This window comes from Pantoea sp. A4, from assembly GCF_000295955.2.
Classification (GTDB): domain Bacteria; phylum Pseudomonadota; class Gammaproteobacteria; order Enterobacterales; family Enterobacteriaceae; genus Pantoea; species Pantoea multigeneris.
On sequence record NZ_ALXE01000020.1, the window covers coordinates 1 to 57671 of the forward strand.

Sequence of the window (57671 nt, forward strand, 5' to 3'; positions counted from 1 at the left end):
AAGGTGGGGGAGGATGTCAAATATTTAATCACGGTAAACATCACCGGAGAGGCGAGGATCAGCGCCGTCAGCCCTAAAGTGCTGGCAACTGCGTGAGTGCAGCTCCCTAAAACCACACCCAACGCCGAGACTATACCGGCACGACGGCCATTCGCCACGCTCTGCCCAATGACGTAGGCCATATCAGGTCCGGGGGTGACAGAAAGGAGAAAAACGGAAAAGACAAACAGTCCAAAATGCGTGATGTCCAGCATGATAACCTCATATTCCTTTGAAATTACTTTAAACTTAACCCTTTAACACCTGAATGACTAGCTCAAAAGCGTGACGGGAAGGTGGGTGTTATCTCTGATATCCGCACATCAGCGCTTGCTCCGCCTCACAGCATTTAGCCAGCGTCCCCCAAAGACACTGGCTAAAGCATCTTTTCCTAAGGTTTGCCGTTGTATCCATCCCAGTAAGTGGTCGTCGCGGCGTTCAGCATCAGCTCAGCCTGCTTCCTCGGCTGATCGGCTTCATATTTGTGGCTTACAAAAGTACTGCGCTGAGAGGCAGCAGCGAAAGCATCTATGCTGCGAAAGCTATTTACCCGCTCCTGTGCTTGCGCAGGCGTAATCCCCTGAGCATGATCTTTTTTGCCCAAATCATAAAACTGCTTAAGGAAAACGGTGGCGCGCTGCGTATTATCCGCCGTGAGTGAGCGCATGTTAGGGTCAAAGTTCAACTGGGCGATTTGTTGGGCTACGTGACTGGCATTGCGCTCTACGCTGGTTTTCGGTGCACACGCAGTGAGTAACAAGGGAATAAGGATCGTTAAAGCTGTTGATTTTATGTTCATTTTTTCATCCATGTAAAAAAGAAGACTATACAGGTTATCTGGCGAAATTACACCCAAGATCAGGCTGTACGTCACCACCCAATTCGGGAAAATGTCTCGCGCATATTGGCACAGCGAATAGTTGTTAAATAAAGATAAAAATCCACGCTGCGTATTTATTCATCTGGCTGTTTTTTCATCTTTATACTTTTTATATACCGTGACGATCAATATTGACGACAATTTTATATTTATTTTTCTACTCTCTTAATATATTTCAAACCCATGGAGAGTGGATCGTGAGCGCAGGATTAATCGCCGGCATTGTGCTGGTGTTTTTGTTACTGGGTTATCTGTTCTATGCCCTGTTCCGGGCGGAGGCGTTCTGATGGCCGCTGAAGCATTTTTACTGTTGGCCTGTTTTATGGCCGTATTGTTGCTGCTGGCAAAACCGCTGGGGGATTTTATCACCACCCTGGCAGCGGACCGCGGCGTCACCGGCCTGAACGGGCTTGAGCGCCTGATCTGGCGTAGCTGTGGTGTGCAGGACCAGGAGATGAACTGGCGGCACTATCTGCTCGCTATTCTGCTGTTTAACCTGCTGGGACTACTGGTGCTGTTGGTGGTGCTGTTGTACCAGGATAACTTGCCGCTTAACCCGCAACATTTGCCGGGTCTGAGCTGGCATCTGGCGATAAACACCGCCATCAGTTTTGTTTCCAATACCAACTGGCAGTCATACTCCGGTGAAACCACCATCAGCTATTTCAGTGAAATGGTGGGGCTGGCGGTGCAGAACTTCCTCTCTGCCGCCACCGGTATTGCGGTGTTATTTGCGTTGATGCGCGGCTTTGCCCGCCGTTCAACCACCTATCTCGGTAATGCCTGGCGAGACTTAACCCGCATTAATCTCTACCTGTTGCTGCCGTTGTCGCTGCTGATGGCGCTATTTTTAGTCAGCCAGGGCGTGATTCAAAACCTCAATCCCTACGTGGCGGTGAAAACGCTGGAGGGTGTGCAACAGACCTTGCCAATGGGGCCAGTGGCTTCGCAGGAAGCGATTAAAATGCTCGGCACTAACGGGGGCGGGCTGTTTAACGCTAACTCGGCGCATCCTTTTGAAAACCCAACGCCATTGACCAACTTCGTTGAAATGCTGGCAATTTTCCTGATCCCGGCGGCGCTGTGCTTTACCTTCGGCAATCTGGTGCGTGACCGTCGTCAGGGCAACACCATCCTGTGGGCGATGAGCATCATGTTCCTGCTGGCGGCGGCGGTGGTGATGTATGCCGAAGTGCAGGGCAACCCGCATCTGATGCCTTTAGGGGCCGATTCGGCGATGAACTGGGAGGGGAAAGAGGCGCGCTTTGGCCTGCTGAATTCCAGTCTGTTTGCGGTGATTACCACGGCTGCCTCCTGTGGTGCGGTGAATGCGATGCATGATTCATTCACGGCATTAGGCGGCATGATCCCGCTGTGGCTGATGCAGTTAGGCGAAGTGGTATTTGGCGGTGTGGGATCGGGCCTGTATGGCATGTTGATGAATGTGGTGCTGGCGGTGTTTATTTCCGGCCTGATGATTGGCCGTACGCCGGAGTACCTCGGTAAAAAAATTGGCGTGCCGGAGATGAAAATGGCGGCGATCTACATTCTGATCACCCCAGCCCTGGTGCTGCTCGGTACGGCGTTAGCGATGCTGACGGAAGCTGGGCGCAGTGCAATGGCAAATCCCGGTCCTCACGGCTTTAGTGAAGTGCTGTACGCCGTATCGTCAGCGGCCAACAACAACGGCAGTGCGTTTGGCGGCCTTTCCGCTAATACCTCGTTCTGGAATCTGCTGCTGGCGGTGGCCATGTTGCTGGGCCGTTTCGCACCATTTGTCCCTCTGCTGATGATGGCCGGCTCGCTGGCGGCTCGTAAATCTCAGCCCGCCAGTCCGGGTACATTACCGACGCACGGCGCGCTGTTTGTCGCGTTGATCATCGGCACCGTGGTTCTGGTCGGCGCGTTGACCTTTATTCCTTCGCTGGCGCTTGGCCCGGTGATCGAACATTTACAGTTGCTGGGGCAGTAATGGCGGAGAAGATGATAATGCGTAATCAACAGGTTTCCTCACGGGGTATCTGGCGTCTGGCGCTGATCGGCGCGTTCACAAAACTCGATCCTCGCGTCCAGTATCGTAATCCTGTGATGTTTGTGGTGTATCTGGGCAGCATTTTGACCACCTTGCTGGCGGTTGGGGTGTTGCCGGGTTCAGCACAGGGCCAAACCGGCTTTACTGCGGCGATCTCCGCGTGGCTGTGGTTCACCGTGCTGTTTGCCAACTTTGCGGAAGCACTGGCGGAAGGAAGAAGCAAAGCGCAGGCGGAGAGCCTGAAAGGCATCAAGCGCACCAGTTGGGCGAAGAAACTGGCGTCACCAGAGCGTGATGCCACAGCGGAAAAAGTGGCGGCTGACGCGCTGCGCAAAGGTGACTATGTGCTGGTTGAAGCCGGGGACATTATTCCCTGTGACGGGGAAGTGCTGGCGGGAGGGGCTTCGGTTGATGAAAGCGCCATTACCGGTGAGTCTGCCCCGGTGATTCGTGAATCCGGCGGGGATTTTGCTTCCGTCACGGGCGGTACGCGCATTTTGTCTGACTGGCTGGTGATCCAGTGTAGCGTCAACCCCGGCGAAACGTTCCTCGACCGGATGATCGCGATGGTGGAGGGCGCTCAGCGCCGGAAAACCCCCAACGAGATTGCCCTGAACATTCTGCTGGTGTCGCTAACTATCGTCTTCTTGCTGGCAACCGCGACCTTGTGGCCTTTCTCCGCCTGGGGCGGCACCGCCGTCAGCATTACGGTACTGGTGGCGTTGCTGGTCTGTCTGATTCCTACCACCATCGGTGCTTTGCTCTCGGCCATCGGTATTGCGGGCATGAGCCGTATGCTGGGTGCCAATGTGATTGCCACCAGTGGACGCGCCGTAGAAGCAGCCGGTGACGTTGATGTGCTGCTGATGGATAAAACCGGCACCATTACGCTGGGCAATCGCCAGGCGAGTGAATTTCTTCCCGTGCGCAACGTGGAGGAACAGGCGCTGGCCAATGCTGCACAGCTGGCTTCCCTCGCCGATGAGACACCGGAAGGGCGCAGCATCGTGGTGTTGGCGAAGCAGAAGTTCAACCTGCGTGAGCGCGATCTGCAAAGCCTGAATGCCACCTTTATTCCGTTCACCGCACAAACACGCATGAGTGGCGTGAACGTCGGGGCGCAAATGTTACGCAAGGGCGCTGTGGATGCCATACGCCGTCATGTGGAAAGCAATGGAGGCATCTTCCCGAGTGAAGTGGATGACCTGGTGAGCCGCGTCGCACGTAAAGGCGAAACGCCGCTGGTGGTGGCGGAAGGCAATACGGTGATGGGCGTGGTCGCCCTGAAGGATATTGTCAAAGGCGGCATCAAAGAACGCTTCGCCGAACTGCGCAAAATGGGGATTAAAACAGTGATGGTTACCGGTGATAACCCGTTAACCGCCGCCGCCATTGCCGCTGAGGCGGGGGTTGATGACTTCTTATCCGAAGCGACCCCGGAGGCCAAACTGGCGTTGATCCGTCAGTATCAGGCTGAAGGTCGGATGGTAGCGATGACAGGCGATGGCACCAACGATGCCCCAGCGTTGGCGCAGGCAGATGTCGCCGTGGCGATGAACTCAGGAACCCAGGCAGCCAAAGAGGCCGGGAACATGGTCGATCTCGACTCCAACCCGACGAAATTGCTGGAAGTCGTCCACATCGGCAAGCAGATGCTGATGACGCGTGGCTCGCTCACCACCTTTAGCATCGCGAATGATGTGGCGAAGTATTTTGCCATCATCCCGGCGGCCTTTGCGGTGACCTATCCGCAGTTAAATACGCTGAACGTGATGCACCTGCATTCGCCGACCTCTGCGATTCTGTCAGCGGTGATTTTCAATGCACTGATCATTGTGTTGCTGATCCCGCTGGCCCTCAAAGGCGTGAGCTATCGCCCGATGCCCGCAGCGGCGTTGCTGCGCCGCAATCTGTGGCTCTATGGTGTCGGCGGATTAGTGGTGCCGTTTATTGGCATTAAGGTGATCGACATTTTGCTGACCCTGCTGGGTCTGGTGTAAGGAGTAACGTCATGCAACTGTTTAGACCGGCTATTTCACTGTTTATTTTGCTGACGCTGGTGCTGGGTGGCGCTTATCCGCTGTTAACCACCGGACTGGCGCAGTGGTGGTTTCCGCAATCGGCTAATGGCTCCCTGTTAGCGGTTAAAGGGGAGCTGCGCGGTTCGAGTTTGATTGGGCAAGATTTTACCGCTGCGGGCTACTTCCACGGGCGGCCCTCCGCCACGGGAGATAAACCCTACAATGGATTAGCCTCCTCGGGCAGCAACCTGGCGGTGAGCAACCCGGCGCTCGACCAGGCGATCAGTCAGCGTGTTGCTGCATTGCGCCAGGCGAATCCGCAAGCCAGCGCTACCGCGCCGGTTGAGCTGGTGACGGCTTCAGCCAGCGGCCTGGACCCACACCTCTCGCCTGAGGCTGCGCTGTGGCAATTACCCCGCGTGGCACAGGCGCGCCATCTGCCCGAACAGCAGGTGCGTGAATTGATTGAAGCCAACACGCAACGTCCGCTGTTATATTTTCTGGGTGAGCCTGTGGTGAATGTGCTGCAACTCAATATGGCCCTGGATGCGTTAACTCAACCCTGAGAACGGCAATGACTGATGAACCACTACGTCCCGATCCTGATCGCCTGTTAGCGCAAGCCGATTCAGAAGGCCGGGGGAAATTGAAAATTTACTTCGGCGCGTGCGCGGGTGTCGGTAAAACCTGGTCGATGCTGCAGGAGGCACGGCGCTTACGGGCGCAGGGGTTGGACGTTCTGGTCGGGGTGGTGGAGACACATGGCCGTCAGGACACGGCGGACCTGGTCGAAGGGTTAGAACTCTTGCCGCGTAAAGCCAGCAGCCGGAGTCATCATCAGGAATTTGATCTGGATGCGGCACTGGCGCGGCATCCCGCCGTCATTTTGATGGATGAACTGGCGCACTCCAATCTGCGCGGTGCCCGTCATCCCAAACGTTGGCAGGATATTGAAGAGCTGCTCAATGCGGGCATTGATGTGCTCACCACCGTTAACGTGCAGCATCTGGAGAGCCTGAACGATGTGGTCAGCGGCGTGACCGGAATTCGGGTGCGGGAAACCGTGCCCGATCCCTTCTTTGATGCCGCAGATGAAGTGGTGCTGGTCGATTTACCGCCAGACGACCTGCGCCAGCGTTTAAAAGAGGGCAAAGTCTACGTGGGCGATCGCGCAGAACGCGCGATTGAAAACTTCTTCCGCAAAGGCAATCTGTTTGCCCTGCGTGAGCTGGCGTTGCGACGTACCGCTGACCGGGTTGACGATCAAATTCGTGCCTGGCGCGATGCCAGTGGACGGGAAGAGAAGGTCTGGCACACCCGTGATGCGATTTTGCTCTGTATTGGTAGCGGCACCGGCAGCGAAAAGCTGGTACGCATTGCGGCGCGACTGGCGGCAAGGCTGGGCAGTGAATGGCATGCCATCACCATTGAAACACCTTCACTCTATCGCCGTGGCGAAGCACAGCGTCGTCAGACCTTGCGAACCCTACAGCTAGCTCAGGATCTGGGGGCCGAAACCGCTACCCTGGCGGATCCCGATGAAGCAGAAGCTGCACTGCGCTACGCCCGCGAACATAACCTGGGCAAAATTATTGTGGGTCGTCCCGCCAGTCGTCGCTGGCGCGCCGGGCATCGTTTTGCCAACCGGCTGAGTCGCCTTGGCCCGGATCTGGATCTGATGGTGGTGGCGCTGGACGATCTTGCCGTTAAGACGCAACGTGCCAGTGAAAGCCGACCTAACAGTGAGAAAGTCCGGCAGAAACTTCAGGGTTCTCTGGCTGCGGCCGCGTTGTGCGCACTGATTACGCTGTTTTGTAAAACCGTACTGCCGGACTTTTCACCGATCAATCTGGTGATGATCTATCTGCTTGGCGTGGTGTTGATCGCGATGAGCTTTGGTCGCTTGCCATCGGTGGTGGCTTCATTACTTAACATCGTGGCGTTTGACCTGTTTTTTGTCGCCCCGGAAGGGACGTTCGCCGTCAGTGATGCACAGTATCTGGTGACATTCAGCGTGATGCTGGTGGTGGGGGTGATCACCGGGAATCTCACCGCAGGCATGCGCTACCAGGCACGCGTAGCACGCTATCGTGAGCAACGCGCCCAATACTTGTATGAGCTGACCGCCGGGTTGAGCCGGGTGCGCAAAACCAGTGATATTGCCGATGTTTGCCAGCGAGTGGTGAGCAATGCGTTATTTGCGCGCTGTGAAATCTGGCTGCCTGATGAGCACGGTGTGCTGCAACCGCCGGTCACGCGCAGCCTGATCACCGTCCCGGATGCGGCCATCACGCGGTGGAGTTTTGAGAATGGTCAGGTGGCCGGGGCAGGAACGGACACGCTGCCCGGCGTGCCCTACAAAATTCTGCCGTTGTTCTCCTCCCATCATCAGCATGGCCTGTTGATTATTGAGCCAGATAATCTGCGCAATTTACTCATCCCCGAGCAGCAGCGGCTGTTAAATACCTTTGTGATTCAGATTGCAGGCGCACTGGACCGGCTGGTACTCACCCGGCGCGAGCAAGTGTCCCGCCTGACGGCAGAGCGGGAAGAGCTGCGTAATTCACTGCTGGCTGGGCTGTCACACGATCTGCGCACGCCGTTAACGGTGCTGTTTGGCCAGGCTGAAATCCTGACGTTGGATCTCTCCAGCGAAGGATCAAAATATGCCCCTCAGGCCAGTGAAATGCGGATGCAGACGCTGAGCACTATTCGTCTGGTGAATAACATGCTGGATATGGCACGTATTGAAGCGGATGGCTTCCGTCCGCAAAGTGACTGGGTCTCACTGGAAGAGGTGGTCGGGAGTGCATTGAAATCGCTGGAGATGCTGCTGCCCAGAGGCCAGGTTCAACTGGATCTCCCGCCAGAAACCCTGTTAGTGCAGGGCGATGGCCCGCTACTGGAACGGGTGGTGGTGAATTTGCTGGAGAATGCAGTCAAGTATGCCGGTCAGGAGGGTAAGCCGATTGGCATTCGCGCCTGGCGATCTGGCGAAGAGATCAAGCTGACGGTGTGGGATCAAGGCCCGGGTTTGCCAGCGGGCCGTGAACAGCAGCTGTTTGAAAAATTCGCACGCGGTCAGCATGAATCTTCCGTACCCGGCGTCGGCATGGGACTGGCGTTGTGCAAGGCGATTGTCACGCTGCATAAAGGGACGATCGTGGCGGCTAACCGGCCTGAAGGAGGAGCCAGCTTTACAATAACGCTACCGGCATCTGCTCTGCCTGAGCTGGAAGAAGAGCTGCCCTGGTGATAAACCCTCACGAAAATGAGATCTGAGTCACATATTTTGGCTAAATTAAACCGCAATTAAACGCGGTTTAATTTCTTTGCTAATCATTTAGCGTTTCTCGCCCGGTGATATTTCCCTGCATTTATTCATGCTTTAAACGCGATATTTTTCTTTAAGATAATGTTATTTAAAAAGTAAATATCTCATCCCTTTTTACGTCCATTTTGAAAGTATTCTTTGCCGGTATTATCACGCGGTGCGATATATAACCTGACCTAAATTTACATTTATTGACACCAATGTAACAACTGTGTAACTTTTTGCACTCCTTTCTTTCATGCTTTTCATGATGTTACACATGGAGATATCATGGTCAGTGATCCATCTGGGGCAGGCAAAAGTTCTGCACTTAATACAACAATCAGAGTGATATTTTTTATATTGGCGCTGGTATCCGGCGCGGTTATGGCTTATGGCGGCGTTAAGCTTATTGCGCTTGGCGGCTCCTGGTATTATCTGCTGGCGGGTGTGGCTTACATTATTTTGGCCATTCTTTTTCTGCGCAAAAATGCCCGTGCGGCAACGCTCTCTACTGCTGTCTTTGTACTGACTGTTATCTGGTCACTGTATGAAGTGAAGGCACTCATTTACTGGGATCTGCTGCCGCGTCTGGTGGTGCCCGCGCTGCTGTTCCTGCTCAGTCTGTTAATCCCCGCGACGCAAAAAAACGCTGCACCGGCATGCCGCCGTTGGGCGGGCCTGGGGGCAGGCGGCGTCTTTGTGGCACTGATTGCCACGCTGATTGCTGCCTTCTTCCCACACGGTGAAATTCATAACGCACCGGCTGCCACCAGCACCGACCTGAACGTGCCTTCGGAAGAAGCGTCCAACGCGGAACAGGACTGGCGTTTTATCAGCCGTAGCGCCAGCGGCACACGCTATGTGCCTCTGAACCAGATCACCCCGGAAAACGTGAACCAGCTGAAAGTGGCCTGGACTTACCACACCGGTCGCCGTCTGACTGGCCCGGCCATTGGCGTTGACGAAAATACGCCGATTCAGATTGGTGCAGTGCTGTACACCTGTACGCCAGAGAACAAAATTGCGGCGGTAAACGCGGACACGGGTAAAGCGATTTGGGAGTTTGATCCCCACGCCCGCACCCTGGAACACGTGACTTGCCGTAGTGTGGGTTATTACGACTACGACCAGGACGACTCACTGAGCGCTGAGCAGAAAGCGGCATACACTGCGGCCACCTGTCGTCAACGCATCATCGTGACTACCGTTGACGCGCGCTTGCTGGCTCTGGATGCGCACAGCGGTCAGCTGTGTGAAAACTTCGGTCAGAACGGCATCGTTAATCTGCAAAATGGCATTGGCGATACCGCCAATAGCCGCCGCTACCACCCGTCAAGTGTACCGGTAATTATGGGCCACCTGACCGTCTTCGGCACCTGGATCCGCGACGTCACGCTGGATGAGCCTTCAGGCGTACTGCGTGCTTATGATGTGCGTGATGGCTCACTGGCGTGGGCGTGGGACGTGGGCGCCATTGAAGGCCTGAATCACACCCCAGGGCAATATACCCTGAGCACCCCGAACGTGTGGGCAATCCCGACGTTTGATAAGCAGTTGAATCAGGTCTATGTCGCGACCGGTAATGGCCCACCAGACTACTGGGGCGGCGACCGTAATGCGGCAAAAGAGAAATACGGCTCCTCGGTGATCGCTATTGATGCCAGCACCGGTAAAACCAACTGGGTTTATCAGACGGTACACCATGATATCTGGGATTATGACCTGCCTTCTCAGCCGGTGATGTACCCCATGAAGAATGAGCAGGGTGAAGTGGTGCCTGCGCTGATTCAGACCAGCAAAATGGGTGAGATCTTTGTACTGGATCGCCGTACCGGTAAGCCAGTCAGTAAGGTGGAAGAGCGCCCAGTACCGACTTCACCGGCAGGGAAAGATGAGCGCCTGTCACCGACCCAGCCTTTCTCGGTGGATATGCCAACCATTGGCCTGGAAAAGCTGAATGAGCAGAAGATGTGGGGGATGACCACCTTTGATCAGCTCTACTGCCGCATTCTGTTTAAATCTGCGCTGTACTCCGGTATTTATCAGCCGAACAGCGAGCAAACCTACCTGGAATACCCGGCCACCATGGGCGGTATGAACTGGGGGGGTGTGACGATCAATGAAAAAACCGGGATGCTGTTTGTTAACGATATCCGTCTCGGTATGTTGATGGCGTTGAAGACCAAAGAGCAGGCGAAAGGGCAGGAAGCCTCACTGAATGAAGTGCCGCAGTGGGCAGGGACGATCCGTCCACAAATTGCCGGGCCTTATGTTGGCGTGCGCATGGATAACTTTGCTTCGTTCCTGCAAGTCCCTTGTCAGCATCCACCGTTTGGTACCATGACGGCGATTAACCTGAATACCAAGCAGATTGCATGGCAGGTTCCGGCGGGCACCGTGGAAGATACTGGCCCGTTGGGCGTTAAAACCCATCTGCCAATTCCGGTCGGCATGCCAACGCTGGGCGGACCGACTGCCACTCAGTCCGGCCTGCTGTTCTTCGCGGGCACTCAGGACAACTACCTGCGTGCTATCGATCAGAACACCGGTAAAACCGTGTGGAAAGCACGTCTGCCACAGGGCGCAACGGCAACCCCACTGATCTACCGCTCACCGGCCACCGGTAAAGAGTATGTGGTGATCTCCGCAGGCGGAGCGGCTCACTCGCCGGATGTGGGTGATTCCCTTATCGCCTACGCGTTACCGTAACACCCTGATATGAACAGGCCACCCCGGATTATCCGGGGTGGCCTGTTTTACGTTATAACAGAGTGTGAAGCGGGGCTGTAATCAGAAGGGTCCCCACTTAATCGCCACACCGATAACCAGCATGATGACGCAGATAACAAACCAGACCGCGATCAACGGAGCAATAAAGCGCAGCCACTTTCCATAAGAAACACCTGCGGTTGCCAGCACAGCCATCAACACGCCTGATGTTGGGCTGATGCAGTTAACGATACCTTCACCCAGCAAGACCGTTTGTACCATGACCTGCCGCGTCAGACCGAGGTTGTCACCCAGTGGGGAGAAAATCGGTACCAGCAGGGCAGATTCGCCAGAACCGGATGAAATGCCGAAGTGCATCAGTGCCGCGCTAATAAACATACCTATCGCCGCCAGCGTGGGGGGAACCGGAGCCAGCAGTTCCGACAAGAAACCGACAATCGGATCCAGGATATGTCCTTGTTGCAGCACCACGGAAATCGCACTTGCCATCCCCACAATGAAGCCACCTTTAACCAGCCCGGAACAGCCGTGCAGGAAGGTATTGGCGATTTGCGTGCCTGACATACGCCCGAGTAAACCCACCACAATCGCCAGCACGACAAACATAGCTGACATCTCATTGGTGCCCCATTGCGCTCGCACTGCACCGGTAATAAAGATGGCCAGTGCCAGCACACAGGTCAGCAGAATAACTTTGTGACGCGGTGTCACGACCGCCAACTGCGGATCGGAAGCTTCCAGCTGAGGTCGCAAATTGCCCTCACGGCGACTACGGCGGAAGGCCCAAATCATGTAAATCACCGCCGTCAGGATAAACAGCAGGAAGGTAAGCCCGCGCAGCAACATGCCGGAAAACAGCGGCAGTTGCGCCAGGTGTTGTGTCAGGCCGGTGGTGGTGGGGCCAAGCACTGCCACGTTGAAACCTGCGGCACAGCTGAGATAAACCAGCGAAGCACCCAGCATCGGCGACAGCCCGAGCGAACGTGCCACCAGCAAGCCAATCGGGACAAATGCCACTACAGCATTGACCACGGCACCGGTGGTCCCCAGCAGGGCAAAGATCGCAGCGAAGATAATAATGATGCGCGTATCGCTGAGATGGGTACTGCGCGCCAGTGCATTTAAAGCCGTTGCGATAGCGCCAGTGGATTCCACCACGGCCAGCACGCCGCCAGTAAACAGGATCAGGAAAATGATCGGGGCTGACTTCTCCATCCCTGACACAATCGCCATGAAAATATCCTGCGGATAGACACCGGCCTGCGGGACATCGTGCAGACTGCCTTTGACCGCAAAACGAATACCTTCTCGCGCGACATAATCAAATGCGCCAGCGGGAATAATCCAGGTCGCGATGGCTGCGATGATCAACATGGCAAACAGCAGCAGATAGGGGCTTTGACCTACGGCTTTGGTCGCCGGAGCGGCAGGGTGATTTATTGCTGACACAGATCCTCCCCAGGTTCTCCCAGAATGATCCCTGCGAGCAGCGCGGCACGCGGTACGACATCGGCCAGATAGATATGCTCATTGCGCGCGTGAATCCCGACGCCGCTTGCGCCCAGACCATCCAGCGTGGCGATACCCAAGGCGGCGGTGAAGTTACCATCACTGCCACCGCCAACGCTTTTGCCCTCAATGTGGAAGCCCAAAGCGTTAGCGACTTGCTGAGCGCGTTCAAGCAACAGGCGTGATGCCGCCGTTTGTTCCATTGGCGGTCGTGTCTGCCCACCGCTTAATGTCAGGCTGATGCCAGGCATCACCGGTTGAATAGACGTAATGATTTCATGCAAGCGCTGTGCTTCAGCAGCACAGGTGGTGCGCGTATCAATGCCCAGTTCTGCGCGGTCAGCAACCACGTTGGTGCGGCTGCCGCCATTGGCGATACCGACGTTCACCGTGGTACCGCGCGCGGGATCGTTCAGGCCGTGTAAGAACAGCACCTGATGTGCCATCTCCTGCACGGCACTGATCCCCTCTTCAGGATTGTTGCCCGCGTGGGCGGCTAAACCCACAATTGACAGCTTGTACTGACCAGAGCCTTTACGGGCGACTTTCAGGTTGCCACTGCCAACTTCGGCCGGTTCGACCACCAGCACATATTCAGACCCCTCGGCCTGCCGGGAAATCCACTGATGTGAGCTGGGGCTGCCAATTTCTTCATCGCTGTTACACAAGAAGACGATGCGATTGTCGCCCAACAGTTGCAGCTGTTGCAGCGCGCGCACGGCCCAAATAGCCTGAACCAGACCGGCTTTCATATCCAGCACGCCTGGACCGTAGAGTTTGCCGTCCTCTTCCCGTAGCACCAGATCGCCATGATCCCACACGGTATCAAAGTGACCGAGCAGCGTGATTTGTGGGCCACTGTTCCCGAGGGTGAACTTCAGATGATCCCCCTGAACTGGCTGGGGATCGACCTCTGCGCTAAGGCCAAGACGCTGTTGGAAAATCTCCCGCAAGACCTGACCACAACGATCAACGGCGGCTTTATCGCCAGAAGGCGACTCAGCACTGACCAGACGGCGAATGTCGGCGAAAATTTCATCGCGATGGTGTTGTAAATAATCAGTAATATTTTTCATTTTATAATGTTCCTGCCTTTGTCCAGCTGCCAGTATGCGCAGAATTTAACTGCTGAAACAGAGGGGCAGGATGGTAGTATTGTTGCTCTCAGGGCAACAGATAGGTAAAAAGTATGACGTTGGGCAACTATCCGGAAAAATCGATAAGTTATTTATATGAAGTCGGTGAGCAGGGCGGAATTCGTCGCGCTGCGGATATGCTAGGCGTTAACCCTTCGGTGATTAGCCGCCAACTCTCTGCGCTGGAGCGCACGTTGCAGCTACCGCTACTGGAGCGGCGTGGAAGGAATGTTGTGTTAACCGAAGCCGGTAAACTACTGGCCGAAGATTATGCCCAAACCAGCCAGCGCCGACGCATGCTGGAGGGGCAATTGCGCGATTTACGCCATATGCGCGGCGGTAGCGTCAGCCTGCGTATAGGGCAGGGCATGGTCGAGGAGGTGGTAGGGCAAGTTTTGCGCACCTTTTCGCAGGCTTATCCGGCGGTGTTCCTGGATATCTCTTCGGGTGACATGCAGACCACGGTGGATCTGATTGCGCGTGGCGATGTTGATATGGCCGTTGGCTTCGGCACCACCGGGCCTGCCGGGCTTAAAAGCCAGAGCTACCCGCGTGGTCCGATTTGCGCGATTGTGACGCCCGATCACCCCATCGCCGCTCTGGAAAAAGTCAGTGTGGCTGAACTCGCCAACCACCGGCTGATCGGCATGAGCGACAACTTTGGTTTACAGCGCTATATCTACGCTATCTTCAACAGTGAAGGTATTTTGTTCAACCCAGCCTACAGCTGTAATTTATTTTCCAGTGCTATTACGCTGAGCCAGGCGGGACTTGGTGTCGCATTCATGACGGCGCATGCCGTGAAACCTTCGCTATTACAGGGAGAGCTGGTTGCGGTGCCGATAGACAACCGGATTGCGCGGGAAAGCCAGTGCCATCTGCTGCGCAGCGCTGACCATCGCTTTACCCCTGCCGCCAGTTATTTGTGGCAGCTGCTGTGTCATTTCTACAACGACAGCCGTTGAGGCGCAGTGATAGACCCACCCCGCAGGGTGGGCCAACAAAGGGACGCCGTTCGCGCTACCTGACAACCCACAGCTTTTCGTGGCTACCGCAGTAATCAGAACAGCGTAATCTGGACATCAAGACCGGCCGTACGTCCCTGATTCACCTGCGCATACGCGCTGCCCGCCTGCACAAAGCCGTAAGTGCGATACCGGCGGTCAAACACGTTATCCAGATAAGCAGATACCGTCACGCGATCCGTGGCTTGCCAGCCGAGTCGAAGATCGGTAGTGCTATAGCTGCCCTGACGTAGGGTGTTATCACCATCAAAGTATTGTGGTCCCGTCAGGTTTATCGCTGCACGCGGCATCAGTGCTCCCCAGGTGGTATTGATGGTTCCGGTCACACTGGTACTTCCGGCAAAGCGAGGTACGAAAGGTACGCGTTGACCGGCATAGTTCTCGCTATCACCGGCAAAGGTAGAGTGGACATAGTTACCGTCAATCGCCCAGCGCCAGCCCGGCGCGAACTGCCAACTGGCACTGGCTTCAGCACCGGTTGCGTCGGCTTTACCGGCATTCGACAGAGTCTGATAACCCACCGGACCAGAATAGAGCTGAAGATTGCGGGTATGGGTATAGAACAGCGCTCCTGCTAACGTGATATCACGGCTCTCATAGCGGCTTCCCAGTTCATAGTTCAGGGATTTCTCTGCGGCATACGCCTGAGCGGCAGTGAAAGCTGTTGGGGTGTAACTAAATCCGGCAGGTTTGTAGCCCTGCGCAATTCGCCCATACAGACGCCATGCTTCATTCAACTGATAGCCAGCCGAGACCTGGCCCAGGAGCTGGTTATCACTCTCTTGATTGCGGTCGCCCCACGGGATACCGAGTGAAGTACCGCTGTACCCTGTCTTAGCGCGATCGTGTGAGACACGCAGCCCGCCACCCAGATCGAACGCATCTGTGATGTGCCAGGTGAGATCGCTATAGGCTGCCAGGGTTTCTGACGACGTAGCGGCAACGGTGCTCAGATAAGGCGTGCCCGCATACCGGTAGGCAGAGTCCAGCGATTCGTGTATCGCCTCACGATAGAGTCCAAATACGGCATCCAGGCTGCTGTTGCCCCGAGTTGCCGCGCGAATTTCCTGGACGTTTTGATTCCAGCGCTCCGGGATGCTGGCAGTGAGATAAGAGTAAGGGAACTCACGCTGATACTGCTGTTGCTGCCAGGCCCCTACCACGCTAAAAATCCAGTTATCGGTGGTGAGTTTACCGCTCAGGGACTGGCTGTGGGTGCAGCGGCGCAGATAAGGATCGCTGCCTCCTGCCAGCACATCCAGGGTACGGCTTTTCACCTGGTTGTAAGGCACGTAGGTGTCCTGCGTGGCATGAGTACACTCTTCGGTCAGTGACGCATTAAGTTCCCAGGGTTGATTATCGGGTGCCAGACGCAGTTTCACGTTGCCGGCATTCATCCGGGAACCGCCGAGGTGATCGCTCCCGGTCGCAGGGTTGGTCATACTGCCCTGATCAACCTGACGTAACAGGGTTGCACTGCCGTACAGTAACCCATCCTGAATCGGGCCGCTGACATTGAGTTTACTATGGTAGCCGTCACGGCTGGCATAGCCGCCTTCAATGTAGCCGCGTGCTGTGCTGTCAGGTTGATGCGTCACGATATTGATGACGCCACCCTGCGCGCTACGGCCATACAGCGTTCCTTGTGGGCCGCGCAACATCTCTACGCTGGAGACATCCAGCAGCGGAGCCATCGCGTAAGTGGAGAGCTGTGGTACCCCATCAACATAAAAGCTGACGGCCGGATTGTAATAATCCGAAGCAGAAGAGATCCCGCGTAGCGAAATCGTCTGGAAAATCAGGCTACCACTGTTGCCGGTTTGCAGACCGGGCAACACCCGGCTGAGTTGGTCAGTGCGACTGACGTTGGCCTCAGCCAGCGTGCTTTCATCCACGGTCACCAGCGCTACGTTGCGCGAGGAGGCAGCCTTCGCGGTTTGTTTACTGGCGCTGACCACCAGCGTGTCATCGTTAGCACTCTCGGCACTGACAGAACAGGAGAGAGTTAAGGCACTGAGGATGGCAAAAGTGAGAGGTTTGAACTGCATGCTGGGTTCCCTGTAATCAAAACGAGTCAGCGCAGATTACGAGCCAGTGCGCAAAAACAGGTTGCACAGCACGGTACAAAATTGCACGATAAAGTTAAATAAAAATCATTATCATTAGCGTGGTTTGAAGAGTGGCACAGGCTCATCAACAGGTTCTTCAGCATCCCGGGATTACGTGTGTCCAGCTTGATCGCATCTCGCTGATCGCCGTTCAGACCACGCTGCAGCAGGATGTGGTGTTAGAGGGGGAAAATCAGTCACACCTGTCACTGGTGCTTATTGCTCAAGGAGCAGGGCATTTTTGCCTGGAAAACCAGCGCATACGTCACTTTGAAGCTGACATGATGCTGCTCTCCTGTTCCCGCTTTCCCTGTCGTGGCACCGACTTTTTCCCTCGTCACTATCTGTATGACATGGTGATAATTAACTTTCCCGTCAATATGTTACCGGTACTGGAGTCCGCCGGGATAGATACCGGCTGTCGTGGCGGCCAGGTCTTTTCAGCTCAGGCCGGAGAAGCGTTACAGGCACTGCAAAGCGCTATCGTACAGGCTATGCGTGACACCAGTGCCCTGGGTCGATTGCACCTCGAGAGCCTGTTGCTTTCAGCGCTTTGCAGCAGTGTTCGCACCGTGCAACAGCAACTGGAGCTGGCCCAGCGCCAGACGCCAATGTTTACCCGTGACCGCCAGCGCCTGATCCTGGCTCGGGACTATATCCGACAACATGCGACACAGCCGTTGGAACTGGAGGAGGTGGCGCGCCAGGCGGGCATCAATCAACAGACGCTGAAACGCGGATTTCGCACCCTGTTTGCCGTCACACCCTGGCAATACGTGATGCAGTGTCGGCTGGAAGCGGCAGAAAGGATGATAAGCCAGGGAGCACTGTCACTGGATGAGATCGCCAGCCAGTGTGGCTTCTCCCATGCAAGCCACCTCAGTCGCCTGTTTCAGCGCCAGTATGGTCAAACACCGGGTCGCTATCGCCGTCAATACGGGACGTTATAAGCTGCCTGCCACCCTGTGAAAATCTGCTGATTTTCCTCTTCCCTGGCGCGGGAAAAACAGATTGCCTCGCAAATAAAACTGATTATCATTTTCATGTGTAAATTTTCTGCCGCCTGACAGTGTGATGCGTTGACCCAGTCGATTGCACTTTTTGACGGTAAATCTTCAGTGACCCGGTTTAAGGGAGCATGAAAATGTCGAAGGATGTGATCGATACCAGCCAGTGGCCGCTGGTGCACTACGTGATGCCAGACCAGGTAAATGCTGAGGAGGCAACGGCGCATATTCAGGCGTTGCAGCAGGTTCTGGATCGCCGTGAGCCCTTTGTGCTGATTTTTTCTGGCGTTGAGCTGCCGCAGAATTCCGCCGAATTCTTTCGTCAGTACAAAGCCTGGGGAAAAGCGACGCGGCATGCGCAGGCGCTTTACTGTTGTGGGGCGGTGAGGGTGGAGCCAGATGCCGCGAAGCGACAATCCTTATGGCGTAAAGCGTTGCGCTATCTTACCAGCCGCACCATTCCCTATCCTTACCTGGTGGTGGCCACGTCGCAAGAAGCCGAACAGCAGGCGAAACAGTGGCTGAGAGGGAAGGTATGAGCCAACCTGCTGCTCCAAAAGGAAGCTGGAAAGATCTGCGCTCCCTGATACGTGGCGAGGAACCCCACTTACTGGTGGCATTTGGCCTTACCGTGCTGGCAGCGATCAGTGAACTTATCCCTTACGGGATCCTGTGGTTGTCTGTTCAGACTCACGATCCCGCAAAGGCGTTAGTGCCGCTGGCGGGCCTGTTATTACTGGCTTTACTGGTGAAATATGCGCTGCTAACGGGCGGCGGCTACTTTAGCCATCTGGTGGCGTTTCGCGTGTTGTATCAGACCCGCATACGCCTGGCCCATGCGTTAAGCCGCCTGCCGTTGCTGACGCTCAACCGTTACAGCAGTGCTGAACTGCGTAATACCGTGCTTAACGATGTGGAGCGGCTGGAGAATTTCATTGCCCACCACAGTGTCGATATCGTGTCTGCGCTGCTCAGCCCTTTGGTGGCCGCACTGTTTCTCTTCTGGCTGGACTGGCAACTGGCGCTGGCGGCGCTGGTCACAATCCCACTGGCGATCATTGCGCAAAAAGTGGCGACGCGGGGGATGCAGGCGCGTATTGCTGCCTATCAGTAAGCCTCTGCTGAACTGGATAGTGCCACCATTGAGTATGTGCGCGGTGTCCCGGTGATGAAGGCTTTCCAGCAATCCGCGCAGGCTTTCCATCTATTGCATCAAAGACTTAACGCCTATCAGACGTTGGTGGCGTCATTTACGCGTCGTGCGGTGCCAGGGTGGTCGGTCTTTGTGGTTTTACTCAACGCTAACCTGTTTATCTTGCTGCCTTTGGGTCTCTGGCGCGTGCAGCAGGGGAACCTGACCCTGGTGCAGCTGATTCTGGCGATTGTGCTCGGTAGCGGCCTGTTAAAGCCGCTGCTGCGGGTCACTTTTCTCAGCAGCATGTTGGGGGAAATGTTCAGCGGCGTGGGGCGAATTACCGCGCTGTTGCATAATCAAGCCCCCTCGGGAGCGGCGCAGCCCGGCAGTGGCTTGCTGGAAATGAAGGATGTCAGCTTTAACTTTGGTCAGAGTACCGTGATTAATGCCGTGTCACTGACGTTTGCGCCGGGAAATTTCTATGCGCTGATCGGCCCTTCGGGCGCAGGAAAATCAACGATTGCATGGCTGCTTTCCGGCTTACTCCCGACAAGCCACGGGAGTCTGACGTTGGGCGGTGTACCTTTGGCGGACCTCAGTGATGAAACCCGTGCCCGGCACATTGCCGTAGTGAGTCAGGACATTTTCCTGCTACAGGGCACGCTCGCCGATAACCTTCGACTCGGCGCTGAAGATGCAACCGATGAAGCGTTATGGCAGGCGCTACGGCTCGCACAGGCAGAAGCCTGGGTCCGCACGTTACCGCAAGGGCTGGAATCTCCGGTGGGTGAGCGGGGTGTGACGTTGTCAGGCGGTGAGCGACAGCGCATTGCCATCACACGCGCCTTGCTGGTTAATCCGGCCGTATTAATTCTCGATGAGGCGACAGCCTTTGCCGATGCGGTAACCGAGCGCCGTTTTTACCAGACGTTACGATCCGAGCGGCCTGACACCACGGTATTAACCATCGCGCACCGGCTGTATGCGGTGCAACAGGCAGAACTGATCCTGCTGGAGAACGGGCAAGTCACCGCCCAGGCCCGTCATGAAGAACTGCTGGCGCACAATGCGACTTATCAGGCGCTGTGGCACAGTCAGTTTACCCTTGCGCAGTGGCATATTCGTGAGCAGGAGGCTTCCCATGTCGCTGATTAAACATCTCTTAAAACACCCCTCATCGGGCCGTCGGCAAGTGCTGCGCGGCATCGTTTTTCGCATCATCGCGCAGGTGGGGAGTGTACTACCGTTTTTCATTGCCTGGTGGGCAATTGGCCGCGTGGTTGCTCAGCAAACCGAGGGTTTGTTCTGGTGGCAGTTGCTGGCAAGTTTAGGTGCCTGTCTGGTCATACAGCTGCTGTTCTCCCACTTTGGTCAGCTGAACTGTTTTCTCGGCAGTTATCAGTTGCTTCATGGTGTGCGGGAAGCCAGTGCGGAACGCGTGCGGCATCTGCCGCTGGGGTATTTTCAACAGCAGCGGCTGGGGGAAACCAGTACGCTTTTAACCGATGCCATGCGCCGCGTAGAGGAGATCTTCTCGCATCTGCTGCCGGAAGTGATCACCGGTCTCGCCACGGCAGTGCTGTTTTTACTGGCGCTGGCCTGGGTGGATTATCGCCTGACGCTGGCCCTGATGGTGCAAATCCCTCTCGGGCTGTTGGTGATGTTATGGCTCGGCCCCAAACTGTTGGCGGGCACTGCGCAACAGGGCCAGCGTTTTGCCTCAGCCTCGGGGTTATTGCTGGAGTTTGTCAGTGGCATCAGAACGTTACGGCTGTTTAACCGCTCGCGGAGTCTGTTGGATCAGTTGGATGTGCAGTTCAGGGCGATTCACCGTGCCAGTATGGGCATTGAAGCCTTGGGTGGGGCAGGTGTGCTGGCGTTCAGGCTGCTTACCGAGTGTGGTGTCGTTGTGCTTTTTTTACTGGCGGCACATTTGTTCCAACTGGGCAGCCTGAGTTTCATCACGTGGCTGCTGTTTGTGCTGGTGGCATTTAAAGTGCTCGATCCGCTACTGGAGATCGCCACCTACTTCACTCTGCTTCGTGTCATGCGTCAGTCCGCAAACAAGATTACCGCGTTGCTGGAAAGACCTTGCATGCCCGAGTTGGCCAGCACCGAACCGCCGTCGCGTAATGACATTGATTTTAGCCATGTCAGCTTTGCCTATGATGACCAGCCAGTGTTGAAGGATATCAGTTTTCACGCACCTGAAGGCAGCGTGACCGCGCTGGTGGGGCGTTCAGGCAGTGGCAAAAGCACGCTGTTACATCTGCTGGGCGGATTCTGGCAGCCGCAACAAGGCACCATTACGCTAGGCAATGCCCCGGTGGACCAACTGGGGAGTCAGCTACTCTATTCCCGGCTGGGATTTGTATTTCAGGACGTGCAGATGTTTGACGGCAGCGTGCTGGAGAATGTTCGCATAGGCAAGCCTGGAGCAAGTGATGAGGCAGTGATGGATGCCTGCTGCGCCGCAAACTGCGAAGCCTTTATCCAGCAGCTACCTCAGGGTTATCACACCTCGCTGGGTGAGGCCGCTCAGCGACTGAGCGGTGGCGAAAAACAGCGCCTTTCCATCGCAAGGGCGATGTTAAAGGATGCGCCGGTGTTGCTGTTGGATGAAGCCACTGCGCTGCTCGACCCACTATCGCAATCACAGGTACAGCATGCGCTAACCCGGTTGGCACGCAATAAAACGGTAGTTATGGTGGCGCATCGACTGCGCACCGTAGAGTTTGCCGAACAGATCCTGGTGATGGACAACGGCTGTATTATCCAGCGCGGTTCCCATTCCGCACTCATGGCTGTGCCTGGGTTATACCGGGAGCTATGGCAGGCTCAGGAGGGAATGTTGTTGCAGGGTGATTAAACGACACAGCAGGGTGGTAGGGATTCCCACCCTCTTGCGCGTTGTGCTCCGGTCATTTCCCCAACCAACGACCAGCCTGAGCAGACTCAACCAGCAGTTGGAGCGTTAATGGATCATGGGCCGCTGTAAAATCTTGCGGAAAATAGGCATCGAAACGAATAGTACGAGGATCAATGTTGAAGGTTGCCGCATATCTTTCCAGTAATTCACAGGCATCCAACGGATCCATACGGAAGTCTTCATTCAGGTCAGTGTTGCGCTCTAGTTTAAATCGTTTGAACGTCAGCAGACTTCGACCGTTGTAATCCTCAACCAGTGCAAATACGGCTTTTGCGATGTGCTCTGTGACCATCTTTTATCGTCCTTGTGAAGCATCTGGTCAGATTCTACAGCTGAAGGGGCTGAAAACAGAGGGGAAATTCCCACCCCGCAGGGTGGGGAAGGGCTTACCAGCAGACGAAACCGCCGTCCACCAGCAGGTCGACACCGGTGCAGTAGGATGCGGCATCGCTGGCGAGGAAGATCGCTGGGCCGGCCATCTCCTGTACTTTAGCCATGCGCTGCATTGGGGTCTGGCTTTCGAACTCCTTGGTCTGATGGACCATTTCCGGGCGGGTATTCATCGGGGTCGCGGTATAGCCTGGGCTAATGCTGTTGACGCGAATGTTTTTGTCGGTCCATTCCATTGCCAGGCTTTTTGACAGATGGATCACACCCGCTTTAGAGCAGTTATAGTGGGCCTGCTCAAGACCACGGTTCACAATGACACCAGACATGGAAGCGATGTTGATGATCGAACCGCCGCCGCTCTCCAGCATCAGTTCGGCTTCCGCCTTACAGGAGTTCCATACGCCAGTGAGGTTGATATCAATCACACGCTGCCACTGCTCTGACTCCATCTCCAGCGCCGGATTCGCGTTAGCGATGCCCGCTGCGTTGAGTGCTACGTCCAGACGACCAAAGCGGGTTTTGACTTCCGCGATGGCACGGCGCAGATCGTCGAGCTGACGCACATCACCGGCCACGGCAAAGGCTTCACCGCCCAGCGATTGAATATGTGTCACGGTTTCACTCAGTCCACCGTCCTCACGCAGATCAAAACAGGCGACTTTGGCACCAGCGCTAGCAAACGCACAGGCGATAGTCTGGCCGATGCCGCTACCGGCGCCGGTGACGAAAGCGACGCGGCCTTGCAGACTAAACAGCTGTTGGGCGAACTCTTTGTTGACCATGTGAAACCTCGATAAAAAGTAGAATCTTGGGGCGCGGGCGGGCGTTATCACCGCCCGTGCCATCAGGAAAGACAATAAGCGCGACGCGCGGCTTATGACATGATTAAGCCGCCATCCACATTGATGGTTTGCCCGGTGATATAGGCAGCATCGTCGGAGGCGAGGAACAGCACTAACCCGGCGACATCTTTTGGCTTACCGGCACGTTTCAGCGGGATGTTCTGCACCCACTCTTCAATCAGCTCACCTTTCTGGTAGGTTTTCTCTGGCGTACTGAGAATCTCACCCCAGACGCGGTCGTTGTAATCCCACATCTCGGTTTCAATAATGCCAGGACAGAAGGCATTCACGGTGATGCTGTGTTTTGCCAGCTCCAGCGCCAGGCTTTGCGTGATGCCAATCACCCCCATTTTGCTGGCGGCGTAGTGCGGGGTGTAAATAAAGCCGACGCGGCCCTGTCCTGAAGAGGTGTTTATCAGGCGGCCTGACTGCTGTTTCACCATGTATTTCGCCGCTTCACGGCAGCACAACCACACGCCAGTGGTGTTCACCTGCAATACATCATCAAATTCTTTGCGCGTCATTTTGTCGAAGTGATCGATGGTGATGATCCCCGCGTTTTGAATCGACACATCCACCGAACCAAAGCTGTCATGCGCCAGCTTATACAGTGCAATCACCTGGTCTTCATTGGTCACATCGGCCTGAAACGGTACCACCTGGGTCTGATATTGCTGCCTCAGGCGTTCAGCGGTGTGGTTGATCTCCGCCGAATAGTCAGAAATCACCAGATTCGCGCCCGCAGCAGCAAAACGCTGTGCAATTCCTTCACCGATGCCACGCGCTGCGCCGGTAATGACCACTGTCTGATTTGCAAATGAATGACTCATAGCTCTGCCTTTAAATGTCGTGAGTTCAGAATTTGTGTACGGTACGTTCAACGGCGCGCTGCCATTCACGCCAGCGTTTTTGCAGGCGCGCATGGCGAGCCATATCCGGCTGGAAGCTGGCGTGCACGTAAAGAAGCTGTTTCAGTGCGTCGGTTGAGAGATGGTCATGGGCTTTGCGGGCTAATAACGCCGCGCCCACCGCGGAGAGTTCCGCCAGATCGCTGCGCATTACCGGGCAACCCAGCAGGTCCGCCTGATACTGCATGAGCCAGTCGTTGCGCGTCGGGCCGCCATCGACCATCAGCGCATTAAGGCTGAAATCTTTATGCTGGCGCATCGCGGCAATCACATCGGCAATCTGATAGGTGATGGATTCCAGGGCAGCACGCATTAAATGGGCGCGTTTCACGCCACGGCTGAGGCCACAAATCACGCCACGGGCGCTGTCATCCCAACGCGGTGCCCCTAATCCGGTCAACGCCGGGACGAAATAGACGCCCAGCGTCGATTCAACCGAAGCGGGTAAGTCGCTTAATGCCTGATTCAACTCCGCTTCGGGTAATTCGCTTAAGCCGGTGCTGTCGGCCATCCAGGCAACGGCATCACCGGTATGTGAGATGTTGCCTTCCAGGCCATAGATGATCTGCTCACCGTCATGCCAGGCGATGGTAGTGGCAAGGGCATGAATATCGGCCTGCGCTGAAGCCACCGGGGCCATCACGGATGAGCCCGTGCCATAGGTTGCTTTGACGCATCCGGCTTCACCCAGCGCATGCCCAAACAGGGCGGCATGGGAATCGCCAATCATCGCCATGACGGGAATACCGTCAGGAATTTGCGCCAGGCCTTGCGTCACCCCGAACAGCCCGCAGGAAGGGCGAACTTCAGGCAGTGCGGCCCGTGGGATCTGGAAAATGTCCAGCATGGTGTTATCCCACTCGCCGCTGTGCAAATTAAACAGCTGAGTGCGGGATGCGTTGGAGTAGTCGCAGCAGAATGCAGCGCCGCCAGTCAGGTTCCACAGTAGCCAGCTATCAATGGTGCCAAGGCAAATTTCACCTTGTGCGGCTAGTTCAAAGCCATTCGGCACCGACTCCAACAACCAGCGCATTTTGGCGCCAGAGAACAACGGCGCAATCGGTAGCCCGGTAACGGCTTTGATTTTGGCTTCTTGCTGGTCGCGACGTAACTGATCGCAAAACTCAGCGGTACGGGAGCACTGCCAGCTGATGGCCGCGCCCAGCGGTTGGCCGCTGCTGCGATACCAGCCAATGGCCGTCTCACGTTGATTACTGATGGCCAACGCCGCCACACGTTCAGCGCCTACCGCCTCAATGGCCTGGGCTAAAACCTGAACAGAGGCATTAATCAGCAGGCTGCCGGACTGCTCAACCCAGCCTTCACGCGGTGTCTGAATAGACAACGGCTGGGAGAATTTCGCCACCACATTTCCCGCAGCATCAAGCGCAATCGCTTTGGCGTTAGTGGTGCCTTCATCCAGCGCAATGATGATATTTTTCTCTGCCGACATGCTGTTCTCCCGGTGACTACGGCGAAGTGCAGGCAAGGTGAATACGGCCCGAGGCTCAGCGTATCTTGTCTGTGACAATGACACCGTGAGCGCGATAGCTGATTCTGTTTTGCCTTTTGAATATATATTCAGTATTGATTATTTATTTAAATACGATACCCATAACCCGTCACTACAGCCACTGGCAAAAGTGCCAAATGTGTTGGTTATCACAGTTTGTTATCGGACAGAGAGAGAACGGCTCGCAGAAAACAGAGCCGTTATGAAAGGCAGGTAATTGATAAGCAATGATAAAATAACGTTGTTCGCCACAACTGGGTGGGCGAAAGCGCTAATCAGGCTTCCAGCAGTAAGCGGGAAGTCGGGTAGTCGGTGATCAATACATCGATATAGCCACCCTGGAGTGCGCCTTTGATCGCAGCCACTTTGTGTTCTCCCCCCGCGAGGGCCACCACGGTGGCGCACTGTTTTACTTGATCTAACTCCATTCCGATCACCGGATCTTCCTCAGGCTGTAACACCGGGCGGCCAGATTGATCGTAGTAATGCAGGCAGATATCACCGACCGCGCCCCGTTCAGCCAACACTTCCAGCTTGTCAGACTGATAATAGTTGCCGGAGGTTTTCAGTAACTGAGAAGGTTCAAGAATACCGATGCCAACAATCGCGATATCGACCTGATCAAACTGCGAAGTCACCAGGGTGACATCGTTACTGGCGCTGAGGCGCGCTTTCTCTTCCATCGATCCTTCAATGCTCTGTGCTGGCAGCAGGGATGCAGGACAGTTGAGCTGTTGCGCCAGCGTCTGTGTCAGGATGGTGGCCTGCACGTTGCCGTTTGGCCCGACGCCCCCCAACAGTTGGATCACGCCACGGGCTTTGAGGTTTTGCGCATGCACCTCATCAACCATGGCGCGAATGGTCTCACTCCATGAGGAGACGCCAATCAGATCGCTGGGACGCAAGCGCGTTTCCAGATAATGGGCTGCCGCAGATCCAATAGCGCGTTTGATGTTTTGCTCGCTTGCGCCATCCTCTACATCCACCACAATCGCCTGGCGAATGCCATAACGCGCCTCAATGCCTTTCTCGATGTTGAGAAAAATGTTTGAGGGCTGGACCACGCTGATCTTTACCAACCCCTCTTTCTGGCAGCGGGTGATGGCCCGTGAAACAAACGATTGTGACAACGACAGCATCTGTGCAATTTCAGACTGCTTAATCCCATCCAGATAGTAAAGAGTGGCAATCTTCACCAGAAGACGCTGTTCATCCTGCTTTGCCATGCGGTTCCTCAACTCATTATCGGGGCGCTCAGTATGTGCTGCCCGTTATCATACGCGAAAAATTGTCCCGCATTCCTGTGATGCAACTCTAACTTCTGTAGTTGGCTAATTTCAGTACTGGACAATCACTGAGAGGTGAGCGTACTATTTTGAATATAAAATCACACGTGAATATTTATTCAGGGTGATAGTAGCCCAGCCGTTGTTAGTGAACAGGTGCCTGGACGACCCGCTTTACCGGGCACCTTTTTTTAACCAGCTGGAATAAATATTCAACTCGGAATAATCATTCGGAGGCATACGATGAACCCGTTCTCACTTTCCGTTGCGGAGCTGGAGAAGAAGGCACGCGCAGTGCGCCGCCATATAGTGACCCTGAACGCCAACAGCCCGGCTGGTGGTCACACTGGTGCAGATCTTTCCCAGGTTGAACTGCTGACCGCGCTCTATTTCCGCATTCTTAACTGTGCGCCCGATCGACTGGAAGACAGCGAGCGCGATATTTACATCCAGTCTAAAGGCCATGCGGTAGGTTGCTACTACTGCGTACTGGCAGAGGCAGGCTTTATTCCCCTCGACTGGTTGCCTACCTATCAGCACGGTAACTCGCATCTGCCCGGACACCCGGTACGCCAAAAAACCCCAGGCGTGGAACTGAATACTGGCGCTTTGGGCCACGGTTTCCCGGTTGCCGTTGGCCTGGCGCTGGCAGCAAAACGCGACAACAGCAAGCGCCGTATTTTCCTGATTACCGGCGACGGTGAACTGGCGGAAGGCAGTAACTGGGAAGCAGCGATGGCTGCGGCGCACTACAAGCTCGATAACCTGATTGTTATCAACGACAAAAATGGCCTGCAACTGGCTGGCGCGACCAAAGACATCATGGCAACCGATCCGCTGGATGAGAAATGGCGTGCGTTTGGTATGGAAGTCAGCGAGTGCAAGGGCAACGACATGGCTTCGGTAGTCGAGACGTTAGAGAACCTGCCGCAGACCGGTAAACCGCATGTAGTGATTGCACACACCACCAAAGGTGCGGGCGTGTCGTTTATCGCCGGTAAACCGGAATGGCACCACCGCGTGCCGAAAGGTGATGAGATTGAGCTGGCGTTGAGTGAGCTGAAAGATCTGGTTGAAGAGGAGATGAAAAGTGAGTAACGCAGAACATCTGGCCACCGTGATGGTGAATGCCTTTATTGATGCAGTCGATCGCGGCGTGGATGTGGTGCCGGTGGTTGCAGACTCCACTTCAACTGCCAAAATCGCGCCTTTCATGCAGAAATTCCCGGGCCGTCTGGTGAACGTCGGCATTGCTGAACAGACGCTGGTCGGTGTGGCATCGGGCCTGGCGCTGGCGGGCAAAGTCGCGGTGACCTGTAATGCCGCACCGTTCCTGATTGCTCGTGCGAATGAGCAGGTCAAAGTGGACGTCTGCTACAACAACACCAACGTCAAACTGTTTGGTCTGAATGCCGGTGCCAGCTATGGCCCGCTGGCCAGTACTCACCATGCCATTGACGACATTGGGGTAATGCGCGGTTTCGGTAATATCCAGATTTTTGCGCCGTCTTCTCCGCTGGAGTGCCGCCAAATCATTGACTATGCCCTCGCGCATGTCGGGCCGGTTTATATCCGTCTTGACGGTAAAGCGCTGCCAGAGCTGCACGATGAAAGCTATCAATTCCAGCCGGGTGCTATCGACGTATTGCGTAGCGGTGATGAGATTGCGCTGGTAGCGCTGGGATCGACGGTACACGAAGCCGTGGATGCCGCCGCTCAGCTCGCTGACCTGGGCATTGCAGCCAAAGTCATCAGCCTGCCTTCGGTACGCCCGCTGGATCGTGATGCGCTTGCGGCAGCACTGAGTGGCTTTAAAGCGGTGATCACCGTGGAAGAACACAACATCAACGGCGGTGTGGGAAGCATTGTGGCGGAAGTGCTGGCAGAAAGCGGCACGGGTGCACGCCTGAAACGCTTAGGCATTGCTGATGGCGACTACGCGATAGCCGCAGATCGCAAAGAGATGCGAGCCTGGCACGGCATTGATGCCGCGGGTGTGGTTAAACAGGCCCAGGCGCTGTTGGCGCGCTAACGTTTGGTGGGAGAACCGGCGATGAATATGCGACAGCACGAGATTATCCGGTTGGTGAATCAGCACGGAAAAATGAGTGTCAGTGAGCTATCACATCTTACCGGCGTCTCTTATGTCACCATCCGCAACGATCTGAAGTACCTGAGTGAGCGTGGCAACCTGCGCCGGGTGCATGGTTCCGCACTGGCGCTGGAAGGCAGTCACATTAAACAGCGGGTACGCGAGAACTTTTCCGTTAAAGAAGGCATCGCGGCCAGCGCCGCAGGCTTTATCGAGGATGGCGACAGCATTTATCTCGATGGTTGCAGTATTAACTACCTGTTGCTCAAACATCTGACGGAAAAACGTCAGTTGACCATAGTGACGGCCAGTCAGGATCTGGTGACTGGGCTCAAAGGGACGTCGCACCGGGTGATTCTGGTGGGCGGCATACTGCAAAAAGGGATGGATGATGTGGTGGGTGACCTGGCTTGCCTGTGCATCAACCATTTAACCTTTAATAAAGCGTTTATCGGCATTAAGGGCTGGGACAAAAAACGGGGCTTCAGCGAAAGTGATAGCGCCCGCTGTGCGGTGAAAAACGCGGTGCTGGCTAAAGGGGTTGCCACCTGGTTTCTTGGCGAGGCACGACGTTTCAGCCAGGTGCATGATTTCCCGCTGGCACCAACCACCGTGCCTGGTGCAGTGATCACAGATAATGCACTGTCACCCAAGTATCGTGAGTTACTGGCGGCGCAACAGATAAAGTTAAGCATTGTCCATACGCCGCACTGAGCCAGACGTTTTATTGTGCGATAACCACTTTGACACCCAACGTTTTAAAGGCGGCGATTTGAGCAGCGGTTATACCGTCATCGGTGATCAGGGCATCAATTTTGTCCCATTCACAGGGCAGGGCAAACATGGAAACTTTGTCGATCTTGCTGGAATCGGCGACGACATAGACCTTGCTGGCGGAGTTGATCATTGCCAGCTTGAGTTTGATATCGGTTTCGCTGGGAAAACTCAGTCCGGCGCGGGGAGAAATACACGCGGTGGCGAGAAACAGCTTCTCGGCCAGGACATTTTCGAAAAATCCGGCGGCTTTTTCCCCCGACGTCGACAGAGTAGGCGATTTAAAGGTGCCACCGGTGAGCAGGATATGCATTTCCGGTTCGCCACCCAGCTTAAGCGCAATATTCACGGCAGTGGTGATTACATGCAGACGTTTGATGTGCGTGAGATGGTCTGCGATGGCGGTGGTTGTGGTGCCGGAATCGAAAATGACGGTATCGCCATTTTCAACATATTGCGCTGCGGTGCGGCCAATCGCATCTTTCTGTTCAAGATGGATCTGCCGTTCCAGCAGCATTGCGACGGTGTTCTGTTTCGCCGTCATCAGGGTTGCGCCGCCGTGGTAGCGCTGCACCATGCCCTGTTGCTGGAGCACGCGCAGGTCGGTACGGATGGTGGCATCGGTAACATCGAAAGCATCGGTCAGAAATTTGACCGTGACGGTGCCGTCCTCCCTGATCATCTCGAGAATTTTATCTCGGCGGAGCTGAACGTCCGCCAGTTGGTGATGTTTTGTTTTCAATCGAAAGTCACCTTGTTATCGAATGCCAGCCTGGCAGGCATGGCCACATTTCCACTGTGGCTCAGTCTACAGCGATTTTCACCTGCATATACAACACTTTCGTTCGAAAGCGAGTTGTTGCTATGTGACTGTATTTTTAGATCTATTTTTTTACTGTAATGGTTTTTTATTGCACTATTTTTGCAGCAAGGCATTGAAATTAATCGTTAATTTGATGTTACCATGCTTTTGTTCGAAACATGATCGAGCACACAAATAAAAATAATCCAGTCGTTTATATTTTTATTCGAAAATCAAAGCAGCATTGAAGATGCACCAGGAGGGCGCAATTGTGGCCCACTTTTCCTCGACGTTGCGTATAAGAACTGTACCCAAACGCTGATGTGCAAGACGCTTCTCCCAGGGGTGAGCGACACAACACATTGACACTATAAAAACGATTATCGAGAGAACATCCCTATGAAAAAACAGTTACTGTGGCTCAGCGTGGCGTCTGCCTTCGCACTCTCTGGTGCAGCCTCTGCGGCAGAGAAAGGCACCATCATGATTATGGTCAACTCACTGGATAATCCTTACTACGCTGCGGAAGCGAAAGGCGCAAACCAAAAGGCCCAGGAGCTGGGTTACAAGACGTCAGTGCTTTCTCACGGTGAAGATGTGAAAAAGCAAAGTGAGCTGATTGATGCAGCGATCGGTAAGAAAGTTCAGGGCATCATTCTCGATAACGCCGACTCCACCGCCAGCGTGGCAGCCATCAAAAAAGCCAAAGATGCCGGTATTCCGGTGGTGCTGATCAACCGTGAGATCCCGGTTGATGATGTCGCACTGGAGCAGATCACCCACAACAACTTCCAGGCGGGCTCCGATGTAGCCAACGTCTTTGTTGAGAAAATGGGTGAAAAGGGCAGCTATGCAGAACTGACCTGTAACCTGGCAGACAACAACTGCGTTACGCGTTCGAAATCCTTCCACCAGGTGCTGGATCAGTACCCTGATCTGAAAAGCGTCGCCAAACAAGATGCCAAAGGCACCTTGATTGACGGCAAGCGCATCATGGACAGCATCCTTCAGGCTCATCCAGACGTAAAAGGTGTGATCTGTGGTAACGGGCCGGTTGCACTGGGTGCCATTGCGGCGCTGAAAGCGGCGGGACGCACCGATGTGATTGTGGTCGGTATCGACGGCAGCAACGACGAGCGTGATGCCGTAATCAAAGGCGACCTGAAAGCGACGGTGATGTTGCAAGCCCAGGCGATTGCCGCTCAGGGTGTGACTGACCTGGATAACTTCATTCAGAAAGGCACCAAACCGGCGAAACAGCGTGTGATGTTCCGCGGCATCTTGATCTCTCCTGAAAATGCCAAAGGCGTGCAGGACTTTAATTTCAAATCTTAATATTCACCAGGCTGTCGCGCCCGCTTTGCGGGCGCAGAGGAGAGAGTAATGCTGACAAGAATCGGGCTGACGCTGATTATCATCATGCTAAGCGGTTGCCGCATTGTTTCGCAGAAAGAGTTAGCCGATCTGAAAAATCCGCCAAATCCTAAAATGGCGAATATCAGCCAGACCTGGCAGAGCCAGATCGTGCCGCAGATTGGCCATGATGCTAAACCGGCAGCAGAGTTGCTAAAAGCCGTTCAGTCAGCGAAAGATTTTGATGAGGCGTGTAAAACCTATGGCTACCGTAGCCAGGATGAAAATCCTTGCGCATTTAGCGTTCAGGTAAGCGGCACCATCACCAAAGTGGACACCACCTCGCGGAGTGGAAAAATAATCATTAAAGATGCGAGTGGGCAAGATATTACTGTGCAAATGGGGCCAATCATCCGGGGAACCCTGTTACGTGATGCCTATAAAGGCGCAAGCTACAACGATTTTAACGATCAGGTGATGTACGGCGATTACGGCAAAGCCATTAACCAGTTTGCTTCCACCATGATGCAAGATTTCAAGCCGAAACAGGGTGACAACGTCACGATTACCGGCGTGTTCAGCAGTTGGGACATTCCGCAAAGTATCCCGGATGTCACACCGGCCAGCATTAAGCGTCAGTAAGGGGACAGGTTATGAGTGAGCAACAACACGCCGACTCAGAAGTGATTATTGAAACCCGTAACGTGTCACGCATCTATCCAGGCGTAACGGCGCTGGACAACGTCAATTACCGCGTTTATCGCAACAAGGTTAACGTTTTGATTGGCGAAAACGGTGCCGGTAAGTCCACCATGATGAAGATGCTGGCAGGGGTGGAAACGCCTTCATCCGGTGAAATTTTGTTGGATGGCAAGCCCGTTACCCTGGGCTCTACCCAGCAGGCGGAAAAGCATGGCATCAGCATTATCTTTCAAGAGCTGAACCTGTTTCCCAACATGAACGTGATGGACAACATCTTTATCGGTAAAGAGTTCTTCCAGCGCGGGGTGATCAACGAGAAATATCAGTATGAGCTGGCGAAGTCGCTGCTGGAGCGTCTCAATCTGGACGTTGATCCCTATGCGCCGCTGAATGAGCTGGGTATCGGCCATCAGCAGATGGTGGAAATTGCGCGCTCGCTCTCCAAAGACACCCGCGTGCTGCTGATGGACGAACCGACCAGTGCCTTGAGCCAGTCTGAGGTGAAAGTCCTGTTCAACGTTATCGAACAGCTTAAACGCCGTGGCGTCACCATTATTTACATCTCGCATCGCTTAGAAGAGCTGATGGAGATTGGCGATCACATCACCATCTTCCGCGATGGCCGTTTCATTGGCGAACGTCCGGTGCGCGATGCCAGCGTTCCGTGGATCATCGAACAGATGGTGGGGGATAAAAAGAAACACTTTGACTACCAGCCTGCACTGCAAGGGGAGCAGGTACTGGAAGTGAAGGGGCTGACGGCGCTGGCGCAAAACGGCGGCTATAAGCTGAACGACGTGAGCTTTAACCTGCGCAAAGGCGAAGTTATCGGTATCTATGGCCTGTTGGGTGCCGGACGTACTGAGCTGTTTAAAGGCTTAATTGGACTGATGGGCTGTCAGTCTGGCTCGGTGGTGCTGAACGGAGAAGATCTGAGTAAGCGGGATTTCTCCACGCGCCTGAAAAAAGGCATCGCGCTGGTGCCAGAAGATCGTCAGGGCGAAGGCGTGGTGCAGATGATGTCGATCAAAACCAACATGACGCTGACCGACCTCAGTCTGCGCGGTTTCCGCCGCTGTTTGTCGCTGCTGAATCCGGCAAAAGAGGATGAAGGCGTAACCGATATGGTGAAAAAGCTGGCGATCAAAGTCAGTGATGCCGAGCTGCCGATTACCTCCCTGAGTGGCGGTAATCAACAAAAAGTGGTGTTGGGTAAAGCCTTGATGAGTGGCCCGGAAGTGGTGCTGCTGGATGAACCGACGCGCGGTATCGATGTGGGAGCCAAAACCGATGTTTATCACCTGGTCGGCCAGATGGCCAAGCAGGGGCTGGCGGTGATGTTCTCCTCCTCTGAGCTGGATGAAGTGATGGCTCTGGCCGACAGAGTTTTGGTGATGGCTGATGGCCGTATCACCGCAGATTTAGCGCGTGCAGACGCAACCCGGGAAAAAATCATTAGTGCTTCGACACCACAAGCTTGATGTCGGCTGGAGAGAAAAATGAGCCAAAAATATCTGATTTATATGTATCTGTTAAAGGCGCGTACTTTTATTGCGCTGTTGATTGTGATTGGTTTCTTCAGCGTGATGGTGCCGAACTTTATGACGCCGTCAAACCTGCTGATTATGACCCAGCACGTTGCCATTACCGGCCTGCTGGCGATCGGTATGACCTTAGTGATCCTGACCGGCGGTATTGATCTTTCCGTGGGTGCCGTTGCCGGTATTTGTGGCATGGTGGCCGGTGCGTTGCTGACCAACGGCATTCCGCTGACGGGGGGCAATGTTCTGTTCCTTAACGTCCCGGAAGTAATTGTGGTGGTCACGGTGTTTGGTTGCCTGCTGGGACTGGTCAATGGTGCGGTGATCACACGACTGGGCGTTGCGCCGTTTATTTGTACCCTGGGCATGATGTATGTCGCCCGCGGTGCCGCACTGCTGTTCAACGATGGTAGCACCTACGCAAACCTGGTCGGCATGCCTGCGTTAGGGAACACCGGTTTTGCGTTCCTCGGCACCGGTTCGATTCTGGGCGTTTATCTCCCAATCTGGCTGATGGTAGGTTTCCTGCTGTTAGGCCTGTACATGACGCGTAAAACGCCGCTGGGACGTTATATCTATGCAGTCGGTGGCAATGAGTCCGCTGCTCGCCTGGCAGGTGTGCCGATCATTAAAGTGAAAGTGTTTGTTTACGCCTTCTCTGGCATCTGCGCGGCATTAGTGGGTTTGATCATCGCATCCCAGTTGCAAACCGCACACCCGATGACCGGTAACATGTTCGAGATGGATGCGATTGGAGCCACCGTACTGGGCGGTACTGCCCTGGCAGGTGGTCGCGGTCGTGTTTCCGGTTCGATTATCGGTGCGTTTGTTATCGTGTTCCTCGCCGATGGCATGGTGATGATGGGCGTCAGCGACTTCTGGCAGATGGTCATTAAAGGCCTGGTGATTGTTACCGCAGTGGTGGTGGATCAGTTCCAGCAGCGCCTGCAAAGCAAAGTCACCCTGATGCGTCGTCACGAAAAAAAGTTGCAAGCGACGGCAGTCCCTGAAACGTCGCTGCAGTAAACAGAGCTGTTAATATGAAAAGCCAGTCAGCAGGTGCTGACTGGCTTTTTTATTTGGGGCTGGGGTTTTCACGATGCCGTGCTGATACCGTTTTAACTCACAGGCTTCGCCTTCGCTCACCGGTGACAATACTGCTCACCAGGGTGTTGCCATTCCTTTCAGGAAAAAACTCGTAACATGAAAGAGTTAGCGAAATGAATAACGCAAAAGCAGGCGATTAATTCGAGTGGCGATAACCGACTTCACCGTGCGTTGTCAGATCCAGACCATCGAATTCGGCTTCCTGATCAACGCGCAGTCCACGGCAGACAAATGCGGTGATCTTAATGGCTACCCAACTGGTGAGCGCGGAAAAGAGAATACTGAAGGCGATGGAGCTGGCATTAACACCTAACTGGCCTAACAGATCGCGTCCGGCGATGTAACCTTGCCCGCCCAGCAGTGGCAGGGCGAAGAGGGGCGTCAGCAGTCCGCCGACGATGCCGCCCGTGCCGTGAATAGCGAACACATCAAAGGCGTCATCCAGTTGCAAACGCTGTTTGATTAACCGGACACAGGCCATACAGAACGGGACGGTCAAGGCACCGACACAGAGGGCTCCCACCGGCCCGACATAGCCGCAGGCGGGCGTGATCCCCACCATGCCTGCCACGGAACCGGTCACAATGCCCAACAAACTGGGATGGCGTTGGAACTTCCACTCCAGCAGCATCCAGGCAAGGGCACCGCCGCAGGCACCCAACAGGGTGTTAAAGATCACCAGCATGGCGTAACCATTGGCCTGCAATGCACAACCGCCACAGAAACCGAGCCAGCCAATCATCAACAGGCAGCCGCCGGTGAGCGTCATGGTCATGTTATGGGGCGTCAAGGCGACGGTGCCAAACTGACGACGGCGACCAATGGCGATCGCCACCACCAGCGCCGCGACGCCAGAGTTAATATGGACTACATCCCCCCCGGCAAAATCCTGCACGCTGAGCGCGGCCATCCAACCGCCTCCCCATGCCATGTGGGCCAGCGGCACATAGTTGAGGATCGACCACAGGGCGATAAACACCATGGCGGCAGAGAATTTCACCCGCTCTGCAAATGAACCGGCAATCAGCGCCGGTGTAATGGCGGCAAACGTCAGCATAAAGAAGATATAAACGTACTCCGGCACGGTTCCTACCAGTGAATCGGTTGTGATATTGCGCAGCAGGGTTTTGCTGGCTCCGCCAAGATAGCTGTTGACCGTGCCACCGTCGGTAAAGGCATAGCTGTAGCCAAACAGGGTGAACAGCACGGCAACCAGTGCCACGGTGGCAAAGACTTGCATCAGTATCGACAGCACATTTTTACTCTGCGCCAGACCGCCATAGAACAGTGCTAACCCTGGTAAGGTCATCATCAGCACCAATACGGCGGTAACAAAAACAAATGCGGTATCGCCACTGCTCAACGTGGGGGCGGCGAAAGCGGGAAAAGCCATCAACAGCAGGGCAGGAAGAGTGATAAGTGTAGAGCCCTTTCTTAATCTCATGATGCACCTCGGACAGGCCAGAGAAGTCCGCCCCACCTGAAGTGGGGCGCAGTGTTAACAGCAGGCAGGATTAATATTTCTGGCCGGGGATCCAGTTGGTACCCGCGAGCGGTACGCGTGCCATTGCAGCCGCTTCCACGTTGAGTGCCACCAAATCTTCGGGTTCAAGGTTATGCAGATGGGACTTCCCACAGGCACGTGCCAGGGTCTGTGCTTCCAGGGTTAAGACGCGCAGATAGTTCGCCAGACGTTTGCCCGCCGCAACGGGATCAAGGCGTTTGCTCAGCTCTGGATCTTGGGTTGTAATTCCCGCCGGATCTTTACCTTCCTGGAAATCGTCGTAGAAACCGGCCGCCGATCCGAGTTTCTGATACTCCTCCTGATAGCGTGGGTGGTTGTCGCCCAGGGCAATCAGTGCCGCCGTCCCGATGGCGACGGCATCCGCCCCGAGTGCAATCGCTTTTGCCACATCGGCACCGTTGCGGATCCCGCCGGAGACAATCAGCTGAACTTCACGGTGGACGCCCAGCTCTTGCAGAGCTTCTACAGCCTGTGGGATCGCGGCCAGGGTTGGAATGCCTACGTGCTCAATGAACACATCCTGTGTCGCCGCCGTTCCCCCCTGCATGCCATCTACCACCACCACATCCGCGCCAGCCTGTACCGCCAGTTTCACATCATAATAGGTCCGCGTTGCCCCGACTTTGACGTAGATGGGCACTTGCCAGTCGGTAATTTCACGCAGCTCGGCAATTTTAATCGCCAGATCGTCAGGGCCGGTCCAGTCTGGATGACGGCAGGCGCTACGCTGATCGATGCCTTGTGGCAGGCAGCGCATTTTTGCCACGCGCTCGGAAATTTTCTGCCCCAGCAGCATACCGCCGCCGCCCGGTTTAGCGCCCTGACCCAGTACCACTTCAATGGCATCGGCTTTACGCAGGTCATCCGGGTTCATGCCGTAGCGAGATGGTAAATATTGGTACACCAGCTTGCTTGACTGGCCGCGCTCTTCTGGGGTCATCCCCCCATCGCCGGTGGTGGTGGATGTGCCAACCGCTGAAGCACCACGACCCAATGCTTCTTTGGCCTGCGCGGAGAGCGCGCCAAAGCTCATCCCGGCAATGGTCACTGGCGTGCTGAGCACCACCGGTTTTTTGGCAAAGCGGGTGCCTAAAACCACTTCGGTGCTGCATTTCTCACGGTAACCCTCAAGCGGGTAGCGTGACATGCTGGCACCCAGGAACAGCAGATCGTCAAAATGAGGGACTTTGCGTTTTGCGCCCCAACCGCGAATGTCATAAATCCCGGTTTCGGCGGCGCGCTGAATTTCATCAATCACGCTGCGGGTGTAAGTGGCGGACTCTTTCAGGCCTGGCTTGTAGTTATCGCTCATGTTCTTCTCCCTGGAGACTCAGTACGCCGAAGCGTTATCGACTTTGAAGTTATACAGCTGACGCGCAGAACCGTAGCGGGTAAAGGCAGTAGGGGACTCATCAATGCCTGCCTGCTGTAATAAATGTCCCAGCTCTTCGATATGCTCAGGACGCATCGCCTTTTCTACACAGTCAGCGCCAAGAGACGCCACTTTGCCTTTTACATAAATGTGCGCTTCATACAGCGAGTCACCCAGTGCTTCACCGGCATCGCCACACACCACCAGACAACCTGCCTGCGCCATAAAGGCACTCATCGCGCCAATATTGCCCTTCACCACAATGTTGATGCCCTTCATCGAAATGCCACAGCGCGCTGAGGCATTGCCCTCAATCACTAACAGGCCACCATTGCCGGTTGCGCCAGCAGACTGCGAGGCATCCCCTTTCACGCGTACGCTGCCAGACATCATATTTTCTGCCAGCCCGACACCGGCATTGCCGTGAATGGTGATGTGCGCCTGTTGATTCATACCGGCACAGTAGTAACCGGCGTGGCCTTCAATGGTGATGTTTACCGCATCGTTTACGCCACAGGCGATATTGTGTTTGCCATCAGGGTTGGTCACGCGCCACTCTTTCTCACTGGCGGTTTGTTCGGCATCATGTAGCGCCTGGTTCAGTTCACGCACGCCACTGGTGAGGTCGAAAGTTTTCATGCTGTTGCTCCTGTTGAATGGCTGGTGGCACGTTCCCAGACGTAGATACGGGCAGGCTCTGGTTCCCACACTTTGGCATCCTTGATGCCCGGCAACCCGGCAAGGGCGCGGTACTCGGAAGCCATGGCGACATAGTCATCGGTTTCTGCGATCACGGCGGGCTTGCACGCAATGGGATCGCGCACGACGGCGAAGCCGTCACGTGTGCCGATGGCGAAAGTAAAGAAGCCATCCAGATCGCGCAGGGCATTTTCCAGCGCGGTCTGCAATGAATCGCCTTGCTCCAGACGCCAGGCGAGATAGCCTGCCGCCACTTCAGAGTCATTCTCCGTTTTGAAACTGATGCCCGTGCGTTTCAATTTCTCACGCAGGCGGTTGTGGTTTGAGAGTGAACCGTTATGTACCAGGCAGAGATCCATGCCGGTAGAAAAGGGGTGGCTTCCCTGAAGCGTCACGGCACTCTCCGTCGCAAGACGGGTGTGGCCAATGGCATGGCTGCCTTTCATCTGTTGCAGGCCAAAACGTCCTGCGACCTCAGCGGGCAGACCCACACCTTTCAGAATTTCAATACTGTGGCCTGCGCTGAGCACATCCACTTCCGGGGCATGCTCAGACAGCCACTTCAGCGCCTGCGCTTCATCCGTGGGAAGTTTAAACACCGCCACGCTGGCATTCTGGAACCAGTTTTCGACGGCACCAAACGCCGTGCCCAGCTGCTCGGCCAGTGCATTCCAGTGGTAGTCCGTGACTTCGCTGCGCAGCGTCAGTTTGATCCCGCTGTCATATTCGTCGCCGTAAACGGCAAAGCCTGCGCTGTCACAACCGCGTTCGGTCATAGCAACCAGCATGGGCTCGAATAAAGCCCCCAGTTGCTGTTCCAGTTCGGGTTTTTTAAAGTACAGTCCGACAATTCCACACATAGTGATGTCCTTGAGTAGGGGATCAGAAAAATTCGATGTAGCGATTAACTTCCCAGTCGCTGACGTGGCGATGGAACTCAAACCACTCCTGACGCTTAACGCGAATAAATTCGTCGGTGATTTCAGCGCCCAGGCATTCACGCAGCAGCGTATTGGCTTCGAGGGCATCCACCGCTTCTTTCAGGTTTTGCGGCAGCAGCTCAATGCCTTCTTGCTGACACTGTTCTGCTGACAGGGCATACAGATTGCGGTTCTGCATTTTGCCTGCGGCCAATTGGCGATCGATGCCATCCAGTCCGGCGGCAATCAGTGCAGCATGGACCAGATAGGGGTTAGCGCCGGTATCCGGCAGGCGTAACTCCAGACGCCCATAAGGAATGCGTACCATCGCAGAGCGGTTGTTTGCCCCGTAGGTGATGAACACCGGTGCCCAGGTCGCACCGCTGGCGGAACCGCCGCTCACCAAGCGCTTGTAGGAGTTGATGGTCGGTGCGGCAAAGGCACACAGCGCTTTAGCGTGATGCAAAATACCGGCGAGGAAGTGATACGCCAGGCTGGATAAGCCCAGCCCTTGTGGATCGCTGTCATCGCCAAAGACATTACGGCCCTGGCTGTCCGCCATGGAGAGATGGAAATGCATGCCGTTACCGGGACGGTCGGCAAAGGGTTTCGGCATAAAGGAACACAGCAGGCCATTTTCATGGGCAATTTCACCCGCCGCCATGCGGACAAAGGTGAAACGGTCAGCGGAGGTCATCGCATCGCTGTAGGTATAGTTAATTTCATACTGGCCGTTCGCATCTTCATGGTCGATTTGGTAGACATCAAAGCCGACCTGCTCTAACGATTCTGTCAGTTGCTCAAGGAAGCCGCGCACCCGTGATAAGCCTTTATAGTCATAACAGGGCTTTGCCAGGGTATCACTCTCATCGGCGGTGAGCAGCTCGCCGTCTGGTCCACGGCGCAGCAGTGAAAATTCGGGTTCCAGCCCGCTGTTCAGCGTCCAACCGCGCGCTTTCAGGCGCTCAACCTGGCGTTGTAGCACCACCCGACTGTCATAAGGGTGTGGCGCATTGTCCACGTAGCCCGTACAGACGATGCGCGCGTAACCCGGTTGCCATGGCACCAGCGACAGCGTTGAGAGGTCGCCACGCGCCAGGTAGTCTGAGCCGTGCGGTTGCATCCCCATACCGGAGATGGCGAAACCGGCGAAGCCCGCGCCTTTCTCTACCACATCCATCAGACAACGTGCCGGGACCGATTTGGTTTTGGCTACACCGTGGATATCGACAAACTGCGCCAGCAGATATCTGACGTTGTTATCGCGCAAAAACTGTGCTGCTTGTTCAGGTGACATAGTGACCTCATTGAGCGCATGTGAAGGGAATCAGCGGCTATTCGCTACATTCCTGTGAGGAATATTTTTTTCCTGAGCGGAAAATGCAGGAGTTGTGCCAGAACCGTTTTCGCGGCTGAAAATAGTTTTTAAATGACTAAATTTCAGAGAGATAGGCGCTGGTGATTTATTAATACAGAGGAGTTCACTCGTAACAGAAACGATTAAATGCCATGAAAAATGTGCAGGCTCCCCATTTTGGTGCCTGTACAGTAAGCATAAATTTCACCTGTAAATAATCTTGATTAAAATAGCATTATAATTATTCATATATGAATTCAGATATTCACCTGTGAATAATCTATGTTTTGATGCAATCAATTAAAATGTCGCTGGACAATAATTGATATTTGAATTAAATCTGTTTTAGCGGCGGAGAAATACGGTTTATCCCGGCTGATTTGCCATTTTAAATTTATCTGTAAACAATTTAATTCATCTGTGTGGAGTTCCCATGAATGCATCTGCGCGTGACTTCGTTATCACAGCAACTTGCCCCGCTACGTCGGGTATTATTGCTGCGGTTACCTCGTTTTTAAGTGAAAATAATTGCTATATCAGTGAGTTATCTCAGTATGACGACGAGCAGTCCGGGCTGTTCTTTCTGCGTTCGCGTTTTCGCTTCAATGATAATGTTATCGCCGACATTGAGACCGTAAAGCGTGATTTTCACGCCATAGCGGAGAAGTTACACATGGAGTGGCAGGTGTTTGATACCCGTCAACCGATGCGTGTTCTGCTCATGGTGAGTAAATTTGACCACTGCCTGACGGATCTGCTTTACCGACGAAATAAAGGTGAGTTGAATATCGATATTACCGCCATTGTGTCCAATCATCTTGATCTGCGCCCTATGGCAGAGCGCGAAGGGATCCGCTTTATATATCTGCCCGTTAACAAAGAGAACAAATTGCAACAGGAGCAGGCGTTATTAAAAGTGGTCGAGGAGACACGAACCGAATTAGTGGTGTTGGCGCGCTATATGCAAATACTCTCAGATTCACTGTGTAAACAACTCTCTGGTCGCGCGATCAATATCCATCACTCATTTTTACCCGGTTTTAAAGGTGCGATGCCTTATCACCAGGCCCATGAGCGCGGTGTGAAACTCATCGGCGCCACGGCGCATTATGTTACTTCCGATCTGGATGAAGGCCCCATTATCGAACAAGAAGTACAGCGCGTTAGCCACGCATACCGACCTGCTGATTTGATTATTGCCGGACGTAACACCGAAACCATCGCCCTTGCTAAGGCGGTGAAGTATCACACCGAACATCGGGTCTTCCTTGATGCGGATAAAACGGTGATTTTCCCATGAATATGACACTGACCAGCCCACAGCGGGCCGAAAACATCGATGGCAAAGCGGCGGCGCGTCGGCTGTTAGCCGAAGTGGCGGCAGAGTGTCGAACCTTCGTTGATCAGGGCTATCATCCGACCCTGGCCGTGGTACTGGTTGGTGACGATCCTGCCAGCCAGGTTTACGTGCGCAATAAGCTCCGCACGGCGGAAGAAGTGGGAATTCGCTCGCTGGAATACCGGTTTCCCGCAAGCCTGAGTGAAAGTGAGCTGCTGGCGACGCTGGATAAACTCAATCTGGACCCGTTGGTGAACGGCATTCTGGTGCAGTTACCCCTGCCGCGTCATATCAACGAGCAGGTCATCTTACGTGCCATTGATCCGCTGAAGGATGTTGATGGTTTCCATCCGGAGAATGTGGGTGGTCTGGTGCATGGTCAGGCGGTGCTGACGCCTTGTACTCCAGCCGGCTGCCTGCGGCTGTTGCAGGATTACTGCGGCGACCTCAGCGGCAAACACGCCGTGGTGGTGGGGCGCTCTAATATCGTCGGTAAACCGATGGCGGCACTGCTGCTTAAGGCACATTGCAGCGTGACCACGCTCCATTCACGTAGCCAGGACGCGGCTGCACTGGCGGCGCAGGCGGATATTCTGATTGCCGCTGTGGGCCAGCCAGAAATGATTGATGCCAGTTGGATCAAGCCTGGTGCAGTGGTGATCGATGTGGGCATCAACCGCGTTACGCGGGCCAATGGCAGCAGCCGCCTGGTCGGGGATGTGGATGCCGCCAGTGTGTCTACGGTTGCCGCAGCGTTAACGCCGGTTCCCGGTGGCGTAGGGCCGATGACCATTGCCTGTCTGATGCAAAACACGCTACAGGCCACCCGCTTACAAACTGCATCCGCTGTCTTAAGTCACTGCGGTTAAGGAGCAACGATGTCTCTTACCTTACTGAAATATGGCCTCTCCCATGAATACCCGGCGGAAGTGGATATCCCACCGCCGCGCGATCTGCGTCCTCATTATGATGTGGTGATTATCGGGGGGGGCGGACATGGCCTGGCAACCGCCTACTATCTGGCTAAATATCACGGTATTACCAACGTAGCGGTACTGGAAAAGGGCTATTTAGCCGGCGGCAACACCGCGCGTAATACGGCAGTGATTCGCTCCAACTACCTGACATCAGAAGGGGTGCGGTTTTACAGCGAATCGGTGAAGCTGTTCCAGCAACTGTCGAATGAGTTCGACTTCAACATCATGTATTCCGAGCGCGGTCAGCTGACGCTGGCACACAGTGATGCAACGGTGCGGGCTTTCAGACAGCGGGCCGAAGTCAATAAACACTTTGGTGGCCGTACCGAGATGATCGATCGTCAGCAGATCCGCGAACTGGTCCCCACGCTGAATCTCGATCCGGCCCATCTGCCAGTGCTGGCGGGATTGTGGCATATCGATGGCGCGACAGCCCGCCACGATGCCGTTGCCTGGGGCTACGCGAAACAGGCGGCCAAACGGGGCGTGGAGATCCATCAGCTGACCGAAGTACAGGACATTGTCGTACGCCATGGCAAAGTGGTTGGCGTGAAAACCAATCGCGGCGAAGTGAGCTGTGGCTGCGCGGTGCAGGCGGTAGCCGGACACAGCTCACTGCTGGCGCAAAAAGCCGGGTTCCGTCTGCCGGTGGTGAGCTATCCCTTGCAGGCGATGGTCACACAGCCGGTCAAACCGTTCCTCGACCCACTGGTCAGCTCTTCGGCACTGCACTGTTATGTGCAACAAACCAGCCGGGGTGAGGTGGTATTTGGCGGCGGTTCCGATCCTTATCCGCTTTACAACACGCGATCAACGCTGGATCTGAAAGAGTCGCTGATTGCGCACGGGATTGAAATGTTCCCCTTCCTGGCACAGGCAAAGCTGATGCGACAGTGGGCGGGTATCACGGATATGACCCCAGATTACAGCCCGATCATGGGCGAAAGCCCGGTGGAGAACTATTACCTTGATGCTGGCTGGGGCACCTGGGGCTTCAAAGCAACGCCAATATGCGGGAAAACCATGGCCGAAATGGTCGCCAGCGGCGGGAAAACGCCTGCGCTGATCGCACCGTTCCGTCTTGATCGTTTTCGTCATTTCCGCCAGGTCAACGAAATGGGCGCAACCGCTGCCAGCCACTGAGGACATTTACAATGAAGATCATGCATTGCCCGTTAAACGGGCCACGGAATATCTCTGAATTCAGCTATGGCGGCGAGTTAAAAGCCATTCCCGATGCCAGTGCCTGTAGTGATGAAGCCTGGGCGGACTATGTGTTTTTCTCCGATAACAGTGCAGGCGTAGTGACCGAATGGTGGTATCACACCGCCTCAGGCTACTGGTTCCTTGCCGAACGGAACACGGTCACCGATGAAATTGTGCGTACCTTCGATGCCAGTGAACGCTTCCCCCATCCTGATTATCAGGACCCGGCGCTACCTGCGCGGGTGAATCTATTGCCAGAGGCGATCTCCCTATGAGCAAGCAACCGCAACGCCTTGCAGCGCCGATGGGGCGCTATATCGATCGTCAACAGCCGGTGAATTTCTCGTTTGAAGGGCAACAGCGGCAGGGATACGCCGGAGATTGCATCGCCAGTGCTCTGCTGGCTTACGGCCAGACAACGCTCTCAAGATCGTTTAAATATCACCGTCCGCGTGGTGTGCTGACCATGGCGGGGCAAGATGCCAACACGCTGGTGCAACTGCCAGATGCCCCGAATGTTCTGGCGGATCAACAGCCGGTAGCTGAGGGGCTGCGCGTGATGGGGCAGAACTACAACGGCTCGCTGGCGCAAGATCGTGACAGCCGCATGGAGCTGTTTTCCCGCTTTATGCCGGTGGGTTTCTACTATCGCGCGTTCTACAAGCCGATGGGGATGTGGAAACGCTGGGAACCGCTGATTCGGCGCAAAGCCGGTCTGGGCGTACTCAATTTACAGGTAAAGCCCGGCTATCATGATAAGGCGTACCTGTTCTGTGATGTGATGATCGCAGGCAGTGGCCCGGCGGGCATGCAGGCGGCACTGACCGCCGCGGAAGGCGGGGCCCGAGTGGTGTTGGTGGAGCAGTCACCGCAGTTGGGTGGAGCTTTGAGCTGGGCGCGCTTTGCCGCAGATGCCCAACCGGCTGAACGCGAATTACGCCGTTTGCACCAGGCGGTAAGCGAACATCCGGCCATTACCCTTTTGCTGAACGCCACCTGCAACGGCTGGTTCCAGGATAACTGGCTGCCTGTTATTCAGGGAACGCGAATGTTTAAAGTGCGCGCGCAGGCCTGTATTGTCGCGGCAGGCAGCTATGACCAACCGGTGGTCTTCCGCTATAACGACCTGCCCGGCGTGATGCTGACCAGCGCCGCGCAACGCCTGATGCAATGGTATGCCGTGAAACCCGGCCAGCGTGCGGTGATACTGACCGGCAATGATGATGGGTATCTGGCGGCGCTGGCACTGCATGAGCAGGGAGTGGAAGTGGCCGGTATTGTCGATATGCGTGCCCGCGCCACGGATCCCACTCTGGTGAAGCGATTGTCACAGCTGGGGATTGATATTCACACCCATGCCACGGTGTTTGAGGCTTTACCCGCTCGACAAACCGGCCATTTACATGCCGTGGAGGTGCGCAAAATCAGCGGACAAGGCACGGTGGTGGCGCAAGGCGAGAAGATCAACTGCGATCTCCTGTGTATGTCCGGGGGCTACATGCCAGCCTGGCAATTGCCGTGTCAGGCCGGTGCCAAACTGCACTATGCTGACGACAGCGCGCGTTTCACCCTTTCGAACCTGCCTCATGGTTTATATACCGCCGGTTCAATCAATGGCTGGCAGCAACTGGAGGATGTCCTGCACGACGGCGCGTATGCCGCCGGAGAGGCGCTGGCGCAAATTGGTCGTTCTTCGGCTTCAGCCACGCCAGCCCCACAGGGCGAGCCAGTGGGCAACTATCCGTGGCCGCTGTTCCCTCATCCAAAGGGCAAAGAGTTTGTCGATTTTGATGAGGATTTGCAGGTTAAAGACATTATCAATGCCACCCGACACGGCTATCGCGATGTGCAGCTGGTGAAGCGTTTTTCCACCGTGGGCATGGGCCCTTCACAGGGACGCCACTCGGCATTGCCCACTGCCCGACTGGTCGCGCAGGCCACGCAGCGTAGCGTGAGCGAAACCGGCGTGACCACCGCGCGTCCGCCCTTCAGTGCCGAAACCCTGGCACACCTGGCGGGGCGCAGTTTCGATCCGTGGCGCGTGACCGCTTTGCATCAGCATCACCTTAAGTTACAGGCAGAAATGATGCCAGCAGGTAACTGGCTGCGTCCGGCGTGGTATCGCACTACAACGGCGCAAAATCGTCGCGATGCGGTGCAGCAGGAGGCGCTCAATGTGCGTAATAACGTCGGGCTGATTGACGTTTCTACGCTGGGCGGGATTGAGTTACGCGGGCCGGATGCCGCTGAATTTCTCAATCGCATGTATACCCTGGCTTTCCATAAACAACCCGCCGGTAAAACCCGCTATGCCTTGATGACCAATGAGCAGGGGGTGGTGATTGACGATGGTGTGGCCTGTCGTCTGGCGCAGAATCACTTCTATGTCACCGCGACGACCAGCGGCGTGGCGCGGGTTTATCAGAATATGCAGCAGTGGAATACCCGCTGGCGCCTAAACGTCGATATCGCCAACGTCTCTTCCGCCTGGGCGGCGGTTAACCTTGCCGGACCGCGCTCCCGTGATGTACTCAAGCAGCTGTGCACCGATGTGGATCTCTCTTCCAGCGCGTTCCCCTATCTGGCGTATCGTGAAGGCCATGTGGCGGGGATCCCTGCGCGCCTGTTACGTGTAGGCTTTGTCGGGGAGTTGGGGTACGAAATCCACGTGCCCGCGCGCTACGCCAGTGGCCTGTGGGAAGCGTTGATGTCAGCGGGTGCGGCGTTGAGTATTCGCCCGTTTGGTGTGGAAGCCCAGCGCTTGCTGCGACTGGAAAAAGGCCATGTGATTATTGGTCAGGATACGGATGGCATGAGCCATCCCGCAGAGATCGACATGGGTTGGGCAGTGAACCGGCAGAAAACCCCGTTTGTGGGTCTGCGCGCCATCGACATTCTTGGTGGTCAGGCAGCATTGCGCAAACTGGTGGCGTTTCAACTGCCTGCCGATGCGCCACAGCCTCTGGAGGGGCATCTGGTGTTATCTGGCGACACCATTACCGGCAACGTCACCTCCTGTGAATACTCACCTACCTTAAAAGCGATTATTGGCATGGCGTATGCATCACTTGAACATAGCTCTCCAGGCAGTCAAATTACGCTGCGGGTTGAAGGTGGACGGGAGCTGGCGGCGCAGGTTGTGAAATTGCCATTTTATGACGCCGATAATTTACGACAGGAGTTATAACCTATGCAAAATCCAGGCTATAAGGTGACAACGTCACCACTGGCGCATCTCACCGCTGGCCTCAAACCGGTTTCAACCACCTCGGGCGTTGCGCTTCAGGATGCTTCATTACAGGCGCGGGTGGGTTTTCGCGGCCGTCAGGCTGCGGGTTGGCTGGAGCTGCACGGCTACCAGGTGCCGGTTCGGGCCAACCAAGCCACCTTGCAGAAAGATGGCTCGCTGGTAGTGCGCCTTTCGGCCAGTGAGTTTATGCTACTGGCGGATTCCGCCGCGTCTCAACAATCTGTGCAGCAACTGGAAGCAGGCTGGCAACTCAGTGACATCGCCTGCTATCTGCTACCGCGTCAGGATACCCATGCCTGGCTGCGGTTGCGCGGTCCGGACATCGCCGCGATGATGGCAAAACTGTGCGCCGTAGACCTGTCAGCAGCGGCATTTCCAGCAGGAGCCGTGGCACAAACCTCGGTAGCGCGGGCTAACAGCATCGTAGTTAATGCAACAAAACCGGGCGAGAGTGCTGAATTCTGGCTGTTAATTGACAGCAGTCTGGCGGCCTGGTTCTGGGAAGCCTGCGGTGATGCCATGACCGAATTTGCGGGGCAATATTTGCCACAGTGACAACACATGGCCGTGTTGCGCTCAGGCTGGCACGGCCACCAACATGACGAACCCTGATGTCAGTCTCCTTAATCGAAAATGACTACACTGTACCTGCGTTGTTTCGCGGCTTAACCATTCTGGAAATGTTCAACAGCCGCGAACGCATTCTTACCGTGCAGGATTTCGCCGATCATCTTGGCGTATCGACTTCTGCTATCTACCGCATTGTGACCACCCTGACCGAGATGAATTATCTGGAAAAGGTGGCGAAAAATACCTATCAGCTCGGGCCACAGGTCATCTCCAACGGATTCAGCTACCTTGCCAGCCGCGATATCGTGGATATTGCGATGCCGCACCTGAACGATCTGCGTAATACCGTTTCAATGTCCTGTCACCTGACAATTCGCGAAGGCTGCGATGCGGTCTACATTTACCGCTCTTTTGCCTCGCAGCGGCTGTCAGTCAATGTTCCACCTGGTACGCGAATTCCCTGCCACTGTAGTGCCGTAGGGCGCGTGTTGCTGACCGGCTTAACCGAAACGGAACTAGAACAGCTTTATCAGCATGTTCGACTGGATGGTTATGCCAGTGACGCACCGCGTACGTTACCTGAGCTGAAGCAGACAATTGCTGCCGATTATCAACAGGGCTGGGTAGAACATCGCTCTGATTATGCGACGGCTATTGCTACTGCGCTGCGCGACCATCACAATCATGTTGTCGCGGCAATTAATGTGTCTGGCCCTGATGCGGTGATGATGGATGAGCGGCAAAAAGAGAGCGTGCGTGAAGCGTTACTCTCTACCGCACAGCGTATTTCGTTTGAATTGGGTAACTTACGTAAGATGACGGAGAAAATCAGGATCCGATGACCAAACCGACGAGCCTACACACGCTGGAGAGCAAACTCAGTCTTGAGCAGCACATTGCGCGTTCGCTGAAACAACGCCGTATCTCACAAGGCGTAAAAATTTCCGACGTTGCGCGTATCGCGGGCGTCAGTGTGGGCATGGTCAGTAAGGTAGAAAATGCTCAGGTCTCGACCAGCCTCGATATTCTCAGTCGATTGTGTGACGCGATTGGACTGCCGGTGTCTAAATTATTCAGTGATTACGATATCGCCAAGCGCGGTGCTCAACTCATCAAAGCGGGTGAAGGGATGGAAGTGGTGCGCACCGGAACCAATGTGGGCCACTCGTATCACTTACTCAGTTATGCTCAGGGACCGGTGAAGTTGTATGAGCCGTTCTTAGTCACCATGGATGATGCAGCCGAAGAGTTCCCGAATTTTTGTCACGCAGGCCACGAATTCCTTTATCTACTGGAGGGGGAATTGGTCTATCGACACGGCGAACGTTTGTATCCCATGTCCCCCGGTGACAGCCTTTCATTCGATGCGGGCGTTCCCCATGGCCCGGAGAAATTAATATCCGTTCCGATTCGCCTACTCTCTGTCATCCATTACGATGACCAGGAAGAATCTCGCTAAATTGGTCTTGCCTCTTTATATTCCAATCACAACATTCATCCCTGAATCTTTATTTTTCTGGCAGATTAATTATTTCAATAATCATAAGTAAATATTATTCTGCGGCCTGTTTTACAGGCCGTCGACGATGGTGATCATGGCATCTGCCACGTCTAATCGCGCTTGTTTAGCCCGTTGGTAGGCGGGAGAGTGATAGCAATCAAGGGCTGACTGGTAGTCATCAAACTCAATCAGTACATGTTTTACGAACGCACTTCCCTCCAGTGAAGTGGCTTTTTCTCCACGGGCTAAAAAACGCGCGTTAAACTGTTTAAATGCCTCCGGGGCGAGCGACATATAATCCTGGTAACGCACAGGGTCTTTTACCGTGACGTGTGCAATCCAATAAGCAGCCATTTATTTCTCCTCACTTAATAATATTGTTTTAGCCAACATTGCGGCTTCGGTTAAATGCTGTTTTACCGCTTCTTTCGCTAATTCAGGATTACCATTTTCAATGGCAGAATAAATACGCGACATACGTTCAAAACCCGCCACCTGACGTTCATGGCTGCGCAACGTCAGTGCGCGCAGGCGGCTAATCCGGCTATTGAGACGCTGGACGATTTCCCAGGCGATGGTATGGCGGGAAATGCGGAAAATGGCTTCGTAAAAATCCTGTGAAGCTTCAACGCGTTCAATGTCATCTTGCTGCTGTGAGGCCCGGCCAATACGCTGTAGCTTCTTGTGCAGGGCCTGTTTCTCCTTGCTGGTGGCAAGGCGGGCACAGTCATAAGCCGCTTCCTGCTCAAGCAACAGACGGATATCGTAAATTTGCTCGGCGGTTTCCCATGTCAGCAGGGCGACCATCGGCCCTTTCTTCGCCTGGTTCTCAATCAATCCTTCCGCTTCCAGGTAGCGAATCACTTCGCGCACCACGGTACGACTGACCCCTAATTCTTCGCTTAACGTACGTTCAATCAGACGATCGCCCGCTTTAAAATAACCAGAAATGATCGCCTGGCGTACTTTATTCAGCGCCAGCTCGCGCAGTGTAATCGGTGCATTTTCTATTTTTAATGAAGGTTTGGTGACCATCTTATTCTCTTTTTCCAGGCCGCAGAGCGGCAGAGTGAAATATTCAATCAGGTAGTATTAGCACTATCCCATCCGAAAAGGCAACGTATTGCGCTGTCGTGACTGAGGCAGTAAAAAAGCTAAATTAGCGCTGGCTCACAAATCCTTGATGTCATCATTCGCGGGCAATGATTTTCTTAACTCATTGATTATAGCTGGTTTAAGCCACATTGCGACTCGCGATAAAGACGGCTTTGTGTCGACCTCTGCTCTGCTAAAACCCCCTTATTTTTCAAGCCTTTCTGGTTCTATACCACATACAGCATACCGGATTATAAGAACACCATATGATGGTATACCAAGTTTTGACATACCATAAATTCCGATGTTATATCCCAACACGCAGTCAGGATTAACAAATCATTCACACATCATGAGAGGCGCACATGCACCCGGATATTCGTAAAACGCTGGTTACTACTGAAACGCTGTACGTTGATGGCGGTAAAGCCGCAACCCAACCCCTGATCATGATTGCTGCTGCGGCAGTGATTAAAAACCCGTGGGCAGGTGCTGGTTTTGTGGAAGATCTGGCACCTAAGATTCGTGAAGTTGCTCCGGTGTTGGGTGAATTACTGACCAGCTTGATCATTAAAGAGGCGGGGAGCGGTGAACGCGTGCAGGCGTTTGGTAAAAGTGCCGTCGTCGGGATGGACGGTGAGCTGGAACATGCTTCCGCACTGATTCACACCCTGCACTTTGGTAACCATTATCGCAGTGCCGTACAGGGGAAAAGCTATCTTGCGTTTAACAACACCCGTGGCCCAGCGAATGCACCGGTGCTGATCCCAATGATGGGCAAAAACGACGAAGGGAGTCGTGAACATTACCTCACCATGCAATTTAGCATCAGCGATGCCCCTGCCAGCGACGAAATCCTGGTGGCTCTGGGCGCGGCTCTGGGTGGACGCCCACATCACCGTATCGGCAACCGTTATCTTGATCTGAAAGAGTTGGGCCATGATGCGAAAAATCCAGCAGCTGTCTGAATTTAATCTGCGCGTCAGTTATCGGGAAGCCGGGCAGGGAGTGCCGTTGGTACTGGTGCATGGCGTAGGCATGAATGCCGATGCCTGGCAGCCGCAAATTGAGGTGCTAAGCCGCAATTTTCGTGTGATTGCGGTGGATATGCCAGGGCATGGCGAAAGTGAAGGATTCACGCATTCGGCAACTTTAAGCGACTACGTACACTGGCTGGCGGCGTTTCTGCGCACCCAGCCGGAGAGGCAGTTTGCCGTGGCGGGCCACTCTATGGGGGCATTGATTACCGCAGGGATTGCCATTGAGCACCCTGACCTTATCGCTCAAGCGATTGTCATGAGCGGGGTATTCAAACGCAATGATGCAGCCCGCACCGCCGTATTACAGCGTGCGCAGGCATTAGCCAGTGGAGAGGCACAGCTCGATTCACCGCTGGGTCGCTGGTTTGATGATGTGCCGGAGCAGCAGCAGTTACGTCAGCAGGTGGGTGAGTGGCTGACACAGGTAAACACCCAAGGCTATGCACGGGCTTACCAGGCGTTTGCGGAAGGCGATCGCTGTTATGCCGACCGTTGGAGTGAAATCCGCTGCCCGGTGCTGGTGATGACCGGTGAGCTGGATGCCAACTCCAGCCCGCAGATGGCCAGCCAAATGGCGCAGGCGGCACCGCAGGGCCAGTTAGTCGTAATAGGTAACGCAAAACACATGTTAAATCTGACAGACGCAGAACGGGTTAATGAAGAGTTCCTGCTGTTTCTCAAACCGGTACATGCCGCTGTCAGTGACCAACAACCCGTTGAGGAGTAACCGATGGACGCAGAAAAACGTAAAGCACTACGTAACGCTTTTGGTACTTTCATGACCGGCGTAACGGTAGTCACTACACTGGATAGCGCAGGTATCCCGCAAGGGTTCACTGCAAACTCTTTCTCTTCTGTATCGCTCGACCCGGCGTTGTTGCTGGTTAGCATTGATAAGCGTTCTGCTAATTTTGCCACCTTTACCGAGAGTCGCCATTTTGCCATTAACGTATTAAGCGCAGGACAGCAGGAAACGTCGAATATTTTTGCGCAAAAAATACCTGACCGTTTCTCTCTGGTGGATTGGGTAGAAGCGGACTCTGGCGTGCCGTTGTTGGCGGGAAGTTCAGCCTGGTTCGAATGTGAGTTATGGCAGGTTGTTGACGCGGGCGATCATGCGATTCTGATCGGCAAAGTGGTTGAGTTTGAATCTCAAGGCAGCGCGGGTCTGGGCTACTATCGCGGCGCATACTTCACGGCACACCATCATATGGCTCAGGGAGTAACGGCATGAAACTCTCGCTATTCATTCATATGGAGCGCATTTCAGCGGACGAACCGCAGGAACAGCTCTATCAGGAGATGATGAGCCTGTGTGAAATCGCCGATCAGGGTGGATTACACGCTATCTGGACCGGTGAGCACCACGGCATGAACTTCACCATGGCGCCCAATCCCTTTATTAACCTGGTGGATATTGCGCATCGGACGAAAAATGTCAGGCTTGGTACCGGCACGGTGATTGCGCCTTTTAGTCATCCGATCAAGCTGGCAGGTGAAGCCGCCATGACCGACCTGGTCACCGGCGGTCGCCTCGAACTCGGCATTGCGCGCGGTGCATACTCGTATGAATACGAGCGGTTGATGCCGGGCCTCACGGCATGGGAAGCCGGGCAGCGTATGCGTGAGCTGGTGCCTGCGGTAAAAGCCTTATGGCAGGGAGACTATGCGCATCAGGGTGAATTCTGGCAATTCCCGGCCACCACCTGTACGCCACAACCGAAACAGCAGCCACATCCGCCCATTTGGGTTGCCGCACGCGATCCCAACAGCCATGAGTTTGCCGTGAAAAATGGCTGCAACGTCCAGGTTACGCCTTTGCATCAGGGCGAAGAGGAGATTGAACGCCTCGTCACCTGTTTCAAACAGGCGTGTCATGAGTACAAACCAGAGCAGCCGTTGAAAATCATGCTGCTGCAACATGGCTATGTTGCGGAAGATGACGCCGATGCCGATCGGGCTGCGGTCGAGCTTAATCGTTTCTATAACTACTTTGGTGCCTGGTTTAAAAATGAGCGTCCGGTTTCTCAGGGGCTGATTGCGCCACTGAGTGAGGAAGAGATTGCCGCCAACACCTACTACTCGGCAGAGATCATGCGCCGTAATCTGGCGATTGGCAGTGCTGAAGAAGTGATCTCCCGCCTGAAACGCTATGAAGCCCTCGGCTATGATGAGTTTTCTTTGTGGATCGACAGCGGTATGAGCTTTGCGCGCAAAAAGGCCTCGCTGCAACGTTTCATCGAACGGGTACTGCCTGCGTTTCAGTGAAGGAGTGATTGATGGAATCGTTTAAGCTTTATATTAACGGTGAATTCACCGAGGGGTCTGCCTGTTTTAACAGCCTGAATCCCGCCACGGCGCAACCCTGGGCAGTGATTGCGGAAGCGCGTGAACCGGAAGTGAATGCCGCCGTTGAGGCTGCCGCCAGCGCATTTCAGTCTGGCCCCTGGCCCGCGATGACCGCCAGCGGTCGTGGTAAGTTGTTACTGCGTCTGGCCGATCTGATTACGCGTGATGCCGATCGCCTCGCCCGGCTGGAAACGCTGGATACGGGTAAAATCATTCGTGAAACCCGTTCACAAATTGCCTATGTCGCTGAGTACTACCGCTTCTATGCCGGTCTTGCCGACAAAATGGACGGACGCACGCTTAGCATTGATAAAGCGGATATGGAAACCTGGACCCGGCGCGAGCCAGTAGGGGTGGTCGCCGCGATTGTGCCGTGGAATAGCCAACTGTTTCTCTCGGCGGTCAAACTGGGCCCGGCACTGGCAGCGGGCTGTACCGTGGTCGTGAAAGCAGCAGAAACCGCACCGGCACCTTTGCTGGCGCTGGCAGAGCTGTTTCACGAAGCGGGCTTCCCGGCGGGGGTGTGCAACTTTATCACCGGTTTTGCGGCGGCATGTGGTACGCCATTGACGCAGCATAAACAGGTGAATCACATTGCCTTTACCGGTGGCCCGGCGACTGCGCAACACATTGTGCGTAACAGCGCTGAGAACCTGGCGCGTACCTCGCTAGAGCTGGGCGGTAAATCACCGTTTATTGTGTTTGAAGATGCCGATCTTGAAAGTGCCGCAAATGCGCAAGTTGCCGCCATTTTTGCTGCTTCAGGCCAGAGTTGCGTGGCGGGTTCGCGTTTGCTGGTGGCTGAGCGTGTAAAAGCGGCATTTATCCAGAAGCTGGTGGAAAAAGTGGCACCCATTGTGATTGGTTGTCCGCAACAGCAGGAAACCCAGTTTGGTCCGTTATGTACCGAACGGCAGAAAACCTTTATTCAGCAAACCGTTGAACGCTCGCTACAGCAGGGCGCTCACCTGGTCACCGGCCATTATAAAATTGAAGGTGACGGCTATTACTATCCGCCGACCATTCTGGATTGCAGTGACAGCCCAGCCGCGGACAGCGTGATGCAGGAGCTGTTTGGCCCGGTGCTGTCAGTGATCAGTTTCCGCGATGAAGCTGAAGCTATCGCGCTGGCGAATAATACCGAATATGGACTGGCAGCCGGCGTCTTCACGCAAAATCTGACGCGTGCGCACCGCATAACCCGGCAACTCCGTTGCGGCGTTGTGTGGTTAAACACCTACCGTGCGGTATCGCCACTGGCCCCCTTTGGTGGACATGGCCTTTCGGGGTCGGGCCGTGAAGGCGGCGTTGACGCGGCTCTGGAATACACCACAACGAAAACGGTGTGGCTGCGCACCAGCGATGAACCTATCGACGATCCCTTCGTCATGCGATAACACCCGTAGTAACCGGTAACTGCTATTCAGCGTTACCGGTGGAATTTTGTTACCAGGAACAGACCGCCAGACTCGCTACCAGAGAAGACAAAATAACTTTTGTCTGGATGGCTGTGCATTTTATACAGAGGTTTCTATTAATTAAATATTCAACCCGGAGGCTAAAGTGAATAGCGAGCCATTAAAAAGCAGTTTTATAGAAAATAAATCCGTGGATTATGTACCAGAATCAGAGCGCCATGGGCGGTCACGTAGTTTATTTACCCTGTGGTTTTGCACCAATATTGCACCGTTAGCCGTAGTCAGTGGTGCAATTGCTACGCAGCATTTCCATTTAAATATTCTCTCGGCATTGACGGCAATTATTGCAGGGCATGTTTTCGGCGGTATTTTTCTTGGTCTGACCTCAGCGCAAGGCCCGCAGGTCGGGATACCGCAGATGGTGCAGAGCAGGGCGCAGTTTGGTCGTTATGGCTCGCTACTGGTGATCGCTTTTACTTCTGTGATTTACCTGGGTTTTTTTATTTCGAATATCTCTCTGTCCGGCAAGGTGATTAATAATGTGATACCGGCCATTCCGGTACATTCTGCCACTATTGTGGGCGCAGTGCTGGCCACATTAATTGGTGTCGTGGGTTATCATTTTATCCATCGCATCAATAAAGTAGGTGCCTGGGTGATGGGCGGCGCACTGGTTGCCGGGCTCATCATGATGCTCTCACATCCTTTACCGGCTGATTTTTGGCAGCGTGGCCAGTTTACTTTCGCAGGCTGGTTCGCCACGTTTTGTATTGGTGCCGTCTGGCAAATAAGCTTTTCGCCTTATACCTCAGATTATTCTCGCTATCTTCCTGCCAGCGTTGGCGTAATGAGACCCTTCTTAGCCACCTGGCTGGGCGCTTGCTGTGGCACGATTCTGGCCTTTGTGTTCGGAATGCTGGCTGTGAATCTTGTACCTCAAGGCACCGATGCCATGATGGCGGTGCGGCAAGCAACGGGCTGGCTGGGGCCGGTACTGATGGTGCTGTTCCTGATCAATATCATTTGCCACAACTCGATGAATTTATACGGTGCGGTGCTATCACTGATCACCGCTGTGCAAACATTTTTACCGGTGTGGCATCCGCGTGCACTGATCAGGATTATCGTTTCAGGTGCGGTCCTGATTGGTTCAATTCTGGTGGCGCTGGCCGCCGCGGATAATTTTGTCACTTTCTTCATCAACCTGATTCTGGCGCTGATTTCAGTGTTAATCCCGTGGTGTGTGATTAACTTGATGGACTTCTACTATCTGAACCAGCAGCGCTATGACGTAACGGCAATTTTCCGTGCTGATGGCGGCCGTTACGGCTTGCTCAACGGCAAAACGTTGCTGGTTTATTTTATTGGTATCGTGGTGCAGATCCCGTTTGTTGAGAATGCCTTCTTTGCCGGGCCTTGGGCGAAACTCGTTCCGGGCGCTGACGTATCATGGATTATCAGCCTGGTGGTGACCTGTGTGATTTTTCCGTTGGTTCAGCGCAAAAACGAAGCCATAGTGATTGGACGCGAGCGGAGTAAAGCCTGACTTAAATCGCCCCGTAAAAGGATGACGGGGTTTTATTCCGGGCAAAAAAAACCCGCCGAAGCGGGGGTCACATTCGTGACAACACCAGGGAAACTGTATCTGTCTGTTATAGCGACTTCTGTACTAGTGCGTTTCAGTTTCTGTGCTATTCATAAGAAAAATTTTTGAATGACAATGTGTGCAATCACCCCACCGATAACGCTGTAAATCAGATTTCGTGTCCGCCAGGCGATAAACGCGACTGGAATAGCTGCTAAGGCATCCGCGTTGAGCAAGCCATTGAACTGACCCGCTGGGGCAATAACTGCAGGCAACGTAATACTGGCAATT

52 protein-coding genes (1 of these 52 running past the window's edge) are annotated in these 57671 nt (G+C 54.7%); 33 read left to right on the top strand and 19 right to left on the bottom strand.

Annotated features, from left to right (window positions below):
• Together B880_RS0106765 and B880_RS0106770 are read right to left on the bottom strand one after the other, a co-directional pair.
• Positions 1-254: LysE family translocator (locus B880_RS0106765; protein WP_017346628.1), on the bottom strand; the 254-nt coding region annotated here is incomplete at its 3' end.
• Between the two features lie 176 nt (positions 255-430).
• A complete protein-coding gene (locus tag B880_RS0106770; protein WP_157060520.1) occupies positions 431-913 on the bottom strand; it encodes an Exc2 family lipoprotein in 483 nt (160 codons plus the stop codon).
• A 203-nt stretch (positions 914-1116) separates the two neighbouring features.
• On the opposite strand from B880_RS0106770, the gene kdpF reads away from it, so the two are divergent.
• From kdpF to B880_RS0106800, 6 genes are all read left to right on the top strand, one after another.
• Positions 1117-1206, top strand: a complete 90-nt coding sequence (gene kdpF, locus B880_RS24805; protein WP_017346630.1) for a K(+)-transporting ATPase subunit F — start codon at positions 1117-1119, stop codon at positions 1204-1206.
• Positions 1206-2891, top strand: a complete 1686-nt coding sequence (gene kdpA / locus B880_RS0106780) for a potassium-transporting ATPase subunit KdpA (RefSeq protein WP_017346631.1) — start codon at positions 1206-1208, stop codon at positions 2889-2891. The genes kdpF and kdpA overlap by 1 nt, the downstream gene beginning before the upstream one ends.
• A gap of 11 nt (positions 2892-2902) precedes the next feature.
• The gene (gene kdpB / locus B880_RS0106785; RefSeq protein ID WP_036645560.1) at positions 2903-4951 is read left to right on the top strand and encodes a potassium-transporting ATPase subunit KdpB; all 2049 of its coding nucleotides are present in this window, start codon (positions 2903-2905) and stop codon (positions 4949-4951) included.
• An 11-nt stretch (positions 4952-4962) separates the two neighbouring features.
• Complete coding sequence (gene kdpC / locus B880_RS0106790) at positions 4963-5538, top strand: potassium-transporting ATPase subunit KdpC (protein ID WP_017346633.1); 576 nt, start codon at positions 4963-4965, stop codon at positions 5536-5538.
• An 8-nt stretch (positions 5539-5546) separates the two neighbouring features.
• Complete coding sequence (kdpD, locus tag B880_RS0106795) at positions 5547-8228, top strand: two-component system sensor histidine kinase KdpD (RefSeq protein WP_017346634.1); 2682 nt, start codon at positions 5547-5549, stop codon at positions 8226-8228.
• A 348-nt stretch (positions 8229-8576) separates the two neighbouring features.
• The gene (locus tag B880_RS0106800; RefSeq protein WP_017346635.1) at positions 8577-10997 is read left to right on the top strand and encodes a membrane-bound PQQ-dependent dehydrogenase, glucose/quinate/shikimate family; all 2421 of its coding nucleotides are present in this window, start codon (positions 8577-8579) and stop codon (positions 10995-10997) included.
• Between the two features lie 81 nt (positions 10998-11078).
• Here B880_RS0106800 and B880_RS0106805 read toward each other — a convergent pair whose 3' ends face one another.
• Both B880_RS0106805 and B880_RS0106810 read right to left on the bottom strand, forming a co-directional pair.
• The gene (locus tag B880_RS0106805) at positions 11079-12467 is read right to left on the bottom strand and encodes a Na+/H+ antiporter NhaC family protein (RefSeq protein WP_017346636.1); all 1389 of its coding nucleotides are present in this window, start codon (positions 12465-12467) and stop codon (positions 11079-11081) included.
• A complete protein-coding gene (locus B880_RS0106810; RefSeq protein ID WP_017346637.1) occupies positions 12455-13603 on the bottom strand; it encodes a M20 family metallopeptidase in 1149 nt (382 codons plus the stop codon). The genes B880_RS0106805 and B880_RS0106810 overlap by 13 nt, the downstream gene beginning before the upstream one ends.
• Positions 13604-13716: 113 nt before the next feature.
• On the opposite strand from B880_RS0106810, the gene B880_RS0106815 reads away from it, so the two are divergent.
• Positions 13717-14628 (top strand): LysR family transcriptional regulator, encoded by a 912-nt coding sequence (locus B880_RS0106815; RefSeq protein WP_017346638.1) that lies wholly within the window; start codon positions 13717-13719, stop codon positions 14626-14628.
• A 95-nt stretch (positions 14629-14723) separates the two neighbouring features.
• Here the strand turns inward: B880_RS0106815 and B880_RS0106820 are convergent, their stop codons facing one another.
• Entirely contained in the window at positions 14724-16736 is a 2013-nt protein-coding gene (locus B880_RS0106820) for a TonB-dependent siderophore receptor (protein WP_017346639.1), read from the bottom strand.
• Between the two features lie 131 nt (positions 16737-16867).
• Here B880_RS0106820 and B880_RS0106825 point away from each other — a divergent pair, with 131 nt between their 5' ends.
• The 5 genes from B880_RS0106825 to B880_RS0106840 all read left to right on the top strand — a co-directional run bounded on the left by B880_RS0106825 (position 16868) and on the right by B880_RS0106840 (position 21807).
• Positions 16868-17746 carry an AraC family transcriptional regulator gene (locus B880_RS0106825; RefSeq protein ID WP_017346640.1) on the top strand — a complete coding sequence of 293 codons (879 nt, stop codon included), beginning with the start codon at positions 16868-16870 and terminating at the stop codon, positions 17744-17746.
• 194 nt (positions 17747-17940) lie between these two features.
• A complete protein-coding gene (locus B880_RS0106830; RefSeq protein ID WP_017346641.1) occupies positions 17941-18342 on the top strand; it encodes a hypothetical protein in 402 nt (133 codons plus the stop codon).
• A complete protein-coding gene (locus B880_RS26655; protein ID WP_017346642.1) occupies positions 18339-18917 on the top strand; it encodes an ABC transporter transmembrane domain-containing protein in 579 nt (192 codons plus the stop codon). The genes B880_RS0106830 and B880_RS26655 overlap by 4 nt, the downstream gene beginning before the upstream one ends.
• A 54-nt stretch (positions 18918-18971) precedes the next feature.
• Positions 18972-20093: an ABC transporter ATP-binding protein gene (locus tag B880_RS26660; RefSeq protein WP_017346643.1), complete on the top strand. Its 1122-nt coding sequence runs from the start codon at positions 18972-18974 to the stop codon at positions 20091-20093.
• The gene (locus B880_RS0106840; protein ID WP_017346644.1) at positions 20080-21807 is read left to right on the top strand and encodes an ABC transporter ATP-binding protein; all 1728 of its coding nucleotides are present in this window, start codon (positions 20080-20082) and stop codon (positions 21805-21807) included. The genes B880_RS26660 and B880_RS0106840 overlap by 14 nt, the downstream gene beginning before the upstream one ends.
• A gap of 52 nt (positions 21808-21859) precedes the next feature.
• On the opposite strand, the gene B880_RS0106845 is transcribed toward B880_RS0106840, so the two are convergent.
• The 5 genes from B880_RS0106845 to B880_RS0106865 all read right to left on the bottom strand — a co-directional run bounded on the left by B880_RS0106845 (position 21860) and on the right by B880_RS0106865 (position 26746).
• Positions 21860-22159 (bottom strand): DUF1493 family protein, encoded by a 300-nt coding sequence (locus B880_RS0106845; RefSeq protein WP_017346645.1) that lies wholly within the window; start codon positions 22157-22159, stop codon positions 21860-21862.
• 94 nt (positions 22160-22253) lie between these two features.
• Complete coding sequence (locus tag B880_RS0106850; RefSeq protein WP_017346646.1) at positions 22254-23039, bottom strand: SDR family oxidoreductase; 786 nt, start codon at positions 23037-23039, stop codon at positions 22254-22256.
• Between the two features lie 92 nt (positions 23040-23131).
• Complete coding sequence (locus tag B880_RS0106855) at positions 23132-23929, bottom strand: SDR family oxidoreductase (RefSeq protein ID WP_017346647.1); 798 nt, start codon at positions 23927-23929, stop codon at positions 23132-23134.
• 25 nt (positions 23930-23954) lie between these two features.
• A complete protein-coding gene (locus B880_RS0106860; protein ID WP_017346648.1) occupies positions 23955-25460 on the bottom strand; it encodes an FGGY family carbohydrate kinase in 1506 nt (501 codons plus the stop codon).
• A gap of 335 nt (positions 25461-25795) precedes the next feature.
• Complete coding sequence (locus B880_RS0106865) at positions 25796-26746, bottom strand: sugar-binding transcriptional regulator (RefSeq protein WP_017346649.1); 951 nt, start codon at positions 26744-26746, stop codon at positions 25796-25798.
• A 303-nt stretch (positions 26747-27049) separates the two neighbouring features.
• Between B880_RS0106865 and B880_RS0106870 the strand changes: the two genes are divergently transcribed.
• Genes B880_RS0106870 through B880_RS0106880 form a run of 3 tightly spaced genes read left to right on the top strand, consistent with a single transcriptional unit; the run spans position 27050 to position 29612 of the window.
• Positions 27050-27904: a transketolase gene (locus B880_RS0106870; RefSeq protein WP_017346650.1), complete on the top strand. Its 855-nt coding sequence runs from the start codon at positions 27050-27052 to the stop codon at positions 27902-27904.
• Complete coding sequence (locus tag B880_RS0106875; RefSeq protein ID WP_017346651.1) at positions 27897-28838, top strand: transketolase family protein; 942 nt, start codon at positions 27897-27899, stop codon at positions 28836-28838. Before B880_RS0106870 ends, B880_RS0106875 begins: the two co-directional genes overlap by 8 nt.
• Before the next feature lie 27 nt (positions 28839-28865).
• Positions 28866-29612: a DeoR/GlpR family DNA-binding transcription regulator gene (locus tag B880_RS0106880; RefSeq protein ID WP_017346652.1), complete on the top strand. Its 747-nt coding sequence runs from the start codon at positions 28866-28868 to the stop codon at positions 29610-29612.
• Positions 29613-29622: 10 nt separating this feature from the next.
• Here B880_RS0106880 and B880_RS0106885 read toward each other — a convergent pair whose 3' ends face one another.
• Positions 29623-30414: a DeoR/GlpR family DNA-binding transcription regulator gene (locus B880_RS0106885; protein WP_017346653.1), complete on the bottom strand. Its 792-nt coding sequence runs from the start codon at positions 30412-30414 to the stop codon at positions 29623-29625.
• A gap of 459 nt (positions 30415-30873) precedes the next feature.
• Between B880_RS0106885 and B880_RS0106890 the strand changes: the two genes are divergently transcribed.
• Genes B880_RS0106890 through B880_RS0106905 form a run of 4 tightly spaced genes read left to right on the top strand, consistent with a single transcriptional unit; the run spans position 30874 to position 35096 of the window.
• The gene (locus B880_RS0106890; protein ID WP_017346654.1) at positions 30874-31809 is read left to right on the top strand and encodes a D-ribose ABC transporter substrate-binding protein; all 936 of its coding nucleotides are present in this window, start codon (positions 30874-30876) and stop codon (positions 31807-31809) included.
• Positions 31810-31857: 48 nt separating this feature from the next.
• The gene (locus tag B880_RS0106895) at positions 31858-32469 is read left to right on the top strand and encodes a DUF2291 family protein (protein WP_017346655.1); all 612 of its coding nucleotides are present in this window, start codon (positions 31858-31860) and stop codon (positions 32467-32469) included.
• 11 nt (positions 32470-32480) lie between these two features.
• Positions 32481-34010 (top strand): sugar ABC transporter ATP-binding protein, encoded by a 1530-nt coding sequence (locus tag B880_RS0106900; protein ID WP_017346656.1) that lies wholly within the window; start codon positions 32481-32483, stop codon positions 34008-34010.
• 18 nt (positions 34011-34028) lie between these two features.
• Complete coding sequence (locus B880_RS0106905; RefSeq protein ID WP_017346657.1) at positions 34029-35096, top strand: ABC transporter permease; 1068 nt, start codon at positions 34029-34031, stop codon at positions 35094-35096.
• A gap of 217 nt (positions 35097-35313) precedes the next feature.
• Here B880_RS0106905 and B880_RS0106915 read toward each other — a convergent pair whose 3' ends face one another.
• From B880_RS0106915 to glnT, 5 genes are all read right to left on the bottom strand, one after another.
• Positions 35314-36621: an ammonium transporter gene (locus B880_RS0106915; protein WP_036645544.1), complete on the bottom strand. Its 1308-nt coding sequence runs from the start codon at positions 36619-36621 to the stop codon at positions 35314-35316.
• Positions 36622-36691: 70 nt separating this feature from the next.
• Positions 36692-38014: an FMN-binding glutamate synthase family protein gene (locus B880_RS0106920; protein ID WP_017346660.1), complete on the bottom strand. Its 1323-nt coding sequence runs from the start codon at positions 38012-38014 to the stop codon at positions 36692-36694.
• A gap of 18 nt (positions 38015-38032) precedes the next feature.
• Positions 38033-38713 carry a protein glxC gene (locus B880_RS0106925; protein ID WP_017346661.1) on the bottom strand — a complete coding sequence of 227 codons (681 nt, stop codon included), beginning with the start codon at positions 38711-38713 and terminating at the stop codon, positions 38033-38035.
• On the bottom strand, positions 38710-39633 hold the full coding sequence (locus tag B880_RS0106930) for a class II glutamine amidotransferase (RefSeq protein WP_017346662.1): 924 nt from the start codon (positions 39631-39633) through the stop codon (positions 38710-38712). Before B880_RS0106930 ends, B880_RS0106925 begins: the two co-directional genes overlap by 4 nt.
• 22 nt (positions 39634-39655) lie before the next feature.
• Complete coding sequence (gene glnT / locus B880_RS0106935) at positions 39656-40990, bottom strand: type III glutamate--ammonia ligase (protein WP_017346663.1); 1335 nt, start codon at positions 40988-40990, stop codon at positions 39656-39658.
• Between the two features lie 493 nt (positions 40991-41483).
• On the opposite strand from glnT, the gene purU reads away from it, so the two are divergent.
• The 8 genes from purU to B880_RS0106975 are packed head-to-tail and all read left to right on the top strand — an operon-like array spanning position 41484 to position 49851.
• Entirely contained in the window at positions 41484-42350 is an 867-nt protein-coding gene (gene purU / locus B880_RS0106940; RefSeq protein ID WP_017346664.1) for a formyltetrahydrofolate deformylase, read from the top strand.
• Positions 42347-43258 carry a bifunctional methylenetetrahydrofolate dehydrogenase/methenyltetrahydrofolate cyclohydrolase FolD gene (gene folD / locus B880_RS0106945; protein WP_017346665.1) on the top strand — a complete coding sequence of 304 codons (912 nt, stop codon included), beginning with the start codon at positions 42347-42349 and terminating at the stop codon, positions 43256-43258. The genes purU and folD overlap by 4 nt, the downstream gene beginning before the upstream one ends.
• 9 nt (positions 43259-43267) lie before the next feature.
• Positions 43268-44509: an FAD-dependent oxidoreductase gene (locus B880_RS0106950; RefSeq protein WP_017346666.1), complete on the top strand. Its 1242-nt coding sequence runs from the start codon at positions 43268-43270 to the stop codon at positions 44507-44509.
• A gap of 11 nt (positions 44510-44520) precedes the next feature.
• Positions 44521-44847 carry a sarcosine oxidase subunit delta gene (locus B880_RS0106955; protein WP_017346667.1) on the top strand — a complete coding sequence of 109 codons (327 nt, stop codon included), beginning with the start codon at positions 44521-44523 and terminating at the stop codon, positions 44845-44847.
• Complete coding sequence (locus B880_RS0106960; RefSeq protein ID WP_017346668.1) at positions 44844-47759, top strand: 2Fe-2S iron-sulfur cluster-binding protein; 2916 nt, start codon at positions 44844-44846, stop codon at positions 47757-47759. Before B880_RS0106955 ends, B880_RS0106960 begins: the two co-directional genes overlap by 4 nt.
• A gap of 3 nt (positions 47760-47762) precedes the next feature.
• A complete protein-coding gene (locus B880_RS0106965) occupies positions 47763-48377 on the top strand; it encodes a hypothetical protein (RefSeq protein ID WP_017346669.1) in 615 nt (204 codons plus the stop codon).
• A 56-nt stretch (positions 48378-48433) separates the two neighbouring features.
• A complete protein-coding gene (locus B880_RS0106970; protein ID WP_017346670.1) occupies positions 48434-49234 on the top strand; it encodes an IclR family transcriptional regulator in 801 nt (266 codons plus the stop codon).
• Entirely contained in the window at positions 49231-49851 is a 621-nt protein-coding gene (locus B880_RS0106975) for a helix-turn-helix domain-containing protein (protein ID WP_017346671.1), read from the top strand. The genes B880_RS0106970 and B880_RS0106975 overlap by 4 nt, the downstream gene beginning before the upstream one ends.
• Positions 49852-49962: 111 nt before the next feature.
• On the opposite strand, the gene B880_RS0106980 is transcribed toward B880_RS0106975, so the two are convergent.
• Both B880_RS0106980 and B880_RS0106985 read right to left on the bottom strand, forming a co-directional pair.
• Positions 49963-50247, bottom strand: a complete 285-nt coding sequence (locus B880_RS0106980; protein WP_017346672.1) for a DUF1330 domain-containing protein — start codon at positions 50245-50247, stop codon at positions 49963-49965.
• Complete coding sequence (locus B880_RS0106985) at positions 50248-50928, bottom strand: GntR family transcriptional regulator (RefSeq protein ID WP_017346673.1); 681 nt, start codon at positions 50926-50928, stop codon at positions 50248-50250.
• A gap of 425 nt (positions 50929-51353) precedes the next feature.
• Between B880_RS0106985 and B880_RS0106990 the strand changes: the two genes are divergently transcribed.
• The 6 genes from B880_RS0106990 (at position 51354) to B880_RS0107015 (ending at position 57341) form a co-directional block, all read left to right on the top strand.
• Positions 51354-51956 (top strand): amino acid synthesis family protein, encoded by a 603-nt coding sequence (locus tag B880_RS0106990; RefSeq protein WP_017346674.1) that lies wholly within the window; start codon positions 51354-51356, stop codon positions 51954-51956.
• Positions 51928-52755, top strand: a complete 828-nt coding sequence (locus B880_RS0106995) for an alpha/beta fold hydrolase (protein WP_017346675.1) — start codon at positions 51928-51930, stop codon at positions 52753-52755. The genes B880_RS0106990 and B880_RS0106995 overlap by 29 nt, the downstream gene beginning before the upstream one ends.
• Before the next feature lie 3 nt (positions 52756-52758).
• Complete coding sequence (locus B880_RS24815) at positions 52759-53262, top strand: flavin reductase family protein (RefSeq protein WP_017346676.1); 504 nt, start codon at positions 52759-52761, stop codon at positions 53260-53262.
• Positions 53259-54296 (top strand): LLM class flavin-dependent oxidoreductase, encoded by a 1038-nt coding sequence (locus tag B880_RS0107005; RefSeq protein WP_017346677.1) that lies wholly within the window; start codon positions 53259-53261, stop codon positions 54294-54296. The genes B880_RS24815 and B880_RS0107005 overlap by 4 nt, the downstream gene beginning before the upstream one ends.
• Before the next feature lie 11 nt (positions 54297-54307).
• A complete protein-coding gene (locus tag B880_RS0107010) occupies positions 54308-55774 on the top strand; it encodes an aldehyde dehydrogenase (RefSeq protein WP_017346678.1) in 1467 nt (488 codons plus the stop codon).
• 166 nt (positions 55775-55940) lie between these two features.
• Positions 55941-57341 carry a purine-cytosine permease family protein gene (locus B880_RS0107015; RefSeq protein WP_017346679.1) on the top strand — a complete coding sequence of 467 codons (1401 nt, stop codon included), beginning with the start codon at positions 55941-55943 and terminating at the stop codon, positions 57339-57341.
• A gap of 149 nt (positions 57342-57490) precedes the next feature.
• On the opposite strand, the gene B880_RS0107020 is transcribed toward B880_RS0107015, so the two are convergent.
• Positions 57491-57671 carry the 3' portion of an AzlD domain-containing protein gene (locus tag B880_RS0107020; RefSeq protein WP_017346680.1) on the bottom strand. 143 nt of this gene lie beyond the right edge of the window, so 181 of the gene's 324 nt are visible here — the last part of the coding sequence; the start codon falls outside the window, past its right edge; the stop codon is at positions 57491-57493.

Excerpts from the sequence above, each read along its gene's own strand:
- B880_RS0106870 (WP_017346650.1), top strand. The coding sequence starts at position 27,050 with ATGAACCCGTTCTCACTTTCCGTTGCGGAGCTGGAGAAGAAGGCACGC.
- kdpC (WP_017346633.1), top strand. The coding sequence starts at position 4,963 with ATGCAACTGTTTAGACCGGCTATTTCACTGTTTATTTTGCTGACGCTG.
- B880_RS0106930 (WP_017346662.1), bottom strand. The coding sequence starts at position 39,633 with ATGTGTGGAATTGTCGGACTGTACTTTAAAAAACCCGAACTGGAACAG.
- B880_RS0106820 (WP_017346639.1), bottom strand. The coding sequence starts at position 16,736 with ATGCAGTTCAAACCTCTCACTTTTGCCATCCTCAGTGCCTTAACTCTC.
- B880_RS0106985 (WP_017346673.1), bottom strand. The coding sequence starts at position 50,928 with ATGGTCACCAAACCTTCATTAAAAATAGAAAATGCACCGATTACACTG.
- B880_RS0106890 (WP_017346654.1), top strand. The coding sequence starts at position 30,874 with ATGAAAAAACAGTTACTGTGGCTCAGCGTGGCGTCTGCCTTCGCACTC.
- B880_RS0106860 (WP_017346648.1), bottom strand. The coding sequence starts at position 25,460 with ATGTCGGCAGAGAAAAATATCATCATTGCGCTGGATGAAGGCACCACT.
- folD (WP_017346665.1), top strand. The coding sequence starts at position 42,347 with ATGAATATGACACTGACCAGCCCACAGCGGGCCGAAAACATCGATGGC.
- B880_RS0107005 (WP_017346677.1), top strand. The coding sequence starts at position 53,259 with ATGAAACTCTCGCTATTCATTCATATGGAGCGCATTTCAGCGGACGAA.
- B880_RS0106845 (WP_017346645.1), bottom strand. The coding sequence starts at position 22,159 with ATGGTCACAGAGCACATCGCAAAAGCCGTATTTGCACTGGTTGAGGAT.
- B880_RS0106855 (WP_017346647.1), bottom strand. The coding sequence starts at position 23,929 with ATGAGTCATTCATTTGCAAATCAGACAGTGGTCATTACCGGCGCAGCG.
- B880_RS26660 (WP_017346643.1), top strand. The coding sequence starts at position 18,972 with ATGAAGGCTTTCCAGCAATCCGCGCAGGCTTTCCATCTATTGCATCAA.
- B880_RS0106960 (WP_017346668.1), top strand. The coding sequence starts at position 44,844 with ATGAGCAAGCAACCGCAACGCCTTGCAGCGCCGATGGGGCGCTATATC.
- kdpA (WP_017346631.1), top strand. The coding sequence starts at position 1,206 with ATGGCCGCTGAAGCATTTTTACTGTTGGCCTGTTTTATGGCCGTATTG.
- B880_RS0106990 (WP_017346674.1), top strand. The coding sequence starts at position 51,354 with ATGCACCCGGATATTCGTAAAACGCTGGTTACTACTGAAACGCTGTAC.
- B880_RS0106900 (WP_017346656.1), top strand. The coding sequence starts at position 32,481 with ATGAGTGAGCAACAACACGCCGACTCAGAAGTGATTATTGAAACCCGT.
- B880_RS0106995 (WP_017346675.1), top strand. The coding sequence starts at position 51,928 with ATGATGCGAAAAATCCAGCAGCTGTCTGAATTTAATCTGCGCGTCAGT.
- B880_RS24815 (WP_017346676.1), top strand. The coding sequence starts at position 52,759 with ATGGACGCAGAAAAACGTAAAGCACTACGTAACGCTTTTGGTACTTTC.
- B880_RS0106840 (WP_017346644.1), top strand. The coding sequence starts at position 20,080 with ATGTCGCTGATTAAACATCTCTTAAAACACCCCTCATCGGGCCGTCGG.
- B880_RS0106965 (WP_017346669.1), top strand. The coding sequence starts at position 47,763 with ATGCAAAATCCAGGCTATAAGGTGACAACGTCACCACTGGCGCATCTC.
- B880_RS0107010 (WP_017346678.1), top strand. The coding sequence starts at position 54,308 with ATGGAATCGTTTAAGCTTTATATTAACGGTGAATTCACCGAGGGGTCT.
- B880_RS0106975 (WP_017346671.1), top strand. The coding sequence starts at position 49,231 with ATGACCAAACCGACGAGCCTACACACGCTGGAGAGCAAACTCAGTCTT.
- B880_RS0106815 (WP_017346638.1), top strand. The coding sequence starts at position 13,717 with ATGACGTTGGGCAACTATCCGGAAAAATCGATAAGTTATTTATATGAA.
- B880_RS0106850 (WP_017346646.1), bottom strand. The coding sequence starts at position 23,039 with ATGGTCAACAAAGAGTTCGCCCAACAGCTGTTTAGTCTGCAAGGCCGC.
- B880_RS0106980 (WP_017346672.1), bottom strand. The coding sequence starts at position 50,247 with ATGGCTGCTTATTGGATTGCACACGTCACGGTAAAAGACCCTGTGCGT.
- B880_RS0106905 (WP_017346657.1), top strand. The coding sequence starts at position 34,029 with ATGAGCCAAAAATATCTGATTTATATGTATCTGTTAAAGGCGCGTACT.
- B880_RS0106925 (WP_017346661.1), bottom strand. The coding sequence starts at position 38,713 with ATGAAAACTTTCGACCTCACCAGTGGCGTGCGTGAACTGAACCAGGCG.
- B880_RS26655 (WP_017346642.1), top strand. The coding sequence starts at position 18,339 with ATGAGCCAACCTGCTGCTCCAAAAGGAAGCTGGAAAGATCTGCGCTCC.
- B880_RS0106880 (WP_017346652.1), top strand. The coding sequence starts at position 28,866 with ATGCGACAGCACGAGATTATCCGGTTGGTGAATCAGCACGGAAAAATG.
- glnT (WP_017346663.1), bottom strand. The coding sequence starts at position 40,990 with ATGTCACCTGAACAAGCAGCACAGTTTTTGCGCGATAACAACGTCAGA.
- B880_RS0106970 (WP_017346670.1), top strand. The coding sequence starts at position 48,434 with ATGTCAGTCTCCTTAATCGAAAATGACTACACTGTACCTGCGTTGTTT.
- B880_RS0106810 (WP_017346637.1), bottom strand. The coding sequence starts at position 13,603 with ATGAAAAATATTACTGATTATTTACAACACCATCGCGATGAAATTTTC.
- purU (WP_017346664.1), top strand. The coding sequence starts at position 41,484 with ATGAATGCATCTGCGCGTGACTTCGTTATCACAGCAACTTGCCCCGCT.
- B880_RS0106830 (WP_017346641.1), top strand. The coding sequence starts at position 17,941 with ATGTCGAAGGATGTGATCGATACCAGCCAGTGGCCGCTGGTGCACTAC.
- B880_RS0106895 (WP_017346655.1), top strand. The coding sequence starts at position 31,858 with ATGCTGACAAGAATCGGGCTGACGCTGATTATCATCATGCTAAGCGGT.
- kdpB (WP_036645560.1), top strand. The coding sequence starts at position 2,903 with ATGATAATGCGTAATCAACAGGTTTCCTCACGGGGTATCTGGCGTCTG.
- B880_RS0106920 (WP_017346660.1), bottom strand. The coding sequence starts at position 38,014 with ATGAGCGATAACTACAAGCCAGGCCTGAAAGAGTCCGCCACTTACACC.
- B880_RS0106865 (WP_017346649.1), bottom strand. The coding sequence starts at position 26,746 with ATGGCAAAGCAGGATGAACAGCGTCTTCTGGTGAAGATTGCCACTCTT.
- B880_RS0106915 (WP_036645544.1), bottom strand. The coding sequence starts at position 36,621 with ATGAGATTAAGAAAGGGCTCTACACTTATCACTCTTCCTGCCCTGCTG.
- B880_RS0106800 (WP_017346635.1), top strand. The coding sequence starts at position 8,577 with ATGGTCAGTGATCCATCTGGGGCAGGCAAAAGTTCTGCACTTAATACA.
- B880_RS0106950 (WP_017346666.1), top strand. The coding sequence starts at position 43,268 with ATGTCTCTTACCTTACTGAAATATGGCCTCTCCCATGAATACCCGGCG.
- B880_RS0106955 (WP_017346667.1), top strand. The coding sequence starts at position 44,521 with ATGAAGATCATGCATTGCCCGTTAAACGGGCCACGGAATATCTCTGAA.
- kdpD (WP_017346634.1), top strand. The coding sequence starts at position 5,547 with ATGACTGATGAACCACTACGTCCCGATCCTGATCGCCTGTTAGCGCAA.